Source organism: Metapseudomonas otitidis, from assembly GCF_900111835.1.
Lineage (GTDB): Bacteria > Pseudomonadota > Gammaproteobacteria > Pseudomonadales > Pseudomonadaceae > Metapseudomonas > Metapseudomonas otitidis.
Genome location: NZ_FOJP01000002.1, coordinates 168500 through 225964 on the forward strand (window position 1 = coordinate 168500; position 57465 = coordinate 225964).

Here is a 57465-nt window from a genome sequence, read left to right on the forward strand (position 1 = left end):
GGGCTGTGGAACCCGGTGTCGCGGCGCTACCCCCGTGGCAGCTGGGTGCGCCTCGCCCCCGGTGCCGAACACACCCTGCTGGCGCCGCTCGCCCCCGGCCTGCTGCAGGCCTGCGGCATCGTCGCCAGCGGCAGCCTGGAACCCGGCATCCCCCGGCTGCCGCGCCTGGCCGCCGGCACCCTGGCCCTGGACGGCGAACGCGAGATCGAGTTCGCCGCCGCCGACCGCCCCAGCATCACCCTCGAACTCGACGGCCCGCTGAGCATTGACGTCGAGGCCGCCCTGGCCTTCGCCGCCTGCCATCGCCTGCTGGCCGTCCCTGGCAAGCCCGTGAACCACCCTGGAGAACAAGAAGATGTCCACGCTTTCGACTGAGCAATTGCTCCATGCCTACCGCGTGATGCGCACCATCCGCGCCTTCGAGGAACGCCTGCACGTGGAGTTCGCCACCGGCGAGATCCCCGGCTTCGTCCACCTGTACGCCGGCGAGGAAGCCTCCGCCGCCGGAGTGATGGCGCACCTCGACGACGAGGACTGCATCGCCTCCACCCACCGTGGCCACGGCCACTGCATCGCCAAGGGCGTGGACGTGTACGGGATGATGGCCGAGATCTACGGCAAGAAGACCGGCGTCTGCCACGGCAAGGGCGGCTCCATGCACATCGCCGACCTGTCCAAGGGCATGCTCGGCGCCAACGGCATCGTCGGTGCCGGCGCGCCGCTGGCTGCCGGTGCCGCCCTGGCCGCCAAGCTCAAGGGCAACCGCGCGGTGGCCGTGGCCTTCTTCGGCGACGGGGGCTCCAACGAGGGCGCCGTGTTCGAGGCCATGAACCTCGCCTCGGTGTGGAACCTGCCGTGCATCTTCGTCGCCGAGAACAACGGCTACGCCGAGGCCACCGCCTCCAACTGGTCCGTCGCCTGCGACCACATCGCCGACCGCGCCGCCGGCTTTGGCATGCCCGGCGTCACCGTCGACGGCTTCGATTTCTTCGCCGTGCACGAAGCCGCCGGCGCCGCCATCGAGCGGGCCCGGGCCGGGGAGGGGCCCTCGCTGATCGAAGTGAAGCTGACCCGCTACTACGGCCACTTCGAAGGCGACGCCCAGACCTACCGCGCCCCCGACGAGGTCAGGCACTACCGCGAAACCCGCGACTGCCTCATGCAGTTCCGCGAGCGCACCACCCGTGCCGGGCTGCTCCAGGCCAGCGCGCTGGACGCCGTCGACGCCGAGGTCGAGGCCTGCATCGAAGAGGCCGTGGTGCGCGCCAAGGCCGACCCCAAGCCATCCCCCGCCGACCTGCTCAGCGACGTCTACGTCGCCTACCCGTAACTAGCCGGCGAGCCGCCAGAAGAACAATCAAAGGAGAGCCATCATGGCCAGAAAGATCAGCTACCAGCAGGCCATCAACGAGGCGCTGGCCCAGGAAATGCGCCGCGATCCCAGCGTCTTCATCATGGGCGAGGACAATGCCGGCGGCGCCGGCGCACCCGGCGAGGACGACGCCTGGGGCGGCGTGCTCGGGGTCACCAAGGGCCTCTACCACCAGTTCCCCGGCCGCGTGCTGGACACCCCGCTGTCGGAGATCGGCTACGTCGGCGCCGCCGTGGGCGCGGCCACCCGGGGCCTGCGCCCGGTGTGCGAACTGATGTTCGTCGACTTCGCCGGCTGCTGCCTGGACCAGATCCTCAACCAGGCCGCCAAGTTCCGCTACATGTTCGGCGGCAAGGCCGTCACCCCGCTGGTGATCCGCACCATGGTCGGCGCCGGCCTGCGCGCCGCCGCCCAGCACTCGCAGATGCTCACCGCGCTGTGGACCCACATCCCCGGGCTCAAGGTGGTCTGCCCCTCGTCCCCGTACGACGCCAAGGGCCTGCTGATCCAGGCCATCCGCGACAACGACCCGGTGATCTTCTGCGAGCACAAGCTGCTCTACTCCATGCAGGGCGAGGTGCCGGAAGAGCTCTACACCGTGCCCTTCGGCGAGGCCAACTTCCTCCGCGACGGCGACGACGTCACCCTGGTGACCTACGGCCGCATGGTCCATCTGGCTATGGACGCCGCCGCCAGCCTCGCCCGCCAGGGCATCTCCTGCGAGGTGCTGGACCTGCGCACCACCAGCCCGATGGACGCCGACAGCATCCTCGAGAGCGTGGAGAAGACCGGCCACCTGGTGGTCATCGACGAAGCCAACCCGCGCTGCTCCCTGGCCACCGACATCGCCGCGCTGGTGGCCGAGCTGGCCTTCCACGCCCTCAAGGGGCCGATCCGCCAGGTCACCGCCCCGCACACCCCGGTGCCGTTCTCCGACGCCCTTGAAGACCTCTACATCCCCAGCGCCGCGAAAATCGAAGCCGCCGTGCTGGCGCTGCTGCAAGGGAGAAACGCCGCATGAGCCGCATCCATACCCTGACCATGCCCAAGTGGGGCCTCTCCATGACCGAAGGCCGCGTGGCCGACTGGCTCAAGCAGGACGGCGACACCATCGAGAAGGGCGACGAAGTGCTCGACGTGGAGACCGACAAGATCAGCAGCAGCGTCGAGGCGCCGTTCTCCGGCGTGCTGCGGCGCCAGGTGGCGCGCCCCGACGAGGTGCTGCCGGTGGGCGCGCTGCTCGGCATCGTGGTGGAGGGGGAGGCCAGCGAAGCGGAGATCGACGCTGTGGTCGAGCGCTTCCTCGCCGAGTTCGTGCCCGGTGGCGACGGCGAGGCCGACAACGGCCCCAGCCCACAGAAGGTCGAGCTGGACGGCCGCACCCTGCGCTACTTCGAGCGCGGCGAAGGCGGCGTGCCGCTGGTGCTGATCCACGGCTTCGGCGGCGACCTCAACAACTGGCTGTTCAACCACGAGGCCCTGGCCGCCGAGCGCCGCGTCATCGCCCTCGACCTGCCCGGCCACGGCGAATCCGCCAAGCAGCTGGCCCGGGGCGACCTGGACGAGTTGAGCGAGGCCGTACTCGCACTACTCGACCACCTCGACATCGAGCACGCCCACCTGGCCGGCCACTCCATGGGTGGCGCCGTCGCCCTCAACACCGCTCGGCTGGCTCCGCAGCGGGTGCGCAGCCTCAGCCTGCTGGCCAGCGCCGGGCTCGGCGCCGAGATCAACGGCGCCTACCTGCAGGGCTTCGTCGAGGCCGGCAACCGCAACGCCCTCAAGCCGCAGCTGGTGCAGCTGTTCTCCGACCCCGCGCTGGTCACCCGGCAGATGCTCGAAGACATGCTCCGCTTCAAGCGCCTGGAAGGGGTGGACGCCGCCCTGCGCCAGCTCGCCGACACCCTCAACGACGCGGGCCGCCAGCGGCTCGACCTGCGCAGCGTGGTGGAGAGCGGCCAGCACCCGGTGTTGGTGGTCTGGGGCGAGGCCGACGCCATCATCCCCGCCCACCACGCCGAGGGCCTGCCGGCCGAGGTGCACATCCTCCCCGGGCAGGCCCACATGCTGCAGATGGAGGCCGCCGACGCGGTCAACGCCCTGCTGCAGGCCTTCCTCCAATGCCACTGACGATCACCGGGCCCGGCACCCGCCGGGCCCCAGGAGAACCCCATGAGCATCCTCCCCAACAGCATGCGTGCCGCGGTGTGGCACGGTCGCAACGACATCCGCGTGGAAGACGTGCCCCTGCCCGGCGACCCGGCCCCCGGCTGGGTGCAGATCCGCGTGCACTGGTGCGGCATCTGCGGCTCCGACCTGCACGAGTACGTCGCCGGCCCCGTGTTCATCCCCGTGGAAGCGCCGCACCCGCTCACCGGCATCAAGGGCCAGTGCATCCTCGGCCACGAGTTCTGCGGCGAGATCGTCAAGCTCGGCGACGGCGTGCAGGGCTTCGCCCCGGGCGAAGTGGTCGCCGCCGACGCCTGCCAGCACTGCGGCACCTGCTACTACTGCCGCCACGGCCTCTACAACATCTGCGAGAACCTCGCCTTCACCGGGCTGATGAACAACGGCGCCTTCGCCGAATGGGTCAACGTCCCCGCCAACCTGCTGTACAAGCTCCCGGCCGGCTTCCCCGCCGAGGCCGGCGCCCTGATCGAACCGCTGGCCGTGGGCATGCACGCGGTGAAGAAGGCCGGCAGCCTGCTCGGGCGCAACGTGGTGGTCGTGGGGGCGGGCACCATCGGCCTGTGCACCATCATGTGCGCCAGGGCCGCCGGCGCCGCCCAGGTCATCGCCCTGGAGATGTCCAGCGCGCGCAAGGCCAAGGCCCGCGAAGTGGGCGCCAGCCACGTGCTGGACCCGAACGAATGCGACGTGCTCGCCGAGATCCGCACGCTCACCCAGGGCCTGGGCGCCGACGTCAGCTTCGAATGCATCGGCAACAAGCACACCGCCAAGCTCGCCATCGACGCCATCCGCAAGGCCGGCACCTGCGTGCTGGTGGGCATCTTCGAAGAGCCCAGCTCGTTCAACTTCTTCGAACTGGTGGCCACCGAGAAACAGGTCCTCGGCGCCCTGGCCTACAACGGCGAATTCGCCGACGTCATCGCCTTCATCGCCGACGGCCGCCTCGACATCACGCCCCTGGTCACCGGCCGAATCGAGCTGGAGCAGATCGTCGAAAAGGGCTTCGAAGAACTTGTGCACAACAAGGAACACAACGTGAAGATCATCGTCTCCCCGCGTGCGGCATAAGCCCCGACTGAGGCCGCGAACTGCGGCCTGACCCCGGCGCCAGGCCGGGGTTTTTTTGTGGGGGAGGGGGGAAGGGCTGTTATCGGCGCGAAGCTGCCACAGGAATGTGGCAGCTTGCCACGCGGTTCTGAATCCAGGCGTGGATGCAGTTCAAATTGGAGCGACTCAGCAGGATGACCTGCCATCCTTCCGAAGCAGTTCGTTGGCCATTTCAATGGCCTCTTCATGTGAGGCGGCAAACAGCAGCGGGTAGCCCCAGACTTTGGCGAACAGCCCTGCGAATGCCTTGAAGCCGAGGCGTTTTGCCACGCTGGGTTCGACCATGATCAGGGCCAGAACCAGGCTGCGTAATTGCGCCTTGTGCTTCTTCATCCAGAGCGCGGTGCGTTTCTTTTCTTCCGGTGAGTGGTCGTGGTCGTCGCCGGGTGGTGTATCGCTCAGCAGCACGAAGGGCTCGCCGCGCTGCAGGTTGGCCGCAAACTTGTCGAAGTCCTCCTGGGGGTCGTGCCCGTGCTCTTGGGCGAAACTCATCCAGACCAAGGGGAAGTCAGTGCTATTCATCGACATGGTGGGTTCCTTTGCTGTTGAGTTGACGCCAACTGGCGGTGATCGCGAATACGCCGGGCAGCGTGATGAAGAAAACCGCCGAGAAGGCGACGTGCCAGCCGTCGCGCAATCCATCGCTGATTCCCCCGAGGGTATTGAGTACGACGAGCAGGCTGCCGACGACCAGGACAGCCCACTTGGCTTTGCGGGTTTCGATCTGGGCGAGGAGGACCGTGACGATCCAGGAGCCGTAGAAAACGGGAAACACCCACAGCACGCCGGGCTCGAAGGTGATCGTCGGGGCCGAGCCATGTGCCCTCACGAAGTCGTTTACGTAGAAGAACAACTGGAAGGTCACGAACAGCACTGCGCCAACGGCGGTCGTCAACCAGAACAGGGTGACCTTGTTCTGGTTGTGTAACTCCAGTGCTTGAAACGGGTTTTGGGTGTGCATGAGCGCGTTCTCGATGTGCAAGGCCAGGTGCGAGTCACTGCAGGCGACTCGCGTCTCGTGGGCGATCAGTACCGGTAGTCCAGCGTGGCCATCAGGTTGCGCGGGGCGCCATAGGTCACGGTGTCGAAGTCACCCTTCTGCAGGGCGTACTTCTTGTCGAACAGGTTGTTGACGTTGAGGCCCAGGTCGATGTCCTTGCTGAGGGCGTAACGTCCCATCACCGAGGTCAGGGCATAGGCACCCTGCTCGCCGCCCAGTGTGCTGGTACCGACTCCCGGCGCCTGGTAGAAGCGGCTCTGCCATTTCACGCCCGTTCCCAGGGTCAGCTTGTTCCACGCGCCGGGCAGCCGGTAGGTGGTAAAAAGCTGGGCTGTGGTGCGCGGCAGCTGAGCGTTCAGACGCACACCGTCGCCATCCTCGGCGGTGAAGTGGGCGATACCGGCGTAGATGTTCCACCCATTGGCCAACTCGCCCTGCAGGTCGAACTCGATACCGCGAGACCGGGTGCCGTCGGTGCCGGTATAGGCATTGGCTCCACCCGGGGTGAAGGCTCCGGGGATCAGCTGCGCCGCGTTGTCCAGCTCGGTCTCGAACACCGCGATGGCGGCATTCAGACGTCCCTCCAGATAAGCCGCCTTGAGGCCGACTTCCTTGGTTTTGCCCTTGGACGGGGTGAGCACGTTGCCGGTCGTGTCGCGGAAGTCGGTTTGCGGGTTGAAGATGCCGGTATAGCTGACGTAGGCCGAGTAAGTGTCGTCGATGTCGTAGACCAGGCCGGCGTACGGGGTGAATTCGTTGTTCTTCTTGTAGTGCAGCGTCGTGCCGTTGGCATCGTCGTCGATCTGGTAATAATTCAGGCGTCCGCCAACGATGAGTTTCAGCGGTTCGGCCAGAGAGAGGCGGGCCGCGCTGTAGACGCCGCTCTGCTTGACCTGGGTGCGGGTCGGGATACGCGGTATCGAATCGAAGTCGGGCCGGGCAAGGCCTGGGCTCAGGGAATAGACGTTGACCGGCGTAAAGCCTGCGAAGAAAGGCGCCACATCGTCCTGGCCGGCCTTGCGGCGTGAATTCGTCGCGCCTACCACCAGGTCGTGCTGGCGGCCCAGCAGTTCGAAGGGACCGCTGGCCATCACGTCGAACGTGTTCTGGCGGCTGCGCCCCTCGGACGCCAACGCCACCGGAAAGGCTCCGCTGGGGAAGGTACCCAGCCCCGTTGCACGATCAGGGCGACCGCTCAAAGAGACCAGTTGGGCTTCGCTTTCGGTGCGGTACTGGTTGGCCACGGCCTTGAGCTTCCAGCCGTTGTCGAAGCGGTGCTCGACTTCGGCAAACGCCGTCTTGAGGGTATTGTCGAAATGACTCCAGTTCTGTCCGTAGCTCTTGGAACGGGAGTACTCGATCTGCGTACCGTCGCTGAACCATAGCGGCAAGCCGCCCCAGGTGGCGCCCTTCGGTGTGATGTCCTGGTAGTCGTAGCCCAGGCTCACCGTGGTATCGGAGGTCAGGTCGGCTTCGATGATGCCGTAGAACGCCTTGCGCTCGGGCTTGTAACCGTCCAGGTATGAGTTCCCGTCCTGATAGGTGCCCACCAGGCGTGCGCGGATGCGGCCGTCCTCAGTAAGCGGTGTCGATACGTCCGCCATGCCTCGGTGAGTATCCCAGCTCCCCGCGCCGAGAGAGGCGGACGCGGCGAACTCAGGTGTCGGCCGTTTACGCACCAGATTGATGGCGGCCGAAGGATTGCCGGTTCCGGTCAGCAAGGCCGAGCCGCCGCGCACCACCTCGACACGGTCGTAAAACGCAGTGTCCAGGGCGTTGATGCCGCTCCCGTTGACGGCGTTGCCGACCACGGTAGGGATGCCGTCGTACTGCAGGTTGTTGATCAGCAGGCCACGCGAATAAAAACTGGTGCGCTCGGTATCGGCCTGGCGCGCGGTGACGCCCGTGGTGTTCTCCAGCACGCTCTGCACCGTATTGAGCTGCTGGTCGTCCATGCGCTGGCGCGTAATCACGGTCACCGCCTGGGGCGTTTCCTTCAACGACAGCGGCAGGCGTATCGCCGCTGCCGTCTCTCCCGTGGTGTAGGAGCCGGTACCCTCGGTGGTCGCCATGCTCATGCGGTCCGTCACGCTGATCGCCGGTAAGACCACTTCCTCGTGGGCGGTACCCGCTTCCCTGTCCTTTGGCTGAGTTGCCTCGGCGGCGGCTGCGCCCTGAGCACCGATGAGGATCGCCGCCGCAGCTGTCGGGCCCAACAGGCTGAGTGGCGCGCCCCACAAGCCATATCTATATGGGGCCACGCGGCGAGAGCTGGCGGCTAGCCGTACGTGCATGGCGAGAGCCCAGCGGGACTTCTCTACAGTCGTGAAAGTGCGCATTAACAATACTCATTTGTATTTAGAGGGCGCATTTAACGACAGAGGGGAGAGGGGAGGATGGCGAAATCAGGCCAGACTATTATTCGCTCAGGCCAAATATTCCCGATTTCATCGCATTGACCGTTTTGAGAAAGAAACTCGCGCAATGCGCAGTTCCGCCAGTGATATGGGCGGCCTGAGCGGCACATGGTGTGCGGCGGCCATACAGGTCAGCAGGACCAGTTCAGAGGCAGATGGGGACGGGGTGCGTGACGCCGGGGAGCGGAGCAGCCCCTGCTCCGCTGGTGCGATCCGACAGGTAGCGAGCTGGAGGCTTGCCCACCGTCTTGCGGAACATGGTGACGAATCCGCTGGCGTTTTCGTACCCCAGTTCCAATGCCACCGATTGCACGCTTTCTCCCTTGGTCATCCGTTGCAGCGCGAGGGTCACATGCAGCTGTCGACGCCAGCGGCTGAAGCTCATGCCAATCTCATGCAATAGGAGACGGCTCATGCTTCGCTCACTCATACCGATACGCCTGGCCCAGGCGGCTTTCGAGGTCTTGTCGGCAGGGGCGGCCAGGAGCATTTCTGCGAGGCGACGCAATCGGGGGTCGTACGGCATGGGCAGATGCAAATCTTCTACTGGAGCCGCCACCAGTTCGTCGAGCAATACGGCGAGCAGCCGCTCCTCCCGCCCGCCCGGCTCATACAGCTCGGGAACAGTTGTTGCCTTCAGCATCAACTCCCGTAGAAATGGCGACACCGATATCGTGCAACAGCTGCTTGGAAGATCTGGCGCAGCATCGGGCTCGATGAACAGGCAGTGACACTCGACTTCCCCCGAGCCCCAAGCCGAGTGGGGCAGGTCTCCCGGGATCCACAAGGCGCACTGCGGCGGCACGATCCAGACACCGTCCTCGATTTCGCAGTTGAGGATGCCTCGTACCGAGTAGATCAGTTGCGCCTTGCGGTGCTGATGCGTGGCATTTTCCCAGTCCTTGCCGGCCAGCGTTGCACTCAGTGCCATGACGGGGCGCGAGACGCTGTCGACGTCCCTGGGGGCGCTTTGATCGGTGATGGCAATGCTCGACATGATGAACCGGGTCTTGGATGGAGGATGAGGTGATGGCCTGGCCGGAAAATACTATGGGCAACTTGCTCAATTACTTCTAGCCATTCCTCTTGTTTTGCGCTGCGGCTCCGACCTGCACGAGTACGTCGCCGGCCCCGTGTTCATCCCCGTGGAAGTGCCGCACCCGCTCACCGGCATCAAGGGCCAGTGCATCCTCGGCCACGAGTTCTGCGGCGAGATCGTCAAGCTCGCCGAATCCGCGCGCTCACCCAGGACCTGGGCGCCGACGTCAGCTTCGAATGCATCGGCAACAAGCACACCGCCAAGCTCGCAATCGACGCCATCCGCAAGGCCGGCACCTGCGTGCTGGTGGGCATCTTCGAAGAGCCCAGCTCGTTCAACTTCTTCGAACTGGTGGCCACCGAAAAACAGGTCCTCGGCGCCCTGGCCTACAACGGCGAATTCGCCGACGTCATCGCCTTCATCGCCGACGGCCGCCTCGACATCACGCCCCTGGTCACCGGCCGCATCGAGCTGGAGCAGATCGTCGAAAAGGGCTTCGAAGAGCTGGTGCACAACAAGGAGCACAACGTGAAGATCATTGTTTCCCCGCGTGCGGCATAAGCCCCGACTGAGGCCGCGAACTGCGGCCTGACCCCGGCGCCAGGCCGGGTTTTTTTGTGAGGGAGGGGGAGTAGGTGGACCTTTGATGGGTAGGTATCGGCCGGATGCAGTCATTGTGGTTCTATGAGCGTCGAGTCGATTTGACCTCCCTAAGCTGGTTTCAAAAGTGGCAATTGGCCACGCACTGATTAGTATTTCTCCTGAAGGACATGTCCTGGTCAAGGAGAGACGCTAATGCCAAATCCAGAGAAGACTAGAACTCTTTCAGTGCGGCTCTTACGAGACGCGCAGAGGCCAGATGCTGCGTTGAAGCTTGCCTATGTACCTGGCAGTGAAAAAGGAGCATTGCGGAAGTTCGCTTGGACGGGAATCGACGATGCGGTTCTCTTCGTTGGTCAGCTCTACACGAACCCACCATCTTGGCTTCCCTTTGTCGAGGAGCACTTGGATGGCGAAGTGGGGCGAGTCATCTCTAGTGGCGCGGGTGCAATTCTAATACTCCCCATACGTAATCGTCTTATGGCGATCTGTTTCGGCCATATCCACTTGGCATTGAATGACGATGCATTCGAGCGCCACTTCGGTCTGAAAGTAACGCTGAACTCCGTACCTCGCGATGGGATCCGGTCTCTGGACTTAGCTACTCCCGACGCAGTTACCTTTCAGAAACGAGTACAGGCCAGCCGTGACAGTGACGTCCAAGACTTCGGCGTGGACATGCTCCGAGATCTAGCACGCGTCGCTGGGGGCACACCTACCGATCAAAATTTTGCCAAGTTCTTGGCGGGGAGTGACAGCCTGTCTATTACCTGTCGGGTAGGCTCAGACGATCTTCAGGAGAAGTGCGAGGAGATCTTGGCCGCGTACAACGCCGAAACGTACAAGGCGGATTTTGCATGGGTCGACAACATGCAAACTGTCAGAGACAGCGACACGATCCTGGCATTGGACGAGCGTCTGTTTGAAGCGTTGCAGATCCTCCGGCAAGGTGGTGAGAGCGATCTTCATATGGCTCCGCCTGAGGTGCTGGACTACGAAGAAGGCTGTCTATTGCACTACAACGGGTTTGGAGGTGGCGGCACTCAATTTCATAGTCTCTCCATTGAGGACTATGTCGAAGAGCTTAATCGCTGCGGTTTCAAAGGCGATATCAATCAGGTGCGCGAAAAACACTACATCCGGGCGAAGACCGGCTCCTCTGAGGTCTTCAATACTCAATGGAAGGTCTATCAATGCTTCACGTTCGAAACCACTTTGGGCAAAGGAGGCGAGGAAATAAGCTACGTCCTCTTTTCTGGAAATTGGTACTGCATCGAACGCAACTTCAAACAGAAGGTTGAGCGGCGATTCCAGCAGATCCGCAAGATCACAATCATCGGACCTACTCACTGCAAGAACGAAAGGGATCTGATTGCTCATCTAGTGGAGACCAGGCCCGATTTGTTGTGCCTCGATCAAGTGAAGATCAATCCTCAAGGCGTGAGGTACGCGAACATAGAGCCTTGCGATTTTTTGTCAGATACCAAGCAGTTCATCCATCTGAAAGATGGCCATTCCTCTGGCCCCATCAGCCACCTTTGGTCGCAGGGAGTCGTCAGCGCTGAAGCGCTAATTGGGGATGAAGCATATAGAAAGAAACTTCGCCAAGAGGTCAGGCAGCGTCGAGCAGGGGCTCTAGCCCTGCTGCCAGCGATCAAAGGAAAAGTGTCTCGATCAGAGTACACCGTTGTGTATGGCGTAATGCGAAAGCCTTACAAGGATGGAAGCGTGGATCTCCCATTCTTTAGCAAAGTGAGTCTGCAGGCGGCGGCAGATCGTTTGGAGCAACTCGATATACCAATGGCACTGGAGATCATTGCTAAGCCGGCTGGTGAACTTGGTGCTGAAGAAGGTGATGGAGAGTAAAGGACGGTACATGCTTAGGGCGGGGATTAGTCGGCCACGAGAGGCAGTTACCGGCCAATAGCTGCCGGTTAGGACGAGCAGTTACCGGCCAATGGAGCGTCGGGCTAGCCTATTCGAAGCTCCCAGTACGCTCGCGCTCCTCTTCGTCCTCTCGAAGCTCCTCCGCTGCGATTCTTCGTTCGAGGCTCGCTCTAGCTGTCGCCAATACTGGTTTCAGCTGTTCTTCGTTACCGAGACTCAGAGCATCGAGAAGCGGAATCCGTTTCTTCAGGATTTCGGCCAAAGACCCGGACCAGCCTGAAGGCGTAAATCGCTTCAAATAGGCTTCGATTACAGCCTTCTTATCAGGAGCATTAGCTAGCACAGCCAGCGCGGCATCCGAAATAACCAACTCAGAATCGTCCACAGAGTCGATATTGGTATGCCCTTCACTTGCTCGCCTTCGCGTGTCGAATAGCTTACAGCTCCGCGCCGCGAACACGTAACGATCAGGCGGCGAGTCATTACACCAATCGATCAATGCCTCCGGTGGGACTATGCTCAGGGCTGTCTCCCTCCGATCATTGTAAGGGTGCCCAATCACCGGCAACATCTGACGGTAGTAACCTTCATCTCCGGGAACATAGATCGCGTCAAGAGTTAGTCGCGGCATGTGCCTCAGGAATGGAGAAATTGCGTCTTTGACGGCATCTCTATCGGAATAACCACCCTCCATCGTGCGCGCAAAGGTAACCAGACCGTTCAAGACCTCCAGCGCTGCTTCGGAAGAAGCTAATCGCTTCAGTGAAAACTCCAATACGCCCTCAATGTGGTAACCGCTATTGGCGCGATCCCCAAGAACCTGTCCCCAGTCGGCTGAGCGCAAAAGATTCAGGCAGGTTGTCGCCAGAGACTCCTTGTACGCATCATCGTGATCTGACGCACAGTGGACGACCATTGAAAGAACGTCGAGAAACACTCCCCCACCATCAGGCAGCAGTGCTATTGCAGCAAGCAACTCACCAATCTCTGCAACAGAGAATGCGTCGGTTTGTCTCCCCATCCCGAGATAGGAGTATTGCCAGGCAGGGGTAGCCCCAGCCTTAATTGATTGGAGGATACGAGCGTAAGCCGCTTGGTTCAGCGGTATGCAATGAAGGTCCATGATCCACTTGACCCAAATTGCATCAGTCACCGCGCTGTCGAGGAACTCCTCGGCACAAGCGGGAGATGCATGATGCCAGCCGTTGATCAATCCGCGTAGGAACAAGACACCTACTGTTCCGGGAGTGGCAGTGGCGATATGTACCTTAGCCGCATCCAAAATCCATCTCGGGTCCGCAATCTTCTTTCCAACACCAACCCCCAAAGGAAATGCGTTGGCCCCTGACTTGGTTGAGATCAATTGCGGGAGTAACTCCAAGATTAGGCCGTCAATGGTGGCAGCGGCCTCCCCAAGCTCTTCCAAGGCCTGGTTTGAGTTGCGGATTCGCTCACCAGTTGTTTTATCAAGCTGATCTGCATCATCGCCATCAAGATCTAGGTCGAAATTGTTCGAGTCTAGAAGTCGAGCTCGAATCATGTCTGGTATAGCCTTCGGTTTGAGAAACTTCTCCAACTCGCGCAGCTCGTTCTGAACTGCCTCATCGCATTTGCTCGAGTCATAGCGAAGGATGCTTTTGACTCCAAACCAACCTTGAGGCCAGCTCACGACAGAAGCCAGTTCTTTTACGGCTGCACACACTTCTGGCCTCAGACTCGTGCCAAGCCAAAGCCCTCTTAAGCGGCGACCCAAAATAGATCTGCAACTTTCAGCAAGGTCGGACTTCTGCTTACCAATGTCGCGTGCCATGCGGAGGAACGGCATAAACCACGACTCAACATCTGATCGGGATTCCGGAGCCCATCCCTCGCTCCGCTTTCGAGCTCCGAAATCGAAACTGCTCACAGAGGTAAAGTGCATTGCCTCAAGCGCGGCATCGAGCAGCAACAGCCCCAACTGCTCTCGCTTAGGATCGGCGGATTCAAGCAATTTTCTGACGAACTCTGACCTGAGATTGGGAGGGGCATTCGTCCCGGATAGTACGCAGAAAAACAGAGACTTCAGAAGTTCCACAGATTCGTGCCGCCCCTTTTCCTGGGGGGCTGCCAAGGCGAATTTCACAAGAATATCGGCGGCCATCTCGAAGTCTTCTTCTTCGAACGCGATGGCTTTCAACGTGTGCGCATACTGAGCACGTTGTCTGTTTTCGTCCGAAAGAAAGCTAGGGATATTGGCAGCCCGCCCAATTGCCGCTAGGGCGACCTTTGGAGATACAGGCGCAATGTTGTGAAAAATCTCATGGCCAATGTCATTGAGAGCCGTTAGATCTCCCAAACGGCCGGATGGCGAGAGCCAGTCCCGTACAAGCTCGGCGGCTTTTGCGCTTTCATGTAGGTAACCAAGTCGCCGCGAGAACGACCGGGCAACACGGTCGGTCGCGGTATCGACAAAGATACTCACGATCTGCGATTTGGGTATCGCTTCTAGTGCCTGGGCTGCAAGTCGATTAGCAATCGCGTGTGGCAAAACAGCACGCCATTTTCCCCGCGCCTGTACAAGACCTCTTCGCTGTAGATCAACCACTTTTCGCTGTAGGGTGATCAATGAAACGTCAGCAACAGCGGCAATTTTGTTGAGCTCTGAACTAGGGCCATCGTCCTCGCCGTCGAACGAGTACAAGATACTGGCCGCTTCCGCGCAGCTGAGGAGATCTTCATTCTCGGCGTTTTTCTGATGAAATAGGCGCTTGAACAAGTCAGAGTCTCGCAACCGCGCCAGCTCACCAGTCGTCGTAACCGTCGCTGCCAACGCAAACGCGACGCGAGCATTACCGTCTGAGAATGCGGTGATCGTATCGACATCACTGAGCGATAGGACTGGATAACGACGCTGAAGAAGCTTCTTGATTACGTCATCGGAGGAGCCTTCGAGACGGTAGCACTTCGTGGCGTCTGGTAAGTCGTCTCGAACGTCGTACTCAACAGTAACCAAGCCTATCTTGCTGCCAGATTTTTTCAGTAGCTCGGTGAGCCTCTGATGAGTGTCGGCTCCGCAGTTGTCCACGACGAGAACACAGTGATTTCCGTCTTCAATTAGCGCTTCGAGCATCGCTGAAGGTTGAGGCGAAGGCCCATCTGATAGGTCCGTGTACAGCACGTCATCAGCACTCAGCGCAGCTTGGTTCGTCTGTATACGCGGATCGAAAAGAGCCTGTACCAATCTAGTTTTGCCGACGCCAGATAAGCCGACAATGCGTACACTTGCCCCCTTCGACAGGTCGAGACGCAGGCGATCAATGGTGGCCGAGACATTAATGCCTTTCTCTGCGTCAGGCGTGAACACTTTGACTCGATCATCAAGCAGATATTCTGAGTCGACGGTCGTCTCCTGGTAGGCCCAGCCCGAGTATGGGCGCCAACCCACAAGTGGCTTGCCTAGCTGGTGTTTCACCCATGCTGCGATCGCAGGGTGTTGCTCGACCCAGTCTGCGATCTTTCTTGCGTCATAGAAGTCAAAATGCGGCGAGGAGCCGAGGCCGTTGGCCGACAAGCAAGCTCTCATTGCATTGAGTCGAAGATCGAGAGCGGATTCGGAGGTATCGTCTCGCGTCGCGGCGATGACGTAACTTCCTTTGGTCGTAGCAAGGTCGCGTATTGCTTGTCTTAGCACTCCATTGGGCACCATTTCCCCAGGTATCTTGCTGGGGGGGAACACCTCGGCCTTTACCTGAAAAGCTGTGTTGTCATTGGGTAGATAGCCAGATATCCCCAGTGGCGGATTTATCTCTACCCTGACGTCCACCCCTCCATCTTTTGCTCTTTGATCGCCACCCCAGGTGACGGCCGACTCGGAGCCACCGTACTTTCGAATCTCAGCCCGGCACAATCTTGCGATCAGTTCGCGCGCTTGCTCGTCGTTCAGGGCTTTTATGTCCGCAGTATCTACGTGAAATAGTGTGTGCATTTTAGGGGGAGCGTCAGGCTGACTGAGGCCTTAGCTTATAGCCTGAAGGCCTTTTGACACAGCAAGGACTGGCAAGACGAAATAGTTTAGGGTTGGTTCCATCCGGCCAGCATGGCCGCAAACCAAACTGGGAAATCCACAGTCCTCCGGGTATTCATCTCTGGCCGTTAGAACCCTCCACGTGGTTGTCTTCGGTGCCACTGCTTGGAAACCTGGATGACTGCTTCTGGCCGATAACTGCCATTCCCACCAAAAAACGCCGCACTCCCATGCGGCGTTTCCATTTCCACCTCCCTAGAAAAACCGCCTCCAACTCGGCCCATCCCCCAACAACGGGTCGTCATGCACCGCCATGAAACGCGGCAGGTCTTGCCGGGCGATCCAGGTTTCGCTTTGCCAGTGCAGCGCGGCGATGCGTTGGTTGGCCCAGGTCATGAGAATGCGTCGCGGGCTGGCCTGCGGGTCGCGGTGGTAGTCGTGGAGGGTGGGAATCACTTCGTCGCTGAGCCATTGGCTGAGGGCGCAGTGTTCGGGGTGGCCGAAGCGGTAGAGGGCGCGGTAGAGGCCGGCGTCACTGACCAGTTCCACTTCTTCGCAGCGCCCTGTGCTGTAGCGGAGAAAGGCGAAGCGGAATTGGTGGGGGTAGAGGCGTTTGGTCAGGCGGTAGGGCCGGGTGGCGGCGATCATCAGGGCGAAGTCGAGGGCGACGAACCAGGGGCGGTTGTCGATCATGACGGCGCGCAGTTGATGGCAGTGGCGTTGGAAGGTGATGGGGGTGAATGCGTCATGCATGGTGTTGCTCCAATGTCGGTTAAGGAGCTGCCACCTACGTCGCTAAACGAAAGGGTGGCAGACCGCGCAGGGTTAGCGAACCGGAGACATTGGAATCCGGCAGACCCGAGGGTCTCCCCACGCGATCTGCCATAGAGCGGTGCAGTAAAAACTGCATGCGTGCCAATGCCTGCAAGAAACATCCGCCGTTTCTCGCATGCACCAGCTGGCGCAATCGCGCCAATGTCTTTCGGGTCGCTAAACCCGGCCACGGGATTGACCGTGGCCGGCGCAGGATAGGGACGGCCGAGCCCGAGGGCAAGGGGAGGAGGGGGCCGGCACGGCGACAGGCTGCCGTCTTGTCTGGGAGAAAGTAGCGGGTCTTGGGGCGGAAAGCGTTACGTCAGGCCGAGCCCACGATCTGCCGCTGACCGAGTGAGGCGGTTGCTTGAATAACCGCCTTGGGTGCTCTCAGTGGTGTGGTTGCAGGTTGGGCTGATCGGCACGTTCACCCTTCGATTCGGGATGAACGTGCCGGGGGGCACGGCCCTTCACGGTTGGCGTGGACGTGGCCGCTTTCGATCCGCCGCGCGCCACCTTTGCCACGCCCTTGTTCAAGGCCTCGTCAACCTGGGCGGCGTGCTTCGAAGCTGATGATGGGATCGCTCTGGCAAGGGGAGCGGCCATGCTGGTAGCCGCCTGACGCCACCACCTCTACAAAGCCCGCTTCGCGCAGTGCGAATGCCAGTTCGTCGACGCCCCACCAGCGCAAGTGGAACAGATCCAGTTCGGCGGACTGCAAGGTGCCGTCTTGCCAATGCTGGTAGTGCAGATGGGACAGCGTGGTTTGCTTGCGGTAGTCCACTTCGGCCCGGTGGCTGGTCAGCGTGAGGAGGTTGTTGCCATCCACTTTCCAACTCCGTGCCGCCTGTGCCTCCCCGATGATGCTCTCGATGGGGTCGATATCGATGATCAACCGCCCGCCGGGCTGCAAGTGATTCCAGAACCGCTTGAGCACGGCCATTGCGGAGGCAGTTTCGGTAATCAGCTGGAATGACCCGGCGGGCATGATGATGGCCGCGAATCGCTGGTCATAGCGGAACTGCTCGAACGTCTGCTGTGTGAGGGGCGCGGGCAGCCCTCGCGCCCGGCATTCCTGCCGGCAGTATTCGAGCATCTCGTGGGAGGCATCGAAGCCCTCGATGGCCAGGCCCCTCTCCAGCAGCGGTATGAAGATCCGCCCATTGCCCACTGCGGGCTCCAGTACCGGGCCATCAACGTCCGCCAGGCGCTGCTGGTAGTACTCCAGGTCTCCAAATGAATGGCCGATGGGTTTATCCAGGTGATAAATCCACGAGGCGAGTCGTCCGTATCGGTTTTGCATATCACTCTCCATGGCAAGCGCGGGATGCTACCGCAACTCGGGGGCCGTGCCTGCCTGTGAAGTCATCGCTGTTACAGCGTGCAGCCCCTGCCCATTCGGCCGTGCGTGGGGCGCGTGCGAATGGCTTGGGTTGATTGCAGCGTTCCGGTGTGGGGTGGAGGGCTCTGGAGCGATGTCAGTGCTGGCGCCGATACCGACGTTGCCGCCGCTTTGGCCTGCTGAACAATCCCGCGCCCAGCAACTCGCCCATGAAAAGCCCGAAGAGTTGCGCCTGGCTGTCCACTTCCAGCTTCTCGTACAGGTTGCGCCGGTGGACCTTCACGGTGCTCCAGGCGATGCGCAGTTGCTTGGCGATCTCCAGGCTGGAGTAGCCCTGCAGCATCAGCTGGGCAATCGTGTGCTCCCGCCGCGTCAGCAGTTCCTCCCCAAAGCTGCTGAATACCGCGCGCACATGCTCGGTCGGCCGCAGGGCACCCGCCGGTGGCTGGCTCCTTGCCGCCCAGGCCAGGCGCACCACGTCCTCCACGACCGGCATGGCGACATGCAGCAGCCGCAGCGTTGCGTCGTCGTACGCACCCTTGCCTGTGGCCCTCATCAGCGAAAGCACTGCTCGGCAGCCTGGCTCCGGGGTGGTGAAGAAGCCCACCTGATCACTCAGCCGCAGGCGGTGGTAGTAGGTGAGGAAGTAGTGGCCGCTTTCGAAGCCTTCCCGCGCCAGGTCCCGCAGGCTGTAGAGCCCATCGACCTTGTCGAAGAGGCTGCTGAGGTAGAAGGGGTCGAGCAGGTAGGGGCCGCTTCTGTAGTCATCGATGAGGCGCCGTCGCCGTTCGGGCGGCAGGGCGTAGTAGAGAGGCTGCGGCGGGTAATGGCCTTCGTTGACGAACAGTACGACGTGGTCGGTCGGGGCAAGGCTCTGGAGCCAGTGGGTGACGGCCTGCAGCTGAGGCTCGCCGGGTGGCTGGGCGAGGACGCGCGTGATGTCGCGGGTCCATGTGTTCGGGAGCAGGTGCATTGGCCGGAAACTTCCCTTTCAGAGCCCCGGAGCTAGAGGGCGTAAGAGGTGCTCTCATTCGGCAAATAATACTCTATAGAGTATGGAGTAATGGCCAGACGAAAGGCTTCATCGTTCCTTTTTGCGAGTAGGTGGAATGGAACTGAAGCAAGCCCTCGGGAAGGCCATCAAGGAGTTGAGGCTCAGCAGCGATCTTTCCCAGGAATCGGTGGGGGCAAGCCAGAGCTACATCAGCGATGTGGAGCGCGGCATCAAAAGCCCTTCGGTCATCAAGCTGGCAGAGCTGGCGGAGAACATGGGCGTGCATCCGTTGACGATCCTGGCCAAGAGCTACCTGCTGGCAAACCCCGAACTGACGGTGCAGGCACTGCTGGAGCAATTGCGCCAGGAGTTGGAACAGCACTGATCGACTGGGGCAACCCAACTGCCAAGCCCTCTGCACGGGGGCTTTCATCATCCGCGCACGGACAAGGATCGCCATGCGGCTGCTTACGCACCTCGCCACTCACTCCCGCTGCCAGCCACGCCTGGCCCGCCTGCTCGCAGCCCTGCTGCTGCTCCAGGCCATTCCCGCCCTTTGCCTCGCCGAACCCACCTTCACTGGAAGCTGGTACCTGGACCTGCGCACGCCCGAGCAACAGGCCGCCCAGGCCGAGTGCGGAGGCGCCGGCTTCGATCTGACCCAGCAGGGCAACACGGTGCTCGGGACGCACTACCTCGCCACGGTCAACTGCGGCAAGCTCAACGATGGCGGCGAAGTCCGGGGAACCGTGACGGGCTCCGAAGCGGTTCTGTTTGTCACCAGCGGTCGAACGGGCGAGGTCGTGAAGGGCAAGGCCACGCTGCAGGGCGACACGCTCAGGTGGCAGGTGCTGGAAACGGTCAAGGCCGGGGAGCCGGAGTGGGAGCCAGGGCTTGTTCTGCGGAGCGGGGTGTTGGGGAGGCGTGAGGGGGCTTTGGCCAGGTAGGAGGCAGGGCGCCCTTCGCCCCATGCTCGGCTTGTAACGCCATCTCCCGTGCTGTTGCCCGGCCAACAGTAGCCGTACAGCGATGTTGCCTCGGCAGCATACTGCACGCGATGAAACAGCGCGCGGCGCAGGAATACCGGGGGTTTGGCCGGTTGGCATGAAGTCTGCCCTGTCACCTGGAATCTCATGAATCCCAGGGGCCGATGTGAGCGCCGACGAATACCCATTGATTGCCAGTGACCGGGTGGATGCCTCCACGGTGGTCCGCTTGGAGGGGCATGGTCTTGCCCTGGGTTCTGCACCCACTGCCGATATTGCGCTGGAGTTCCGCGCGGTGACCAAGCGCTACGAAGGCGGACGTTCGGAGCCGAAGAACGCAGTCGAGCAGGTCAGCCTTGCGGTACGGCGCGGCGAGGTGCTTTGCCTGATGGGCACCTCCGGAAGCGGCAAGTCGACCTTGCTGCGCCACGTGAACCGGTTGATAGAGCCCAGCAGCGGGGAGGTGCTGATCGACGGCGAAGTGCTGGGCGACTTGACGCTTCCGGCACTGCGCCAGCTGCGCTCGCGGCGTATCGGCATGGTGTTTCAACACTTCGGACTGCTGCCTCATCGCACCGTGCGGGAGAACGTCGCCCTGCCTCTGGAGCTGCGTGGCGAGCCGGAGAATGAGCGGCATGCGGCCGCGCAGCGGGAGCTCCAGGCGGTGGGGCTCGAGGAGTGGGGCGAGCACTTTCCCCACGAGCTGTCCGGTGGCATGCAGCAACGTGTCGGACTTGCCCGGGCGTTGGTCACCAAGCCGGACATCCTGCTGATGGACGAACCCTTCAGCGCCTTGGACCCGACCATTCGCCGCGACCTGCAAGGCCGCTTCCTGCAACTGGTGCGCGAGCGCGGCATCACGACCCTGTTGGTCACCCATGACCCGGGGGAGGCGCTGCGTCTGGCCGACCGTATCGCCGTGCTGCGCGGTGGTCGCCTGATTCAGGTCGGAACCCCGGCAGAGCTGCTCGAACGCCCGGCCGACGAAGGCGTGGCGGATTTCTTCGATGAGCGGCCCCATGTCGACCCGGTTCCCTCGTCGTCCGGCCACGCGGTGCCTGGCACCTCGCCTGTGGCAGGACTGGAGAGGCCGGCGACTGGCCGCTGGATCCGTCAGGGGCTCCTGGGGCCGGTGGCCCTGGCGGAAGCCGGGCGCAACGGCCTGTTCTGGCTGGCGCTGCTGGTCGAATTGATGGCCCTTGCCGGGCTCGTCGGCGCGTGGCGCGAGGGGGGCAGCTGGTCGCTGATCGGCGCCCTGGCGGCGCTACTGGCCAACCGCACCGCCAGTATCTGGTTCAGCCTTCACGGCAGCGGCCGTGATTCCCAGGGTGTGGCGTTGCCCCTGGTGCTGTTGTCGGTGAGCCAGGCGTTGACGCTTTGGCGCGCCCTGACACCGGATGCCTCCGGCGCCTTGCTGCAGTTCCCGGCCGACCGCGACAGCATGCTGGCGGTCGCCGGCGCCATCGACCGCCTGATCGGCTGGTCGCAGCTGACCTTCGAGAGCGCGTTCGTCGGGGTGATCGTGGCGGTGCGCACGGTCATCGAGGGCATCGAGGGTGCGCTGGGCTGGATACCCTGGCCTGTGCCGGCACTGGCCCTGGTCTACCTGGCCTGGCGCTCTGCGGGTGCCACCCTGGCCCTGACCACGGCGCTGGCCCTGGGCTACATCGGTCTGTTCGGCTTCTGGGAGCGAACGGTGTCCACCGTCGCGCTGGTCGGCTCATCGGTGCTGCTGTCGCTGCTGATCGGCATTCCCACGGGCATCCTGCTGGCCAAGCGACCGCTGGCGCGGCGGGTGATCACACCGCTGCTGGACGTCATGCAGACGTTGCCGACGTTCGTGTACCTGATTCCGGCGGTGGCCTTCTTCTCCGTCGGCAAGACACCGGCGGTCATCGCCACGGTGATCTTTGCCCTGGCACCGATGATTCGCCTCACCGCCCTGGGCATCCGCGAGGTACCCAGGGCCGCCGTGGAGGCCGCCGTTGCCCATGGCGCGACGCCCTGGCAAACGCTCATCCGGGTCGAGCTGCCACTGGCCTCCGGCTCCCTGCTGCTGGGGGTCAACCAGACCATCGTGATGAGCCTGTCGATGGTGGTCGTGGCGGCGCTGATCGGCGCCGGCGGCCTGGGCTACGACGTCATGACCGCCCTGCGCAACATCAAGGGCGGGGAGGGCGTGCTCGCCGGCATCGCCATTGTCTTCTGTGCCCTGGTGCCCGACCGGATCATCCAGGCTTCCCTTCGCAAGCGTCATCACCCCACTCAGGAGTAGTACCCATCATGAGCAGATTCCTTTCCCGCACACTCGCCGGTGTTGCCTTGCTGGGTGCGCTCGTGCCGGCCACGGCAAGCTTCGCCAAGGAGAAGATCGTCATTGGCGAGCAGAACTGGACCGGCGCCATCGCCATCCAGCACATCCTCGGCGACATCATCTCCAGCCGTCTCGACGGCGACGTGTCCTACCTGGCCGGCGACCTGCCGGTGCTCTTCGCGGCCGCCGCCAAGGGCAACGGTTCGGTGGATGTGCTCACCGACATCTGGCTGCCGAACCAGTCCGCCGCCTGGGCCAAGTACGTGACCGGCGGCACCCACTCGCTGGTGCCCAACCGGCAGCCCTATGTCGGCGTGCAGGGCTTCTACATTCCGGGCTACATCCAGGACAAGTACGGCGTGAAGTCGGTGTATGACCTGAAGAAGCCGGAGATCGCCAAGCTGTTTGCCCCGCTGGGCGGTGGCAAGTCCCAACTGCTGGTCGGCCCGGCGGGGTGGGAGTCGACCTACATCGGCCAGATCAAGGCCAAGGACTTCGGGTTCGACGGCAACTTCGAGTCGATTTCCACCGAAGCCTCGGTGACATACGCAAAGCTCGACGCAGCCTACAAGGCCGAGCGCGGTGTGATCTTCTACGCCTACACACCGGACTGGATCTTCTCGGCCTACGACCTGCGCCGGCTCGACGAGCCGCCGTTCGATGGCTATGCCCAGGACAACAAGAAGGGCGATCCGCTTTACAAGGCTGACGGCTGCTGGAAATTCATCAGCCCGACCGTCGACCCCGATTGGCTGAACAAGAGCAGCATCACCTGCGCCTATCCCGATGCGAAGGTCTACGTCCTGGCGTCCTCCAGCTTGCAGAAGCGCGCGCCGCGAATCGCCGCCTTCCTGGAAAACGTGAGCATCGATCCGGCTTCGCTGAACGACCTGATCCTGAAAATCGAGCGTGAGAAGCAGCCGGCGGATGTGGCAGCCAAGGCGTGGGTGGCGGCCAACCAGGCGACCGTCGACCGTTGGCTGGGGACGGCCGAGGCTAATAAGGTGGCTGCGCAATGAGCCAGAGCGATCTGACCCTGCTCGATGGTGGGATGGGGCGCGAACTCAAGCGCATCGGGGCGCCGTTCCGGCAACCGGAGTGGTCGGCCTTGGCACTGCTCGAGGCTCCGGACTATGTGACCCGGGTGCACCGTGCGTTCATTGCCGCCGGGGCCCGGGTGATTACCACCAACAGCTATGCCGTGGTGCCATTCCACATCGGTGAGGAGCGTTTCGAGCACTCCGGGAGGGCGCTGGCGGATCTCTCCGGGCGTCTGGCCCGGGCGGCCGCCGATGAGGCCGGCGGGGCGGTGCAGGTGGCCGGGTCGCTGCCGCCTGCGCTGGGATCCTACCGCCCGGACCTGTTCGATCCGGTCCGCTCACAGGCCATCCACCGTGAGCTGATCGCAGGCCTGGCGCCGCATGTCGATTTCTGGCTGGCGGAAACCCAGAGCTCACTGGCGGAGGCTCGTTCGGTGCGTGCGGCGCTGGGCGACGAGGGCAAGCCACTCTGGCTGTCCTTCACCTTGCAGGATCCGGATTCGCCGGTTGCGGAGCCCTTGCTGCGCTCGGGGGAAAGCGTGGAGCAGGCCGTACGCCTGGCGTTGGAGCTTGGCGCCAGCGCGTTGCTGTTCAATTGCAGCCAGCCGGAAAGCATGGGAACCGCGCTGCGCCGAGCCCGGGAGGTCCTGACGGCGCAGGCACGCGAGTTGCCCCTCGGCGTCTACGCCAATGCCTTTCCCCCGGTGCGCGAGGATGCCCAGGCCAACGACACCTTGCTCGAGATCCGCGCCGACCTTGGGCCTGCGTCCTACCTGCAATGGGCACGGAAATGGGTCGGGGAGGGCGCCGCCATCGTCGGCGGTTGCTGTGGCATCGGCCCGGAACATATCGCCCAACTCAACGAGCATCTGCTGGCGAGCGAGGAAGCAAGGCCATGACCGAAACACAGCAGGCCACCTTCGGTGCCGGCTGCTTCTGGGGCGCTGAAGCAGCGTTCCGCAAGCTCGAAGGGGTAGTCGACAGCCGTGTCGGCTACGCAGTGGAGGCCGGGCGGGAGGCCCCGCTGATCGAGGTGGTGCAGGTCGATTTCGTGCCCGACCTGATCAGCTATGAGGCACTGCTCGACGCGTTCTGGGCGCTCCACGACCCGACGTCGCATGACCGCCAGGGCGAGCACGTTGGCGTGAAATACCGCTCCGCGATCTTCGCCCACTCCACCGACCAGGCTGCCACTGCAGAAGCCGCGCGCCTGCGGCTCGACCGCTCGGGGCGCTACAGCCGCCCGATCGCGACCGTGACGGTCCCGCTGGGGCGCTTCTACATGGCGGAGGAGGAGCATCAACGGTATCTGGAGAAGCATGGCCTGACGGTGTGTTCCATCGGGGCGGCCTGAGTATCAGGCAGGCCGCTCAAAGGCGCGCGGGGTATTGCATATCCACACGACACAGGCCAGGGGTGTCTTGGACACCCCTGGCATCGTTCAGTCGAAGTGACCTCGCAGGGTGAGGGTGAAGTTGCGTGGCTCGCCGTAGTAGTTGCCGTATTCGGAGGTACCGACGCTGGCGTAGTAGCGGCGATCGAACAGGTTGTTGCCGTTGACCTCCACCGTCCAGTGGTCATCCACCTGGTATTCGATCAGGGCGTCGTAGACCGCATAGCCGGACTGGCTGAACTTGTAGGCGCGGCTGTCGATGACGTTGCCGCCGGCGTCGAAGCGGTAGGCCATGCCGCTGACGTAGGTCGGGCTTTGTACGGTCACGCCGCCGCCCACGCGCCAGGCTGCAAGGGCGCCGGGCAGGTCGTAGGTGGTCCAGAGCTTGAACAGGTGCTTGGGAGTGATGGTGCTGTAGAGCGTTTCCTCGGTGTCGTTGTGCACCTGGTTGTAGGTGTAGCCGGCAAGGATTTCCCAGCCCGGCATGAGGGTTCCGCTGGCTTCCAGGTCGAGGCCTTTGCTGGTGACGCTGTCCTGCGCGATGAAGCAGCATGAGCCGCTGTAGCTGAAGGGAGGGTTGGGGTAGTTCGGGTCGGTGGCGGCCTGGTGCTTGCGCTGGGTGTAGAAGAGCGCGGCACTGACGTTCAACTGGCCGTCCAGCAGTTCGCCTTTCACGCCGGTTTCGTAGGTCTTGCCGGTCATGGGCTCGATGGAGGACAGGTTGTCCAACGGGCCCTTGAGCTTCTGCGCCTGGGGTTTGAAGACCTCGGCGTAGCTGACGTAGGTGGACCATTGGTCATCGAGCGCATAGATCAGGCCGCCGAACGGGACCAGCGTGGTGGGTTCCCGGTCCGATACGCGGTCCTGCTCCCTCCAGTTGCCGGTGCCGTCGCTGTTGCGCAGGCTGTAGGCCTGTTCGAACTTGTAGCGCTGGGCACGGGCGCCTGCCACGAGCTTCAGTGGGTCGGTCAGTTGCAGGCGCAGCGTCGAGTAGAGGCCGTACTGCTCGCGGGTGTTGGGCGAGTAGTCCCGCCAGAAGCGGTGGTTTGACGCTTCGGTCGGCAGCGGTGTGGCCGAGGGATTCCACAGGTCGATCAGGCCACCTTTGCCGGTCTTGCCTTCTGCGCTGCGCCAGCGGCTGGTGACCTTCTGGTAGTCCGCGCCGACCAGCAGTTCATGCTGGCGCCCCAAGGCGTCGAAGCTGCCCGAGAGGTTGACGTCGAATACCGATTGCTTGCTCCAGCTCGCTACGTAGCTGCCCCACCAATAGGGGCCGTTCCGGGTGGTTTCGTCCACCGAGCCGTAGGGGATCACGCCTTCGGTGGTCGAGGCGTTGTAGGAGTAGGTGTAGGAGGTGTTGAGCTTCCAGTCGGGGCTGAAGTAGTGGTCGAGCTTGGCGAACCACTCGCGGGTGTAGCTGTCGCCCCAGGCGCTGTTGGTGGTGTACCAGGTGCTCCGTGGCAGGTGCAGGTCGCCGCCGGTGCTGTAGCGAGGCAGGCCATCGCCGGTGCCGTTCTCCTTCGCCTTGTCGTAGCTGCCACCGAAGGTCAGCAGGGTGTCCTCGGAGATGTCCGCTTCGAGCACGCCGTAGAGCAGCGGCCTTTCGGTGCTGCGGTTGTCCATGAAGTACTGGCGGTCCGTGTAGGCGGCGACGACCCTGCCGCGCAGGGTGCCATCGGGGGTCAGCGGGCCGGTGAGGTCCACCTGGCTGCGATAGGTGTCCCAGGATCCGGCCGAGGTCTGCAGGTCGAGCTGGTAGTTGGCCAGCGGGCGCTTGCGCACCAGGTTGACGATGCCGCCGGGGTCGCCAGTGCCGCCCAGCAGGCCACTGGCGCCACGCAGGACCTCGACGTGGTCGTACATCGCCATGTCGTACTTGCGGTCGCTGTAGAAGGTGCCGATGCCGCTGCCGATGTCCATGGGGGCGGCGCCGTCGATCTGCAGGTTGTCGATGGAGAACCCGCGGGAATAGAACTGCTGGGTGTTGTAGCTGCCGTTGCGCACGGTGATGCCGGGGGTGCGTTTCATGGTGTCGGGCAGGGAGGTCAGCTTGCGGTCTTCGATTATCCGCCGGGTCATGACCGACACGCTCTGCGGCGTCTCCTTCAGGCTGACCGGCGTCTTGGAGCCGATGCTGACCAGGCCGGTGGTGTAGGAGCCGGAGTTCTCCGTCATTTCGCCCATGCCCTGGCCCGAGACGAGGGTTTCACTCACCTGCAGAACGGTTCCGGTGTCGTCCTGCACCGGCAGCAGCGTGTAGCTGCCGGTGCCGAGTTCGATGGCTTGCAGGCCGCTTCCTTCCAGCAGGTGTGCCAGCGCGGTGGCGGTGGCGAAGCGCCCGCGAACACCTGGCGATTGCCGCTTACCGGCCACGCCGGGCTCGTAGGAGAGGGTGACGCCCGCAACCTCGGAGAACCGGGCGATGGCGTCCTCCAGCGGGCTGGCGGGAATATCGAAGGTGTATTCGACCTGGGCCTCCTGGGCCCAGGCAGATGCCGAGACCAGGGCACCCAGCGGTGCGCTGACCAGCACGCCGCCGAGAACCAGCGGAACCAGGGGGCGTTGGAACTGACGGAACAGGGGGTGGTGACCTGACATGACGGCGTTCTTCTCCAATGGCAGATGGCGGCGTCTCTGCGCCTCTACTGTCTTTGTCGAACGAGAATCAGAATCACCAACACCTGGCCGAATTTTTTCCTGCGGTGCCTTTTCGCGTGTCCTCCGACGGCGGTCGGGCTGAGTGCTGTGACAGGGGCATCAGCTTCGTTCTACCCGCGCCCACCAGCGGGTCAGGCGACGGACACGGACAGGCAGGGTGCCGCTGAGGTTGTCGAGCACGGTGTCGAGCGCCTGCAACTGGAAGGCGCCAGAGATGCGCAATGCTCCTGCCTCCGGCGCGCAGCCGAGGTAGCCGGGGTGATAGCGCGCCAGCTCGGCAACGAAGTCATCCAGGCGCCAGTCGTTGACCAGCAGTTGCCCGTGGGTCCAGGCGTCCGCCCCTTTGGGCAATGGGGCTGGCGTGCCCACCGACGTGCGGGTGAACGTCAATTGCTGGCCGGCTTCCAGGCGCACGACCTGCATGGGGGCCTGCTGTGGACGGACTTCCACGGCGTGCTGCATGACGCCGGCACGTACGCCGGAGGCTTCACTGCGAACGAGAAAGCGCGTCCCCAGTGCATGAACGCTGCCGCAAGGCGTATGCACGACAAAGGGGCGTGCGAGGTCGTCCGCCGCCGTTTGCACCCGGATCTCGCCTTCGAGCAGGTCGACCTGGCGAAGCACAGGGCCGTAGTTGACGTTGACCGACGTGCGGGTGTTGAGAGTCAGTTGGGTGCCTTCGGGCAGGTCGAGTTCAAGGGTTTCGCCGGCGGTCGTGCGGTAGTCGGCCCAGGCCGATCTCAGCGGGCGGTACTGCACGCCGAGCGCCGCCGTACCGCCTGCCGCGACCAGGATGGAGAACACCTTGAGCACGGCCCTGCGCTTGATGCGGGCACTTTTCAGGGTGGGGCGGGCGATATCGGCGGTGACCCGCCCGAGCTTCGCCTGTAGGCGCTCGACACGGGCCCACGCCAGGGCATGGTGAGGGTCGCTGGCCAGCCATCGCACATGGGCCTCGCGTGCGGCTTCGCCTTCCTCGGCGAGTGTCACGTACCACTGCGCGGCGGCTTCGAGGGTCTTCAGGTCGAGGGCTGACATCGTCTCAGTCCTCCAGTAGCAGAAGGCAGTGGGTCATGGCGCGCACGAAGTGCTTGCGTACCGTATTGACGGAAAGGCCCAGCCGCTTGCCGATCTCCGTGAAGGTCAACCCATCGAGCTGGGCCATGAGGAAGATTTCGCGGGCCCGGCCGCTCATGCCGCCGAGCAGGGTGTCGATCTCCATCAGCGTCTCGATGATGATGCTGCGCGTTTCCGGCGAGATGTCCACGGGTTCCGGCAGGGCGGCGAGCGTCTCCAGGTACGCGTGCTCAAGCGTTCGGCGGCGGTACTGGTCGATCACCAGGCTGCGCGCGACCGTTGTGAGGTAGGCGCGGGGTTGGCGCAGGTCGGTCAGTTTGCGCTGGCTGATGACTCGCACGAAGGTGTCCTGCGCAAGATCGGCGGCCTGCTCACGGCAACCGAGCCGACTGCGGAGCCATTGCTTCAGCCAGCCGTGATGTTCGACATAGAGTTCGTGCAGGGCGCGGCGCTGGTGGTCGGCGAGCTGGTCCATGGTAGGCAGATCATGCAATTGATAATTATTGCTAATTGTATGCATGCGCAGAGCCGTGGGTAAATCGCTCGCTGCCGGACAGTTTCACCCGCCGTGCGCTCTCGTGTGGCGCCAGCGCGCTTCAGGCGGCACGTTGCTTGTGCAAGAAGGCTGACGGTGGGCCCTTCCCAGAGGAAGTCGTCAAGGCTGGAAGATGACCCGCCACCCCTCATCGCTGAACGAAACCTTGCCCTTGACCGACTGGGTTGCGCAGCACAGCGCGTCTTTCGTCCAGTCGGGTTTGAAACCCGAGAACAGGATCTCGCCGTTCTCCACATAGAGCCGTTCCAGGCGCTTGGGAAAGTCCGTGGGCGTCAGGGATGGCCTGGAGCGTTCCGGGTCGACGGAGATCCTGTGGTAGTCGCCGTACTTCATTGTCACCAGCACGTTTCTGCTCATTGAGGTGCCCCCCGAGCACCCTACGTCCAGGCTGATGGCTGCAACGAAGACGGGTTGCTTCTGGATGCGGTACTTGACGACGTTGCCGGGGTTGAAAGCGAACGCGCAGCTGATGGCGTTGCCGTAGCGCTCGAGCAGCGCAGGGATGGTTTGCTCGGCTGCCAGGTGGGCCGCTTCCCATGCCTGGATGTCCTCGAGTTCTCGTTGCGACGGCTCCGCCCAGCATGGCCAGCTGAGCATGAGCATCAGTAGTGCCAACACACCACCTGACCAGTTCTTCATGGGCGCTCCTGATGTTTGTGCATTGCCGAGCAAAGCCTCCAGAGAATCAATGGTGTCGCCAGAATCTGGACGCCGAGCGTCGCCTCGAGTAGCGCTTGAGTGGCCATGAATGTGTCGAGTACGGGCGTGTTCAGTGCCGTCAGAACAGCCTGGTAAAAACTGCCCAGGAAGCCGATGAGTCGATCGATCCCCCCCCGGCGTCAGAACGGCGACTACAAAAAACAGCATTCGGTTTTGCACGTATCGCCAGGCAATCAGTGTGGAGGCAATGGCCAGTACGACCGGGATGGATCCCATGATCAAGGAGGGCGGTAGATTCATCGGGTGCATTGTCCTTATGCGCCTGCACGTCCGGCAGGTTGATGGGGGTTGAGGCTCCAGCCTGACGCCGTGACGTCACTCAGCCGGCTGCTGTCATCTGTGCTTTTCCTGCGGTGCACCGGCCATCAATGCACCGTGGGGAAACGCTCCTTCACCAGTGCCTGGGCGTGGAAGGCCAACTGGTCCAGCAGCCGGTCGCGCTTGGCTTCCGCTTCGCGCATGGCCTTGCTGCCGTGCTGCTTCACCAGATAGGCGTGGATCTGCCGCACTTCCTTGGACTGGTAGATGGGGGCGAGGTCCTGCACGGCGACCAGGCCGTCGGAACGGTGGTCACGGGTGTTCAGCAGGACATGGGGCCCCTGGGCGGCCAGTACGCGCAGCCCCATGGCTTCGAAGAGCGGTGCCTTGCTGGCGACGCAGGCCAGCTCGAGGTGGGGCCGCTGGGCGATCACCTGCTGCAGCAGGGCACGGCCGATGCCGCGCCGGCGGTGGCTGGCCTTCACGGCGATGTAGGGGAGGGTGCAGGCTTCGGCGTCGTCCGCGCTCGGCAGGAAGAGGGCGAAGCCGAGCACCTGGGAAGGGTCTTCGTCATCCAGCGCCAGGACGAGTCGCGCGGCACCGTCGAGCCCGCTGTCCATGGCCTGCAGGTAGAGGTGCACCTCGTAGCCGATCACGTACTGGTACAGCGGGTAGAGCGGGTTGCTGGGCGTCAGCGGCACGGGGCTGATGTCGCTGAAATCGTCCACCACCATCTGCAGGACCTGGCTCTTCAGGGACTCGGGCGGCGGCGTGTCGAGGGTAACGAGGGTGAACATCGGGAAGCAGGCTCCAGGCGTGCCCGATCAGGGGATCGGCGCGGGCGGCATTGTAGCGCTCGCGTGGGGCGGATGATTGGAGCAGTGTCGTTGCCGACTGCAGCGAGGAGGACTGGCGGCGTCTCTACCCATCGAAATGGACGACCACGACGAAGTACCGGACGGCACCCTTGCCGGCAGATGCCGGTGGAGTCAGGCACGCACCGTGACGCGTTCACATCCTGAATGGAAACGGGCTGCCGTAGCGCCTGGATACCGCCAAGAGGCAGTTTCCCCTGGTTCAATTTGGGCTGCTTTTGGCTAACAATCCCGCATCCGTCCACAACGCCGTAGTTCTTGCCCATGGACCACATACTGTCGCTTCTCTCGGAAACCGTTCCCAAGGCCCGGACCCTGGAGGAGCTGACCCGGCCACTGCTGGCCCTGCTGGGGCAGGTCACGGGGATGGAGTCGACCTACCTCACCACCATCAACACCGACGAAGGCATCCAGCGCGTCGAGTTCGCCCGCAACGTTGGCAGCATGGTGATCCCGGAAGGGTTGGTGGTGCCCTGGGCGGACACGCTGTGCAAGCGAGCGCTCGAAGAGAAGCGGCTGTACTCCGACAACGTCGCCGAATGCTGGGGCGATTCCGAGGCCGCCGCTGCCCTGGGCATCAAGACCTACCTCAGCGCACCCATCTGCTCCCACGATGGCCGGGTACTGGGCACGGTGTGCGCTGCCAGTTCAGCGCAGGTGGCCCGCTCCGCCGACGTGGAGCCGCTGCTGATGCTCATGTCCGGCTTGCTCAGCTATTCGCTGGAGCGGGAGCTGCTGGTGGAACGGCTCCAGGCCGCCAACGCCGAACTGGCGAAGCTGGCCCTGACGGACAGCCTCACGGGGCTGTCCAACCGCCGGGCGATCCTCAGTGAATTCAACCGGCTGTTCGCCCAGGCCCAGCGGGAGCAGAAGTACGTGCTGGTGGCGGTGATCGACCTGGACGGCTTCAAGGGCATCAACGACACCTACGGCCACCAGGCGGGCGACCAGTTGTTGCGGGGCGTGGCCGCTCAGTTGCAGGCGTGCCTGCGCGCCAGCGACATCCTCGGGCGCACGGGCGGCGACGAGTTCGTGGTCATCGCCCTCGGCGCAGCTGCCGAGCCCGCAAATCCGAATGGCATGCAACAGGCCGCCAGGCTGCTTCAGGAGCGCCTGGCCCAGGCGACAATCGGGATGTTCGAGCTGGGCGAGGGGCTGGGCGACATCCATTACCCCGGCGCCAGCGTCGGTGTGGCGGCTGTCACTCCGGAGGGCATTTCTGCTGAAGACGCGCTGAAGCTGGCCGACCGGGAGATGTACAAGGCCAAGGCCAAGCGCAGAAAGCGGGGTGGCTGAGTAACGTCATCCCGTTTCAGCGGAGTAGGGCAATCTCTTCAGCAGTGCTCTATCCCGAAGAGTTGGCCAACTGAATGAGACGCTGACGTTCTCGCTCACCCGCATGTGCATCAATGAACACCACGTCTTCACTGATGCCGGAATCTGCAGCGATACCCAGGACGAACTCGCGTCCCGTGATACTTGCCAGCCTCCGTAAAACCGGAAACAGCTGCTCAGCTTGTACGGCGCCGAACCTTTCAAGAGGAAGGTTGAGCCCAAGAAACCAGTCTTGGCAGTCATTCGAGTCCGCTCCGGCATCTGGTTCGTGCTTGAAGTTCACGAACATTGCGCCAAGTGCTTGCCATTCATGAGCGAGGCCAGCGAATGCGGCTGTGAGCTCCACTTCCTGGGCTTCGTTGTCATTGCCGTCGACATACACATAGAGCGTTTGCATCGCCTTACCCCGGCAACCTTGTTGTCCCGAATCGTTTGCGCCTGATGGCGGTAGGCGTCCCCGAGACTTGATGGCGTTTCATTCCAACGCTTCCTCTCGACTTCTCTGTCAAATCAGTTCGTTAACCGTGTTTTTCTCGCCCAAAGGTCCAGGTCGCTGCCGCAGGCGGCAACGATGTAATGGTCGCACCATGAGAACCCGTACACGCGAACGCACTCGGTGTAGATGACGGAGCAGTCGGCCTGATGGCCTGGCACCAGGGCATTCTTGTATGGCTTGGCTAGAACAAGACGACTCTCTGGCCAGTCTGGCGAAACCAGTTCCAGGCTTTCGCCAGAGCGGTTCATGAGGGGCAATCCGCCCCCACAAATGCCGCCAAGCTGTATGACTTCGTCTTCGATTTCGCCGATGCCATGGCAATTCACATTCAGCTTGTCGAGACCGGCGTAAGCGTCGTAATCACGTTCGATCTTCTCGCCTGTACGGCAGTCGATCAGGCCCCTGCCACTGCTGGAAACCACCAGTAAATAGGGATGTTGCCGAGAAAAGCCGACTGAATGCAGCCCACCGACAGCGATGGTTGCGACGTGGCGCCAGCCCTCGGGTTCCTTGTTGAACGGAATCTTCTCAAGCAATCGGATCAGTCGTTCTCGGTTGGCTTCTTTGCTGCTTGTCATGTTGAGCAATCCTGACAGTTGTCTTCGATCCGGTACTTCCACTCACTCTTTGTCCATCTTCCAAGGCCCCACCCGCTCCAAGGTCCCGCCGATGGCACCCTGCAGGCCGCAGAAGGACTGGCAGTGCTGCGCATCCAGCGGCTTCACCACCACCTTGTCCTCTGCGAAGACGAGGCTCACCTGGCAGCGGGGTGATGCATCGGGTGCGCCGTAGCCTTCCCAGTTCGCGTACAGGTGATGGTCTGGGTCGTCGGTGAACAGGTAGGTGTCGGCGCTGCCCGGCTCGGGCGATGCGATACCCGGTACTTCGCAGCGGGCGGAGCCCGATTCCGACACGTAGAAGAACGACAGGCCGTGTGCCGTGGCCAGCACAGTGAGGGTCTGGTAATGGCCCGTGGCAGGTGTGGCGGCCCGGTAGTAGCCGTGCAGGGGCGCTTCGGCCCGAGCGGTCAGGCTGCTGGCGGTGATGAGCATGAAAGCGGCAGCGCGGAGAGTGGGTGTCATGTCGGCATCCTCTGCATGGCGGGGTACGTCCGTGTGAGCGGCGCCGAGCATACATCGGGTGCGCCGCAGCCCGGCATGCCTTGCGGGCCGTTTTGCCAGAACCGTCTCAGGCGCCAGACAGTACCTCTGCTACGCTGCGCCCGCCTGAAAGGCGCTGCCAGTGGGGCTTAGCCAGGAACCGGAAGGGAATCACCCGCATGCATAACGCACATCTCTCGGATCGCTACGCAGGTTGCCTGCTTGGCCTGGCCTGTGGCGACGCGGTCGGCACGACCCTCGAGTTCACCCCGCGCAGCGCCCTCGTCCCCATCACCGACATGGTCGGCGGCGGGCCCTTCCACCTGGCGCCGGGGCAGTGGACGGACGACACCTCCATGGCGCTGTGCCTGGCGGAAAGCCTGCTGGAGCGCAATGGGTTCGACGCCCGGGACCAGATGACCCGCTACCTGAACTGGTGGCAATGGGGGTACTGGAGTTCGACGGGGGCGTGCTTCGACATCGGCATGACGGTCCGTGATGCACTGACGCGCTTCCAGGAGACGGGAGAGCCGTTCGCGGGCTCGAGCGACCCTCGAACCGCCGGCAACGGTTCGCTCATGCGCCTGGCTCCGGCTGTGCTGTTCTACTACCCGGACCGCGAGGCGATGAGGTGGGCGGCGCGCCAGAGCTCCCTCACCACCCATGGCGCGGCCGAGGCCATCGAATCGTGCCTGCTGCTTGCGGAGATCATTGCCAACGCGCTGGCGGGTCAGGGCAAGGACGAGGTGCTGGCGCTGTCCCCGGAGGCCTATGCCGAGCCCGCCATCCGGCGCCTGGCCGAGGGCAGCTTCAGGTACAGGTCGCGTGACCAGATCCAGGGCACCGGCTACAGCGTCGCCTCCCTCGAAGCCTCCCTGTGGTGCTTCTGGTCCACCGACTCCTTCGAGGCAGCGGTACTCGCCGCCGCCAACCTGGGGGATGACGCCGACACCACCGCCGCCATCACCGGCCAGATCGCCGGCGCCTTCTACGGCCGGCAGGGCATTCCGGCCCGCTGGATCGAGCGGCTGCACCTCGCCTCCGAGATCGAAGGCATCGCCACCGCCCTGTACCGGTCCGCCCTGGCACGCTCCGGCTGACCTGGCGCCGGCTTGCAGGCGCCTACAACCCCAGCTCGCTCAACCCGGGATGCTCGTCGGGCCGCCGACCCTGGGGCCAGTGGAACAGCCGCTGGTCCTCGCGGATCGGCAGGTCGTTGATGCTGGCGTGGCGGACCTGCATCAGGCCGTGTTCGTCGAACTCCCAGTTCTCGTTGCCGTAGGAGCGGCACCACTGCCCCTCGGCGTCGTGCCATTCGTAGGCGAAGCGCACGGCGATGCGGTGGCCTTCGAAGGCCCAGAGTTCCTTGATCAGGCGGTACTGCTGCTCGCGCTGCCACTTGCGAGTGAGGAACTCGCGGATCTGCTCGCGGCCACGGGGGAACTCGCTGCGGTTGCGCCAGCGGCTGTCGACGGTATAGGCCAGGGCGACCCGCTCCGGGTCGCGGCTGTTCCAGCCGTCTTCGGCCATGCGCACCTTCTGCACGGCGGTTTCATGGGTGAAGGGGGGAAGCGGGGGGCGGGTTTCGGCAGTCATGGTCGTGCCTCTTCAGGTGTGGGCGTGGTGTCAAAGGTAGCCGCTAAAGGTCGAGCACCAGCGGCTGTGGCGCACCGGCGGCGGGCACTGCGCAGCAGATCAGCGCCTCGTCCGCGTCTGGCAGGCTGGCCGGCGGCTGCGAGTAGGTCACCTGGCCGCTGAGGATGCGCGTGCGGCAGGTGCCACAGGAGCCGCTGCGGCAGCTGAAGTCCGGATGCAGCCCGCGGCTCTCCGCCAGCTCCAGCAGGCTGCCGCCCTCGGGCTGCCAGCGGGCCTCCTTGGCGGATTGCTGGAACAGCACCGGCACCGCTTCGGTGGCCGCCGGGGGCAGCGCGTCGGCTGGGCTGGCTGTGTCCGGCCGGCGTTGCAGGCTGGAGGGGCCGAAGGTCTCGGCGTGCAGGCGGCTGTCGCTGATGTTCAGCGCCCGCAGGTCGTCGTACAGCGCCTGGGTGAAGCCGGAGGGGCCGCAGAGGATGAAGTCGTAGTCGTCGAAGGGCAGCACGGCCTTGAGCAGGGCGGTGTCGATGCGCCCCGCCTGGTCGAAATCCACTCCCTCCTGCAGTTCGCCTTCCGGCTGGCTGAGTACCCGCAGCCACTGCAGCGTGTCGCCGGCTTCCTGCTGCAGGACGGCCAGTTCGCGGCCGAAGGCCAGCTCGCTCCCGTGGCGCGCGGACTGGAACAGCCAGACCACACGGCGACGGCGCAGGCGACGGTTCTGGTAGTGCACCTCGCGCAGCATGCTCAGCAGCGGCGTGATGCCGACGCCGGCCGCCAGCAGCACCAGCGGGCGGCGCTCCTCCGGATCGAGCACGAAGCGGCCGCGCGGGGCCTTGGCCTCCAGCAGGCTGCCGACGCCCAGGTGCGCGTGCAGGTGTTGGGAGACAAGGCCGTCGCGCTTCACGCTGATCCGCAGGAAGCCGTCCGACGGTGCACTGGACAGGCTGTAGGTGCGGATCAGGGGGTGCGCCTGGCCCGGCAGGGTGAGCCGCAGCGGCAGGTGCTGCCCGGCGGAGAAGGCCGGCCAGCCGCCCTGGTCGGCGGGCTCCAGGTAGAAGGAGCGGATGCTGGCGCTCTCGTCCTGCACCCGCGTCACCCGCAGCGGGCGCCAGTGGTCGCGCTGCGCGGCGGCCTGCAGGCGGGCTTCGGCCTCGTCCCAGCTGCCGGTCATCAGGCTGTTGGCGGAATAGCCCTGGAAGGCCCAGCGCAACGCCAGGGCGGCGGGGCGGCGGATGACCTGCTCCACCTCCAGGTGCCAGAGCCGTTCCGCTCCCTGGAAGGCGCGGATTTCCTCACCCTCCAGCGTCAGCTCGGTGCGCCCGCTGAGTTGCAGGATGTCGCCGCTGGCGAAGTCGATGAACAGCAGGCCCGCCTGCGGGTTGAGCAGCAGGTTGCCGAGGGTGTTGAAGTGCAGGTTGCCGGCGAAGTCCGGGATGCTCAGGCGGTTGCCCCGCACCCGGACGAAGCCGGCTTGGCCGCCCCGGTGGGAGACGTCCACGGTCCGGTGGCCATCGGCGAGGGTGACGTAGCTGGCGACGAAGAAAGTGTCGGCGCTGGCGATCACCTGGCGTGCCGCATCGTCCAGCTGGGCGAGGTGTTCGACCGGGGCTGCTGGCGGGGTCGTGGTTGTGACGGTCTCGTACTGGCGCAGCTGGATGTACTGCGGGCAGTTGCCAAAGGTCTGTTCCACGGCGATGCCCAGCCCATGCCCGTCACGGATCACCACCTGACCGTTGAGGCGGTTGCGCCGCCGGCTGTGCAGCTCGATGCCCAGCAGGCCGACCGCCGCGCCGTCGGTGAGGGCGGCTGCGGCCGGGTCGCCGGCCTGGGGCAGGGCGTCCAGCCGCAGCATGCGTGGGGCCGGCGAGTGGGCGAAACCGACCGGGCCTTCGAGGATGCTGGCCCAGGGGCGCCCCTCGGCGTCCACCGTGCCCAGCAGCACGAAGGGCAACTGGCGGTAGAAGGCGCGGTGCTGCTCGGGCATGTGGTCGCGGATCACCCGCCGGCCCATGTCCGCCATGCGCTGGGCCACCCCGGCGCGTGCCTGCAGTTGCTGTTCCCCGGCGTGCCAGGGGGAGGGCTCGGTCGGCTGGTTCATGGTGGGGCTCCCGCTGGAGAGGCGTAAGGCCCGGCGCAGCCGTGGCTGCGCCGGGGGCGCGTCAGGCGCTTTGCAGGCCGGCTGCCGTGCGCGGCATCGGCACGAAGCCGGGCAGCGCTTCGACGCGGGCCAGCCAGGCGCGGACCTGGGGGTAGGGCTCCAGGGATACGTTGCCCTCCGGCGCGTGGGCGATGTAGCTGTAGCCCGCCACATCGGCCAGGGTCGCCTGGTCGCCGGCGAGGAAGGGGCGCTGGGCCAGCTCCTGCTCGATGACCGCGAGCAGCGCGTGGGAGCGGGCGATGGTGGGCTCGGCCTCGTAGGGCGCGCCGAACACGGTGATCAACCGCGCAGTAGCCGGGCCCGAGGCGATCGGCCCGGCCGCCACCGAGAGCCAGCGCTGCACCCGGGCGGCGCCCAGCGGGTCGTTGGGCAGCCAGCGGCCGGCCGGGTCATGCTTCTTCGCCAGGTACACGAGGATGGCGTTGGAGTCGCTGAGCACCACGCCGTTGTCGTCGATCACCGGGATCTGCCCGAAGGGGTTCATGGCGAGGAATTCCGGGCTCTTGTGGGCGCCCTTGGCCAGGTCGACGAAGACCAGCTCCGCCGGGACGCCCAGTAGCGAGAGGAACAGCTCGATGCGGTGGGCGTGGCCCGACAGGGGATGGTGAAAGAGCTTGATCGGCTTGGACATGATGATCTCCGTGGCACAGGTGGGGGGAACAGGGGCCGGTCGGCCGTGCTGTGGAGTCATCTTCGGTGCGCAAGGGTTTGGGCGGAATCGCCAGGAATGGCAATCCTTTGTTTTGGAATCTGGAATAAACGCCGAGCGGCTAGTCGTCGCCCGTCCCATTCAGGGCGCCGTGATTGCGCAAGCCGGCCACCGCCAGGTCGACGAAGCTGCGCACCCGCGCGGCGGCGCGGCGCCCCTCGCGGTACACCACGTGCAGCGGCACAGGGGGCGGGGCGAAGGGGGCGAGAACGGTGCGCAGCTGCCCGTTGGCCAGTTGCTCATGGGCCTGGTAGCCCAGGCAGCGTGTCAGGCCGCCGCCCAGGCAGGCCGCCTGGATCGCACCCTGGGTCGTGGCGCAGGCCAGGCGCGGGCGCAGTGGGTACGCGCGCAGCTCACCGTCGACGCGAAAGCGCCACTCGGGGAGCCGCGAGTCCGCCAAGGCGTGGATGATCCGGTGCCGGGCGAGGTCCGCCGGGGCCTGGGGTTCGCCGTGCCGGGCCAGGTAGCCGGGGTTGGAGCAGACCACCCGGCGCACCTGGCCGACCGGCAGCGCCACCAGGGAGGAGTCCGGCAGGCTGCCGGCGACGATGGCCACGTCGAGGCCTTCCTCGTGCAGGTTGGGCAGGCGCTCCAGGTAGCGGACGACCACATCCACCTCGGGGAAGCGCTGCAGGTAGTCCAGCAGCATCGGGGTCAGCACCTGCTGCCCGAGCAGCAGCGGCATGCTCACCGTGAGCCGACCGCGCGGTTCGAGGTGCAGCCCGGCGGCCGAGGCTTCGGCTTCCCGCACCTGCTGCAGCAGCCGCTCGCAGTCGCCGGCGAAGCGCTGCCCGGCTTCGGTCAGCGTCACGCCCTGGGTGCTGCGCTGCAGCAGGGCCAGGCCCAGGCGCTGCTCCAGTGCCTCCACGGCGCGGGCCACGGTGGGCGCCGACAATCCCAGCTGGCGCGCGGCGGCGGCCAGGCTCAGGGTCTGGCTGACGGCGAGGAAGGCCTGCATCTGCCCGTGGCGGTCCATGTTCAGGGCTGCCGGTTGCGGTTCAGCGCCGGGTCCCGGGCCAGGCGTTCTGTGCAGAAGTCGACGAAGGTGCGCACCTTGGCGGCGATTCGCCGTCCGCTCTGGTACACCACGTGGATCGGCAGCGGCGGTTGCTCGAAGGCCTCCAGGACGATCTCCAGCTCACCCCGGCGCACCTTGTCGGCCACCTGGTAGCTCAGCACCCGGGTCAGCCCCCAGCCCAGGCAGGCGGCGTGGATCGCGGCCTGGTTGGCGGTGACCACCAGGCGCGGCTGGGGGCGGATGTTCAGCGGCCGGTCTTCTTCGATGAACTGCCACTCGCCCAGCGCCTGGCTGCTGGCCGAGGCCACCACCTGGGCCTCCTGCAGCTGCGTGGGGTGGGTGGGGCGGCCGTGGGTGGCGAGGAAGCCCGGCGAGGCGCAGACCACCCGGCGCACTTCGCCGACGCGAACGGCGTTGAGGCCGCTGTCCGGCAGGTGGCCGATGCGCACGGCGACGTCGATGCCTTCGTCCACCATGGCGACCACCCGGTCCACCAGCAGCGCCTTGATCTGCACCGCCGGGTGCTGGTCCAGGTACTCCACCATCAGCGGGGTGACGAACAGCTCGCCGAACAGCACCGGTGCGGTGACGCTCAACTGACCGCGCGCGGTGGCATGGCTGCCGGCGGCGGATTCCTCCGCCTCCTCCAGCTCGGCGAGGATGCGCCGGCAGTCTTCCACGTAGCGCTGGCCGGCCTCGGTGATGTGCACGCTGCGGGTGGTGCGGGCCAGCAGCAGGGTGCCGATGCGCTCCTCCAGCGCCGCCACGGCACGGGTCACACTGGGTGGCGACATGTTCAGGCGGCGCGCGGCGGCGGCGAAGCCCTGTTCCTCGGCCACGGCGAGAAACACCTGCATCTCCTGGAAACGGTCCATCACGGGCTCCTGTGGGGCGATGCGCAAGAGTGGGGCCTGTGTTGCGTCGCTGGCAACAGATCGTCCGTGACGGCCGCTGTTCTTGCCGGGTGTGTCGGTACGGGCACGGTGCCGGCGGTTTTGCTCGCCCAGGTCTCAGGGGCCGGGCGCCGGGTCTGCTACCCTGCGCGCCCCAATTCCGCCGACATGGAGGTTGCATGCGCGTTGTCCTTTCTTACCGTGGCGTTGTTTCCGGGCTGATCCTCGCGCTGGCGGCGCTGCCCCTGCCTGGCCGGGCGGACGAGGTGTCGGCCCCGGCGGTGGAGATCCCGGTGTGGAACCGCAGCTGGGTCGGCACCCTGGGCACCAAGACGGTGGAGGTGTCCCTGCAGCGTGTGGCCGATGGCCTGCGCGGCCGTTATTGCTACCAGCCTTGCAGCAACCAGACGCGCGACGTGCTCAGGCTCAGCGGGCGTATCGCCGGCGAGGGGGCCGAGCTGGGCGAGTCCGACAGCAGCCGTGCCAACGTGGCGACAGGGACCTGGCGCATCACCTCGCTGGAGAAGGGCCTGACCGGCACCTGGATTTCGCCCAACGGCAAGCGCTCGCTGCCCCTGGCCCTGCGCCCGGCCACTGCCGAGGACGCGCTGGAGGCGCGCTTCCCCTTCGAGCTGCGCCTGGTGGCGGACGCACCGCCCGAGGAGGAGGGCGACGGTTGCCCCACGCCGCCGATGGTCTCGGCCATCCGCCTGTACAAGGACGGCCAGCTGGTGCAGACCCTGGCCACCGAGTCCCAGGGCACCTGCGGGATGTTCACGCCCTCGCTGATCGACGCCAACTTCGACGGCTGGCCGGACCTGACCATCGCCCAGTTCCTCCCGGCCGGCCCCAACATCCCCCACCAGACCTGGCTCTACGACCCGGCCACCGGCCGCTATGTCGACGCCCCGCCCATGCTGCAGGACATCAGCTCGGCGGAGTTCGATCCGGTCCACCGCATCGTCTACACCTACTGGCGCGCCAGTTGCTGCGAGCACGGCGTTTCCACCTACCGCTGGCAGGACGGCGACGTGCAGGAAGTGGACTCCCGCAGCAGCTACCTGCTGCCGCTGATCGACGGCGACAAGCGGCGCCTGTGCTACGTCATACCCAGCTACGGCGACGGCTTCATCGAATACAGCAGCCGGGTGGAGCAGGGCGACGACGGCCGCCTGCACCTGCGCGGGCTCGACCCCGCGTCTTGCGACATGGATGAAGGCAATTTCCTCGAACGCACCTACATCGAGGTCTGGAAACCCGCGCCGCCCGGCCAGCCGCCGACCCTGCTGCGCACCGAGGAAACCACCTGGAAACCGGTGCAGACCGCCGCCGGCCAGCGCTACTGCCCTGAAGTGCCGTACTACGACAACGGCCTCATCCGCCGCGTGCTGAACGACAACCCGGACCTGTGCAGCGAACAGAACCCGCTACAGCCCTGACCTCGTGCCCCGGCAGCAGCCCGGCGCATCCCTGGGCTGAAGCCCAGGCTACGGGGGGTTCCAGGCGGGTGGGTGAGCGGCGCTTCACCCCTCCACCGCGAACTCCCAGGCGTGGCTCTGCGTAGCCGGACTTCAGTCCGGGATGGTGCCGAGCCTGTGCCTGGGTACAGCGCGGTGTCTCCCCGGGCTGAAGCCCGGGCTACGGGTGTTTCCGGGCCACCAAGGAGACGGGTAGGGTGGATTGCGCTTTTTCCCTCCACCTTGGAAGGTCATGACACAAGCCCACGGGATCTGAACCACAGGAGACGATATGCATTGGATTCAGGTAATCATCGGCCCGCTTGAAACGTTGACGGCAGCACGCCGGGAGTTGCCTGCGGCGGTGGTTTGTCCGCTGCGGCAGGGGTTCGCGCTGATACCGATCACGGACGAGGTCGAGGCTGCGCTGCGGGTGCGTGGGGACCAGGCCCAGGCGGTTCGTCCCCATTCCGGCGAGATGGCTGTCGGCGTGGCCCGGCTTGCCGCCGAGCTCTCGGAGGCCGGGCCCATCGTCTACGCCGCCACCTACATCCACGGCGGCACCGGAGGGCAGGATGCCATTGCCTGGCTCGGCGGCCAGGTGGTGATCAACCTGGGGGACGACGAGGACGCCATGTCTCCCTGGCCGGACTCCCCCATCAGCCGGGTGTTGCGCCATGTCGGTGTTGTCGCGGCCGAGGGCGAGGACGAGTTCGACGCCCTTGGGTTGGGGAGTCACCGAAGCAACGAGGCCTGGGCAAAGGAGGCTGCCTTGGACGGTGCGCAGGGCGGGTAACACTTCACTGTGAAACACCCAGGCGTGGCTCTGCGTAGCGCGGACTTCAGTCCGGGAAGGGTGCCGAGCTGTGCCTGGGTACAGTCCGGCGCATCCCTGGGCTGAAGCCCAGGCTACGGGCGTTTCCAGGCGGGTGGGGTGAGCGGCGCTTCACCCCTCCATCATGAGCCTCCAGGCGTGGCTTTGCGTAGCCCGGACTTCAGTCCGGGAAGGGTGCCGAGCCTGTGCCCGGATACAGCGCGGTGTATCCCCGGGCTGAAGCCCGGGCTACGGGTGTTTCCAGGTGGGTAGGGGGGGATGGCGCTTCATCCATCCACCGTGAAACACCTAGGTGTGGCCCGGGGAAGGCGGGGGCGGGCCCGGCCTTCCGAGGCTGGCGTGCCTGGCTTACTTGACGGGGTAGTCCCGGCCCCACAGGCGCACGGTCTTGGGTCCTTCCACCGGACCCTGGAAGACGAATTTCTGCCGAACACCGGTCTTGGGCGGGACGGTGACTTCCTCGGGGTTGTCCATCGGCGTCAGGTTGCTGGAGTAGTCGTCCTGGTCGATGGCCAGCAGGGCGCCGTTGTAGGTCAGGTTGATCAGTCGGATCGGCTTGTCGGTGAGGTTCTTGAAGCCGAACAGGACACTGAGGTTCTCATCCTGGGCTTCGGTCTTGAGCAGGTGGACCTCGATCTTGCCGTCCAGTTGGTCCAGCTGGGAGATCACCAGGGCGCCGTCCGCGCCCTGGGCGGACTGGCGGCCTTCGGTGATGCCTTCGGAGGCGCCGCCAAGGAGGTTCTTGCCGGCCGAGATGGCGGCGGAAACGGCGGCCTTGGCCGAGTCCTTGATGGGGCTGCCGGCGTCGGTCGGCTCTTCGGCGGTGGCGCTGCCTGCGCCTAGCAGCAGTGCCAGTGCCAGGCTGGCCCTGGAGGAAATGCCCATGGTGTTGCTCCTTTTTCAGCGTTGCCGGGCGACGGCTCGGCACCCGCGTTCGTGGGCGGTTTTTAGCACAGGCCCCGGGTCTGCGCAGCCCGGCCCCCGGCGCCATCCGCCGCTTTTACGAACTCCATCGCAGCCTGCCGGGGAAACCGCACCGGCCGGGGCGGGCGGCCCTGTCAGTCTTCCCGGATGCGGTACCAGGTGACGTACAGCGCCGGCAGGAAGAACAGCGTCAGCAGTGTCGCGGCGATGATCCCGCCGATCATGGCGAAGGCCATCGGTCCCCAGAACACTTCGCGGGCGATGGGGATCATGCCCAGGCTGGCGGCGGCGGCGGTCAGCAGGATCGGCCGGGTGCGGTGGTGGGTGGCTTCGATCACGGCCTTCCAGGGGGAGCGGCCTTCGGCCTCGAAGGCGTCGATCTGGGTCACCAGGATCACCGAGTTGCGGATGATGATGCCGATCAGCGCGAGGATCCCGAGGATCGCCACGAAGCCCATGGGCGTGCCGGTGGGCAGCAGGGCGGCGACCACGCCGATCAGCCCCAGCGGGGCGACGCTGGCCACCAGCAGGGTCTTCTGCACGCTCTGCAGCTGGATCATCAGGAAGGTGGCCATGAGAAACAGCATCAACGGCACCACCCGGCCGATGGGCCCTTGGGCCTTGCCGCTCTCCTCGATGGTGCCGCCGGCAGCCAGCCGGTAGTTGGCCGGCAGCTTGGCGGCGAAGCCGTCGATGTCCGGCCGGAGCACCTTCACCAGGTCGGTGGGCTGGACGTCGTCGGTGATGCTGGCCTTGAGGGTGATGGTGGGCTTGCGGTCGCGCCGCCACACCAGCGGCTGCTCCAGTTCGTAGCCGACGCGGGCGAAGGCCTTGAGCGGGATGGAGGTGCCGCTGGCGTTGACCATCTGCAGGTTCTCGATGGTTTCCGGCGAACTGCGTTCCTCGCGCCCGGAGCGGCCGACCACGTCGATCAGGAAGATGTCGTCGCGCACCTGGGTCACGGTGGTGCCGGTGACCACGCTGTTGAGCATCTGCGCCACGTCCTCGGAGCCGAGGCCCAGCTGGCGCAGCTTGTCCTGGGCGATCTCGATGCGCAGCACCTTACCCGGCTCGTTCCAGTCGTAGATGATCTCGCCGATGTGCGGGTTGCCGTCCAGCAGGGCGGCGAGCTGCATGGCGTAGTCGCGCACCTTGTCCACGTCCGGGCCGCTGATGCGGTACTGGATCGGCCGCCCCACCGGTGGCCCCATCTCCAGCGGCTGCACGTAGCTGCTGATGCCGACGAAGTCGCGGCGCAGGTGCTCGCGCAGGCGGCCCGCCAGGCGCTCGCGGGCTTCCAGGTCGCGGGCGACGATCACCAGCTGGCCGTAGAAGGGGTTCTGCAGCTGCTGGTCCAGGGGGAGGTAGAAGCGCACAGCGCCCTGGCCGACGTAGGCGCTCCAGCGCGAGACGTCTTCGTCGTCCTTGAGCTGCGCTTCGACCCGGTCCATCACCCGGCGCGTTTCGTCGATGCTGCTGTTCTGCGGCAGGTTCAGGTCCACCAGCAGCTCGGGCCGGTCGGAGGCGGGGAAGAACTGCTGCTGGACGAACTGCAGCAGGTACAGCGACACCCCCAGCAGCCCGAGGGTGACCACCAGGGTCAGCAGGTTGCGGCGCATGGCCCGCTGCAGCCAGCGGTCGAAGAAGCCGAACAGCCGGCTCTTCTTCTCCGCAGGCTGCTTGAGCGTCCTGGGCAGGATGTGCACGGCGATCACCGGGGCGAACAGCACGGCGACGATCCACGAGAGGATCAGCGCCACGGCGATCACCGCGAACAGGGTGAAGGTGTATTCCCCCGCCGAGCTGGCGTTGAGGCCGATGGGCACGAAGCCGGCGATGGTCACCAGGGTGCCGGTGAGCATGGGGAAGGCCGTGGAGCGGTAGGCGAAGGTGGCCGCTTCGTGCAGCGAGTCGCCCAGTTCCAGCCGGGTGACCATCATCTCCACGGTGATCATCGCGTCGTCCACCAGCAGGCCGAGGGCGATGATCAGCGCGCCGAGGGAGATCCGCTGCATGGTGATGTCGGTGTATTCCATGAATACGAAGACCATCGCCAGCACCAGCGGGATGGAGCAGGCCACCACCAGCCCGGCGCGCACCCCGAGGCTGACGAAGCTCACCGCGAGGACGATGACGATGGCCTCGAACAGGGCGCTGGTGAAGCCGCCCACGGCCTTCTCCACCACCTCGGCCTGGTTCGACACCGTGTGCACGCCGACGCCCACCGGCAGCTCGGCGGTGATCTGCTCCATGCGCTGGCGCAGCGCTTCGCCGAACTCCTGGATGTTGCCGCCCTTGCGCATGGCCACGGCCAGGCCGATGGCGGGCTGGCCGTTGTAGCGGAACAGCGTGCTGGGCGGGTCGGTGTAGGTGCGCTGGATGTCCGCCAGGTCGGAGAGGCGGTAGAAACGGTCGTTCACCCGCAGGTTCACCGCGGCCAGGTCGGCCTCGGAGCGGAACTCGCTGTTGGTGCGCACCGAGATGCGCTCGGGCCCGGCCTCGATCACGCCGGAGGGCGTCACCGCGTTCTGCTGGCGCAGGCTGTCCAGCACCTGGCGCTGGTCGATGCCCAGGGCGGCGAGCTTGCGGGTGGAGAAGTTGAGGTAGATGACCTCGCTCTGAGCGCCGATCAGTTCCACCTTGCCCAGGTTGTCCACGCTGCGGATGTCCAGCCGGGCCTTCTCCACGTAGTCACGCAGCTGGCGGAAGCTCAGGCCGTCGGCGGTGAAGGCGTAGACGCTGCCGAACACGTCGCCGAATTCGTCGTTGAACGCGGGGCCCTGCAGGCCCTGGGGGAAGTCGCCGCGGATGTCGTTGATCTTCTTGCGCACCTGGTACCAGATGTCCGGGATCGCCTTGCCGCTGGTGGTGTCCTTCAGGTAGACGAACACCGTCGCTTCGCCCGGCCGCGTGTAGCTCTTCACGTAGTCCAGGCTGTCCAGCTCCTCCAGCTTCTTCTCGATACGGTCGGTGACCTGCAGCAGCGTGTCGTCCACCGTGGCGCCCGGCCAGCGGGCCTGGATCACCATGGTCTTGATGGTGAAGGAGGGGTCTTCCTCGCGGCCCAGGTTGAAGTAGGAGAACACCCCCATCACCAGCGACACGACCATCAGGTACCAGACGAACGAGGGGTGTCGCAGCGCCCATTCGGAGAGGTTGAAGCCGGCCTTGCCGGTGTCGCCGCGCGGGCGGTCCCTGTGCTGCTCGCTCACGGTTGCGCTCCTTCGTCCATCTTCACCTCCTGGCCCTCTTTCAAGCTGTTCACGCCGGCGCTGACGACCCGTTCGCCGTCGGCCAGCCCGCTGCCGACCGTGACCTTGCCGTCCTGGTTGCGCAGCACCTCCACGGTGCGGCGGTGTACCTGGCGTGCCTGCGGGTCCAGCACCCAGACCTGGGCCGGCCCGGTTGCGCGGGTATCGCCGATCAGTGCCGTGGCCGGCAGATGGGTGCGTGGGGCGACCGGGCTGCTGAGCAGCACGCTGACGGTGCTGCCCAGGTGGAAGCTGGGCGGGGCCTCGTCCAGGGACAGGCGCAGGCGCCGGGTGCGGGTGGTGGCGTCGGCCTGGGGCGCCAGCTCCCGCACCGTGCCGGTGGTGCGCGCCTGCGGGTCGAGCTGGGCGCTTACCTCGAAGCGCGCGTCGGCGGGCAGGCGCTGGACCAGTTCATCCGGCAGGTCGACCACCGCTTCCTTCACGTCCGGGCGGACCAGGGTCACCACCTCCTGGCCGGCCTGCACCACCTGGCCGGCCTCGGCGTGCCATTGGGTGATGACGCCGGCGATGTCGCTGCGCAGCTCGGTGTAGCCCAGTTGGTCCTGGGCCCGGCGCACCGCCGAGTTGGCCTGGTCGAGGGTGGCGCGGCTGGTCTTCAGGCGGGTGCGGGCGCGGTCCAGGTTGGCCTGGGCGCCTACGCCACGGGCGAGCAGTTCGGCCTGGCGGCGCTCGTCGGCCTGGGCGTCGATCCACTCGGCCTCGGCGCGGGAGGCGTCGCCCTGGGCACTGAGCAGGGCGTTCTGCTGGTCGGTGGGGTCGAGGGTGGCGAGCAGGGTGCCGGTTTCCACGCTGTCGCCGACGTTCAGGGTGCGTGCGGCGATGCGGCCGTTGGTGCGAAAGCCCAGGGTCGTCTCGTAGCGGGCCTGGATGCTGCCGGCGAAGCGACCGACCTGATGGACGTCGTCGCTGCGCACGGTAACGTAGAGCACCGGGCGCGGCGCCGGGGCCTCGCCCGCCTCCTGGGAGCAGCCGGCCAGTGCGGCCAGTGCAAGGGCTGGCAGCCAGGGCTTCATGGGCGGGCCTCCGTCCGGGTGCGGGGCTCGGCGCTGGCGCTGTGCTCTACCGGCTCGGCGGCCTGTTCGTCACGGGCCACTTCCACCTTCTGCCCGGGGTGCAGCATCTGGCCGCCCGCCACCACGACCCGCTGCCCGGCGGACAGGCCTTCGCCGACGATCACCCGTTCGCGGGCGTAGCTGACCCGGCCCACCGGTTGCAGGTGGGCGCGGTCCTCGTCGTCCAGCACCCACACCGCCGGGCTCCGGCCCTGCTTGAACAGCGCCGACCAGGGCAGCACAACGCGGGGCTGCGCGGCCTGCGGCAGCTCGGCCCCCACCACGCTGCCCAGGCCCATGGCGGCAGGGACCCGGTCGAGGCCGACCTTCACCTTCAGCGTGCCGCTGCGGTCGTCGACGGTGGGAGTGACTTCGCGGATGCGACCTTCGACCCGCACGGTCGGGTCGGAGAGCAGGTGGACGCTGACCGGCTGATCGCCCTGGTCGCCCTGGAACAGCGATTCGTAGACGTTGAACACGGCGTCCCGCTCGCCTTCGCCGGCCAGGGTGAAGATCGGCAGGGTGGCCTGCACCACCTGACCGACCTCGCCGCTGCGCTGGGTGATGACCCCGTCGGTGGAGGCCTTGAGTTCGGTGTAGGAGAGCTGGTCTTCGGCGGAGGCCTGCTGGGCAAGGGCGGCGTCCAGGGCGCTTTGTGCGGCACGGCGCTCGGCCTGGGCGCGGTCGTATTCGCTGCGGCTGGTGTAGCCCTTGGGCAGCAGTTGGCCCTGGCGCCTGAAGTCGACTTCGGCCAGGCGCAGCCGCGCCTGCTCGGCCGCGACGGCGGCGCGGGCGTTGTCCACCTGGGTGCGCAGCTCCTGCGGGTCGAGGCGGGCCAGGACCTGGCCGGCCTGCACCCGGTCGCCCACGTCGACATGGCGCTCGATGATCTTGCCGCCGACGCGGAAGGCCTGCTGCGCCTCGACCCGCGCCTGGATGTCGCCCACCACGCTGGGGCGCGGGGCGTAGTCGGTGCGGGTGGCCTCGCGCACCAGTACGCGGGGCAGGTGTTCCTGCGGTGTGTCCTGGCCGCAGCCGGCCAGTGCCAGCGTCGCCAGGCAGAACGCGAGTGTGGGCGTTCGGGTTGCCATCCGTTTCCCCATCCTTGTCAGACTGCCGCGCCCACGCGAGCGCAGCGGGATACGAACTGTGAGTGGGGCGAAGCGGGAACGTTCAAGTGGAATCTTCAGGCCGGCGGCCCGACCCGGTGCGTATCTGCGGCGAAAAGACCTGTACGGCACCGGTCGAACGGGTCAGGGAGGCGCGGCGGCGAGCGGGCGGCGCAACGAAAAAGAGCGCCCTGGGGCGCTCTATTTCGACCGGGTGGGGTTCAGCGGTTGAAGCGGTCCACCAGGGAGTACTGGCCGTGGGCGGTGTGGGCCAGCTCTTCGCTCAGCAGGGCGGTGCGCTGGGCTTCGCCGGAGGTCTGGTCGGCGAGCTGGGCGATGCTGCCGATGCGCACGTTGATCTCTTCGGCCACGGCGCTCTGTTCCTCGGTGGCGGCGGCGATCTGGTCGGTCATGGCGGTGATGTTGGCCACGGCTTCGCTGATGCCCACCAGGGCCTGGTCGGCCTGCAGCACCTGCTCGACGCCTTCGTCGGCCTGGCGACGACCGTTCTCCATGGTGCGCACGGTTTCCTCGGCGGTCTTCTGCAACTGGGCGATGAGCTGGTGGATCTGCCCGGTGGACTCGGCGGTGCGTTGCGCCAGGGAGCGCACCTCGTCGGCCACCACGGCGAAGCCCCGGCCCATTTCGCCGGCACGGGCAGCCTCTATGGCGGCGTTGAGGGCGAGCAGGTTGGTCTGGTCGGCGATGCCCTTGATCACGTCCACCACGCCACCGATCTCGTTACTGTCCTGGGCCAGGCGGGCGACGGTCTCGCTGGTCTCGATCACCGACTGCGACAGGCGCTCGATGGCGGCGCGGGTCTCGGCGGCGACATGCCGGCCCTGGGTGGTAAGGCGGTTGGCCTCCTGGGTGGCGTCGGCGGTGCGCTGGACGTTGGAGGCGACTTCCTGGGTGGTGGCGGCCATCTGGTTGACGGCGGTGGCCGCCTGGTCGGTCTCCTGGCGCTGGCGCTCCAGCCCGTCGGAACTGTTGTGGGCCAGGGCATCGGCCTGGCGGGCCTGGTCGGTGAGGTGCTCGGCGGTGTCCTGCAGGCGGGTGAGGCAGGTCTTGAGCCGTGCCTCCTGGCTGAGCAGGGCCATCTCCAGGCGGGCCTGGTCGCCCCGGCTGTCGGTGTACATCCGCGCGATCAGCGGGTCGGAGGTGGTCTGCTCGGCCAGGTGCAGCAGGCGCTTGATGCCGCGCCCTTGCCAGGCGAGGCCGATCAGCCCGAGGGGCACGGAGAGCAGCGCAGCGAGCAGGAAGCCCCAGTGGGAGGTCAGCCAGGCACCGATGAAGAAGCCGATCTGGCTGATGAGGATGAACGGCAGCCAGTCCTGCAGCACCGGTAGCCAGCGGTCCTGGCTGGGGATGGCGGACTTGCCGGCGTTGATCCGTGCGTAGAGCGCTTCGGCCCGGCGCACCTGCTCGGCGGTGGGCTTGACCCGCACCGACTCGTAGCCGGTGACCTGGCTGCCCTCGAAGATGGGCGTGACGTAGGCGTTGACCCAGTAGTGGTCGCCGTTCTTGCAGCGGTTCTTGACGATGCCCATCCACGGCCGGCCCTTCTTCAGGGTGGCCCACATGTGGGCGAACACGGCGGGGGGCACGTCCGGGTGGCGGACGAGGTTGTGCGGAGCGTGGATCAGCTCCTCCCTGGAATAGCCGCTGATATCGACGAAGGCCTGGTTGCAGTAGGTGATGACACCCTTGCCGTCCGTGGTCGAAATGAGGCGCTGCTCGGCGGGGTAGGTCCTTTCGCGTTGGGTAACCGGTTGGTTGTTTCTCATGTTGTTCTTCCGCAAGGCTTGAGGCGGGTATCGGCTCTGGTGAACCAAAGTTGAGCCATTTTTTGCCGTGCAGTGTAAACAGTTTGTGTCGTGTCGCCGTCGGGAAAGTTTCCTGCCAGCCAGCGACCCAGAGCCCTTGCGGGGCTCCGGGCCGCTTACAGGTCAGGCTGCGAGCAGCTGGCGCAGCACGTAGTGGAGGATGCCGCCGGCCTTGAAGTACTCCACTTCATTGAGGGTGTCGATGCGGCAGAGCACCTCGACATTATCGTAGGAGCCGTCCTCGCGGGTGATCTCCAGGGTCAGGTCCATGCGCGGGCGCAGCTCCACGCCGCTGAGCCCGAGGACGGCGATCCGCTCGCGCCCGGTCAGGCCCAGGCGCTTGCGGTCGATGCCGCCGATGAACTGCAGCGGCAGCACGCCCATGCCCACCAGGTTGGAGCGGTGGATGCGCTCGAAGCTCTCGGCGATCACCGCCTTGACCCCCAGCAGGTTGGTGCCCTTGGCCGCCCAGTCGCGGGAGGAGCCGGTGCCGTATTCCTTGCCGGCGATGATCACCAGCGGCGTGCCTTCGGCCTGGTAGCGCATGGCGGCGTCGTAGATGGCCAGCTTCTCGCCGCTGGGCACGTGGAGGGTGTTGCCGCCTTCCTCGCCGCCGAGCATCTCGTTGCGGATGCGGATGTTGGCGAAGGTGCCGCGCATCATCACCTCGTGGTTGCCCCGGCGCGAGCCGTAGGAGTTGAAGTCGGCCGGCTCCACGCCGTGCTCGCGCAGGTAGCGCCCGGCCGGGCTGTCGGCCTTGATGTTGCCGGCGGGGGAGATGTGGTCGGTGGTCACCGAGTCCCCCAGCAAGGCGAGGATGCGGGCGCGCTGCACGTCCGTCACCCGGGGCGGTTCGCCGCCGATGTCGGCGAAGAACGGCGGGTGCTGGATGTAGGTGGAGTCGGCCTGCCAGGCATAGGTGTCGGCGTCCGGCACCTGGATCGCCTGCCAGGTCTCGTCGCCGGTGAAGACTTCGGCGTATTCCTTGCGGAACATCGCGGTGTCCACCTTGGCGATGGCTTCGGCCACCTCCTGCTGGCTGGGCCAGATGTCCTTGAGGTACACCGGCTGGCCGTTGCGGTCCTCGCCCAGGGGTTCGCGGCTGAGGTCCAGGCGCACGCTGCCGGCCAGGGCATAGGCGACCACCAGGGGCGGGGAGGCCAGCCAGTTGGTCTTCACCAGCGGGTGCACGCGGCCTTCGAAGTTGCGGTTGCCGGAGAGCACCGAGGCCACCGTCAGATCGCCCTGTTGGATGGCCTGCTCGATGGGTTCCAGCAACGGCCCGGAGTTGCCGATGCAGGTGGTGCAGCCGTAGCCCACCAGGTCGAAGCCCAGGGTGTCGAGGTACGGGGTCAGCCCGGCGGCGGCGAAGTACTCGGTCACCACCTTGGAACCGGGCGCCAGGGAACTCTTCACCCAGGGCTTGCGCACCATGCCCTTCTCCACGGCCTTCTTCGCCAGCAGCCCGGCCGCCATCATCACGCTGGGGTTGGAGGTGTTGGTGCAGGAGGTGATGGCAGCGATCACCACGGCGCCATCCTCCAGGTGGTAGCTCCGGCCCTCGTGCTGGTACTCGGCCGTGCCGCGCTGGGCCTGGCCTCCGGTGCCGGCAGGGGCGGGCTGCAGGGCGAGGAGGTCATCGAAGGTCCTGGCCACGCGGGTCAGCGGGACGCGGTCCTGAGGGCGCTTGGGGCCTGCCAGGCTGGCTTCCACCGTGCCCATGTCCAGGGCCAGGCTGTCGGTGAACAGCGGCTCGTCGCCGGCATTGCGCCACAGGCCTTGGGCCTTGCAGTAGGCCTCCACCAGCTTGACGGTGGCCTCGGGCCGGCCGGACAGGCGCAGGTAGCCGAGGGTCACCTCGTCCACCGGGAAGAAGCCGCAGGTGGCCCCGTACTCCGGCGCCATGTTGGCCAGGGTGGCGCGGTCGGCCAGGGGCAGTTCCGCCAGGCCGTCGCCGTAGAATTCGACGAATTTCCCCACCACTCCCTTCTTGCGCAGCATCTGGGTGACCGTCAGCACCAGGTCGGTGGCGGTGATGCCCTCGCGCAGCTTGCCGCTGAGCTTGAAGCCGACCACCTCGGGAATCAGCATCGACACCGGCTGGCCGAGCATGGCCGCCTCCGCCTCGATGCCGCCGACGCCCCAGCCGAGCACGCCGAGGCCGTTGATCATGGTGGTGTGGGAGTCGGTGCCCACCAGGGTGTCGGGGAAGGCGTAGGTCAGGCCGTCTTCCTCCCGCGTCCAGACGGTGCGGCCGAGGTATTCCAGGTTCACCTGGTGGCAGATGCCGGTGCCCGGCGGCACCACGCTGAAGTTGTCGAAGGCGCTCTGGCCCCAGCGCAGGAAGGCGTAGCGCTCGCCGTTGCGGGCCATCTCCAGCTCCACGTTGCGGGCGAAGGCCTCGGGGCTGGCGTAGCGGTCCACCATCACCGAGTGGTCGATCACCAGGTCCACCGGGGAGAGCGGATTGATCTTCTGCGGGTCGCCCCCGGCGCTGGCCACGGCATCGCGCATGGCGGCCAGGTCGACCACCGCCGGCACGCCGGTGAAGTCCTGCATCAGCACCCGCGCCGGGCGGTACTGGATCTCCCGGTCGGAGCGACGCTCCTTCTGCCAGGCGACCAGGGCATCGAGGTCGTCCCGGGTGACGGTCTTGCCGTCCTCCCAGCGCAGCAGGTTCTCCAGCAGCACTTTCAGGGACAGGGGCAGCTTGTCGATGCTGCCGAGGCTCTTGGCGGCCTCCGGCAGGCTGAAGTAGTGATAGGTCTTGCCGTCCACATCCAGGGTGCGGCGGCTGTTCAGGCTATCCAACGAGGGCATCTGCTTCTCCTTTGGCCCACACGGCGGGGGCCGGTACACGGACGGAGACCCTCAAAGCTAGTCGCGCTGCACGGGCCTCGCCATGTTCTGGACTGCGTTGGCCGGGCTGGGGTTCCGCCTGTCGAGTGCGGGAGAGCCGGAATGTGGCGCTGCGGATCGGCGTCGGCTGGGTGGCAGTGGCGGGGAAGGGGGCGTACCGAGGCGTGTGGCGCCTGCCGAATGCTCGGCGGCGGAGTGCCCCGCCCAGGACGGGCGGGGCGGGGGGATCAGAGGGCGGCGGCCGGGGCCGGGGCGCTCTCGGGCTGGACGGGGATGAACTCCAGCTGCAGGCGCTCGTGGCTCCAGGCGCGGGTGCTGTTGGTCAGCTCCAGGTCGTCGTTCAGCTTGCGGCCGTAGGACGGGATGATGGCCTTCAGGCGGGCCTGCCAGGCGTCGCTCTTGAGCTTCTCGGGGAAGGTCTTCTCCAGCACGCTGAGCATGATCGGCGCGGCGGTGGAGGCGCCGGGGGAGGCGCCCAGCAGGGCGGCGATGGAGCCGTCGGCGGCGCTGACCACCTCGGTGCCGAACTGCAGCACGCCACCCTTCACCGGGTCCTTCTTGATCACCTGCACGCGCTGGCCGGCCTGGATCAGTTCCCAGTCGGCGTCCTGCGCATCGGGGAAGTACTCGCGCAGGGCGGCCATGCGGTCGTCCTGGTCGAGCATCAGCTGGCCGACCAGGTACTGGCTGAGGTCCAGGTTGTCCATGCCGGCGGTGGTCATCGGGCCGATGTTGTCGGTGGTGATGGCACTGAACATGTCCATGTGCGAGCCGTTCTTCAGGAACTTGGTGGAGAAGGTCGCGAAGGGGCCGAACAGCAGCACTTCCTGGCCGTCCACCACGCGGGTGTCCAGGTGCGGGACGGACATGGGCGGGGAGCCGACCGAGGCCTTGCCGTAGAGCTTGGCGTGGTGACGGGCGACCACGTCCTGGTTGCGGGTCATCAGGAAGGAGCCGCCCACCGGGAAGCCGGCGTAGCCTTCGGCTTCCGCAATGCCGGATTTCTGCAGCAGCTTCAGGGCGCCGCCGCCTGCACCGATGAACACGAAGCGGGCGTTGACCGCGCGCTCGGCGCCGTCGTGGGCCAGGTCGGCCACCACCACCTTCCAGGTGCCGTCTTCGTTGCGCACGATATCGCGCACTTCATGGCTCAGGTTCAGCTTGAACTTGGGCGACTCGGACAGGGAGGCGAACAGCTGGCGGGTGATCTCGCCGAAGTTCACGTCGGTGCCAATCGGCATGCGGGTGGCGGCGATCTTCTGGGCCGGGTCGCGGTCCTGCATCACCAGCGGTACCCACTGGGCGATCTGCGCGTGGTCTTCGCTGTATTCCATGCCGCGGAACAGGTTGCTGTGCTGCAGGGCGGCGTGGCGCTTCTTCAGGTAGGCGACGTTGTCGTCACCCCAGACGAAGCTCATGTGCGGGACGTTGTTGATGAACGAGCGGGGGTTCTTCAGCACGCCACGGTCGATCTGGTAGGCCCAGAACTGCTTGGAGATCTCGAAGGATTCGTTGATCGCCACGGCCTTGCTGATGTCGATGCCGCCGTCGGCGGTCTCGGGGGTGTAGTTCAGCTCGCAGAAGGCCGAGTGGCCGGTGCCGGCGTTGTTCAGGGCGTTGGAGCTTTCCTCTGCGACCTGGTCGAGGCGTTCGAAGGTCTCGATCGTCCACTCGGGCTCCAGCTCGTGGAGGTAGGTGCCGAGGCTGGCACTCATGATGCCGCCGCCGATCAGCAGCACGTCGAGGGGTTGTTCGGGGGCGTCGGGCTGGGAGCAGCCGACCACGCTCAGGCACGTCAGTGCCAGCAGCAGTTTCTTCATCGATGAACCTTCCAGTCTTCCGGGCTGCGCCTGCCACCCTGTGCACGCGGTGTGGCCGGGCCCTTTGTGAGGGCGCGACCGGGCGGTGGCGCTGCGTTCTTCTGGCCGTCGCATGTGGCGGCGGCTGCGAACGGTGGTCCTGGGACCACCGTGGGCGGCCGAAATAGCAAGGGCTGTGCCAGATGGTCGCAGGCCAGGTGGCACGGGGCTTGCCGGGAGGCATGCCGGCCGCGGGCTGGCGGGTACCCGCCACCATGGCGGGGCCTGGGAGGCGGTGGGTGGCGGAAATCCGCCCACGCGGCTCAGCCGCGGGTGCGCGGGTCGATGTAGTAGGTGATGCGCTGGCGGGGGTTGAGGTAGTCCAGTGCTTCGGGCGGCACCTGGGCCGGCCGCAGGGCGGAGGCGATGGCCAGGCGCGGTTCACGCTCCAGGTCGACGATCAGGGCTTCCTCCTTGGGCACCTGGCTGTCGTAGAGGATCAGCGTCGGCTTGAGCGGCTGGCTCGGGTGCATGCCGAGCACCAGGCCGTAGCGATCGTCCTCCAGCTGCACCAGGCTGCCCGGCGGGTAGACGCCCATGCAGCGGATGAAGGCCTTGAGCATCACGTCGTCGAACCGCGAGCGGTGCAGGGCGAACATCTGCTTCAGCGCTTCGTGGGGGCTGAGGCCGGCGCGCGGGTCGCGCGGGTTGCACAGGCCGTCGAAGTGGTTGGTGATGCATACCACCCGGCTCAGCCGGCCGATGGCGGCCTCGGACAGCTGACGCGGGTAGCCGGTGCCGTCGCAGTGCTCGTGGTGCTCGTGGATGACCCGCAGCACCTCGTCGTCGAGCATCAGCTGCTGGCCCCGGCGCAGACCGTACTCGGTGTGCAGCTGGCGCAGCAGCTGTTCCGGGCGGTTCAGCGGCTCAGGCTTGAGCAGCACCTGGCTGGGGATGTCCATCTTGCCGATGTCGTGGAGCAGGGCGCCGAGCCCGAGGCTGTGGCAGGCCTCGCTGTCGTAGCCGAGCTGGCGGCCGAGCATCAGCGACAGCACGGTGACGTTGAGCGGGTGCACGTAGGCATCGTCGTGGGCCTTGCCGTTGATGCTGTGCAGCGCGGCGCCGTCTTCGCCCTGGATGGCTTCCACCAATTCGCCGACCACTTCCCCGGCCTGGCGCAGGGCATCTTCTGGCTGGTTGCGCAGGGCCTGGTTCATCGCCTTGACCCGCTGGCTGGCCTGGACGAAGCGGCGGTCCACCTCGGCCAGGCGCGTGCGCAGCTTGCTCAGCTGGACCACCCGCGCCTGGCGCGCGGCTTCTTCCGGTGCTGGCGGGGGTGGGGTGTCCTCCAGCGGCTCGGTCGGCGCGGTGACCGGTTGCAGCGGCAGGGGCTCGCAGTCGCTGCGCGACGGGTCGTAGCGCAGGCGCTTGAGGCCGAGCTTGCGCAGGGCGGCGACCTGGTTGTCGTCGCGGATCTTGAAGTTGCTGAAGGTGAAGTCGTGTTCCCACCAGCCCAGTTCGAGCTGGATGTAGAGGCCGACGCACAGCTGGTCGGGGGTGATGTAGACAGGGCTCGTGGGCATGCCGGGGACCGGGATGGCGAAATGCTGGCAAGTCTAGCGTTTTCGGGGGCCGAGAGCAGCCCGCCCAAGCGATGGGCCGTGCCGCTCGACGGAGGCCCTGCAATGAGGCGCTCACGCACCGTCGGCGGGCGTCCAGCCGGGTGCGCGGGGCCTTTGCAGATGCGACAGGCCGCGTGGTGACTGGGTTCCCGGCTTCTGGTCCGGCGCTTGCAGCGGGCGTCGCCAACTTGGATACAAGATGGAGCGCCCCGATGAAGACCCCGCTGTTGCCCACCACCGGCTGGACCCTGCACGACTGGCAGCAGGCCTACCGCGACGGCCGCCTGCAGCCCGACTGCCTGCATGAGCTGCTGGAGACCCTGCGCGGGGAAGACCCGGCCTGGATCGTGCTGGTCGAACCCGCCCAGCTGACCGAGCGTCTCGCCGCCCTGGCCCGCCAGCTGGAGGCCGCGGGTGGCGACCTGGCGGCCCTGCCTCTCTATGGCGTGCCGTTCGCCATCAAGGACAACATCGACGCCGCCGGCTGGCGCACCAGCGCCGCCTGCCCGGCGTTCGCCTACCTCGCCGAGGCCGATGCCACGGTGGTGGCGCGGCTGCAGGCGGCCGGTGCCGTGTTGCTGGGCAAGACCAACCTGGACCAGTTCGCCACCGGCCTGGTGGGGGTGCGTTCGCCCTTCGGCGCGGTGCCCAATGCCTTCGATCCGGCCTATGTCAGCGGGGGCTCCAGCTCCGGCTCGGCCTCGGTGGTGGCGCGTGGCCTGGTGCCCTTTGCCCTGGGGACCGACACCGCCGGCTCGGGACGGGTG

General features: G+C 65.6%; 47 protein-coding genes (2 of these 47 only partly in view). 18 read left to right on the forward strand and 29 right to left on the reverse strand.

Features of this window, described 5'->3' with window-relative positions; all coding sequences use genetic code 11:
• The 5 genes from BM198_RS03330 to BM198_RS03350 all read left to right on the forward strand — a co-directional run.
• On the forward strand, window positions 1-375 hold the 3' portion of the coding sequence (locus BM198_RS03330; RefSeq protein ID WP_074967761.1) for an ATP-NAD kinase family protein. Its footprint begins 690 nt before the window's first position; 375 of the gene's 1065 nt are visible here — the last part of the coding sequence; the start codon falls outside the window, past its left edge; it ends in the stop codon at window positions 373-375.
• A complete protein-coding gene (locus BM198_RS03335; protein ID WP_074967763.1) occupies window positions 356-1330 on the forward strand; it encodes a thiamine pyrophosphate-dependent dehydrogenase E1 component subunit alpha in 975 nt (324 codons plus the stop codon). Before BM198_RS03330 ends, BM198_RS03335 begins: the two co-directional genes overlap by 20 nt.
• A gap of 43 nt (window positions 1331-1373) precedes the next feature.
• Window positions 1374-2393 carry an alpha-ketoacid dehydrogenase subunit beta gene (locus BM198_RS03340; RefSeq protein WP_074967765.1) on the forward strand — a complete coding sequence of 340 codons (1020 nt, stop codon included), beginning with the start codon at window positions 1374-1376 and terminating at the stop codon, window positions 2391-2393.
• A complete protein-coding gene (locus BM198_RS03345) occupies window positions 2390-3502 on the forward strand; it encodes an acetoin dehydrogenase dihydrolipoyllysine-residue acetyltransferase subunit (protein ID WP_074967767.1) in 1113 nt (370 codons plus the stop codon). The genes BM198_RS03340 and BM198_RS03345 overlap by 4 nt, the downstream gene beginning before the upstream one ends.
• 63 nt (window positions 3503-3565) lie before the next feature.
• On the forward strand, window positions 3566-4630 hold the full coding sequence (locus tag BM198_RS03350) for a 2,3-butanediol dehydrogenase (RefSeq protein ID WP_244165669.1): 1065 nt from the start codon (window positions 3566-3568) through the stop codon (window positions 4628-4630).
• Between the two features lie 165 nt (window positions 4631-4795).
• Here the strand turns inward: BM198_RS03350 and BM198_RS03355 are convergent, their stop codons facing one another.
• The 4 genes from BM198_RS03355 to BM198_RS03370 form a co-directional block, all read right to left on the reverse strand.
• Complete coding sequence (locus BM198_RS03355; RefSeq protein WP_074967771.1) at window positions 4796-5197, reverse strand: hypothetical protein; 402 nt, start codon at window positions 5195-5197, stop codon at window positions 4796-4798.
• Window positions 5184-5630, reverse strand: coding sequence for a hypothetical protein (locus BM198_RS03360; RefSeq protein WP_074968048.1), 447 nt, complete (start codon window positions 5628-5630; stop codon window positions 5184-5186). The genes BM198_RS03355 and BM198_RS03360 overlap by 14 nt, the downstream gene beginning before the upstream one ends.
• 65 nt (window positions 5631-5695) lie before the next feature.
• A complete protein-coding gene (locus tag BM198_RS03365) occupies window positions 5696-8008 on the reverse strand; it encodes a TonB-dependent siderophore receptor (protein ID WP_074967773.1) in 2313 nt (770 codons plus the stop codon).
• A 223-nt stretch (window positions 8009-8231) separates the two neighbouring features.
• Window positions 8232-9083, reverse strand: a complete 852-nt coding sequence (locus tag BM198_RS03370; protein ID WP_074967775.1) for an AraC family transcriptional regulator — start codon at window positions 9081-9083, stop codon at window positions 8232-8234.
• A 186-nt stretch (window positions 9084-9269) separates the two neighbouring features.
• Here BM198_RS03370 and BM198_RS03375 point away from each other — a divergent pair, with 186 nt between their 5' ends.
• Entirely contained in the window at window positions 9270-9686 is a 417-nt protein-coding gene (locus tag BM198_RS03375; RefSeq protein WP_074967777.1) for a zinc-binding dehydrogenase, read from the forward strand.
• A gap of 234 nt (window positions 9687-9920) precedes the next feature.
• Window positions 9921-11591, forward strand: a complete 1671-nt coding sequence (locus BM198_RS03380; RefSeq protein WP_083422316.1) for a DUF6119 family protein — start codon at window positions 9921-9923, stop codon at window positions 11589-11591.
• A gap of 109 nt (window positions 11592-11700) precedes the next feature.
• Here the strand turns inward: BM198_RS03380 and BM198_RS29485 are convergent, their stop codons facing one another.
• The 4 genes from BM198_RS29485 to BM198_RS03400 form a co-directional block, all read right to left on the reverse strand.
• Window positions 11701-15576 carry a hypothetical protein gene (locus BM198_RS29485; protein ID WP_139233558.1) on the reverse strand — a complete coding sequence of 1292 codons (3876 nt, stop codon included), beginning with the start codon at window positions 15574-15576 and terminating at the stop codon, window positions 11701-11703.
• A 294-nt stretch (window positions 15577-15870) separates the two neighbouring features.
• Complete coding sequence (locus tag BM198_RS03390) at window positions 15871-16368, reverse strand: BRO-N domain-containing protein (RefSeq protein WP_044400494.1); 498 nt, start codon at window positions 16366-16368, stop codon at window positions 15871-15873.
• 604 nt (window positions 16369-16972) lie between these two features.
• Window positions 16973-17731: a class I SAM-dependent methyltransferase gene (locus tag BM198_RS03395; RefSeq protein WP_083422317.1), complete on the reverse strand. Its 759-nt coding sequence runs from the start codon at window positions 17729-17731 to the stop codon at window positions 16973-16975.
• A gap of 175 nt (window positions 17732-17906) precedes the next feature.
• Window positions 17907-18743: a helix-turn-helix domain-containing protein gene (locus BM198_RS03400; RefSeq protein WP_074967783.1), complete on the reverse strand. Its 837-nt coding sequence runs from the start codon at window positions 18741-18743 to the stop codon at window positions 17907-17909.
• A 136-nt stretch (window positions 18744-18879) separates the two neighbouring features.
• On the opposite strand from BM198_RS03400, the gene BM198_RS03405 reads away from it, so the two are divergent.
• The 6 genes from BM198_RS03405 to msrA all read left to right on the forward strand — a co-directional run bounded on the left by BM198_RS03405 (window position 18880) and on the right by msrA (window position 24458).
• Window positions 18880-19149: a helix-turn-helix domain-containing protein gene (locus tag BM198_RS03405; RefSeq protein WP_044400503.1), complete on the forward strand. Its 270-nt coding sequence runs from the start codon at window positions 18880-18882 to the stop codon at window positions 19147-19149.
• Window positions 19150-19222: 73 nt separating this feature from the next.
• Complete coding sequence (locus BM198_RS03410) at window positions 19223-19711, forward strand: hypothetical protein (RefSeq protein WP_074967785.1); 489 nt, start codon at window positions 19223-19225, stop codon at window positions 19709-19711.
• A 259-nt stretch (window positions 19712-19970) separates the two neighbouring features.
• On the forward strand, window positions 19971-22025 hold the full coding sequence (locus tag BM198_RS03415; RefSeq protein ID WP_074968052.1) for an ATP-binding cassette domain-containing protein: 2055 nt from the start codon (window positions 19971-19973) through the stop codon (window positions 22023-22025).
• Window positions 22026-22033: 8 nt separating this feature from the next.
• The gene (locus BM198_RS03420; protein ID WP_074967787.1) at window positions 22034-23083 is read left to right on the forward strand and encodes an ABC transporter substrate-binding protein; all 1050 of its coding nucleotides are present in this window, start codon (window positions 22034-22036) and stop codon (window positions 23081-23083) included.
• A complete protein-coding gene (locus tag BM198_RS03425; protein ID WP_074967789.1) occupies window positions 23080-24003 on the forward strand; it encodes a homocysteine S-methyltransferase family protein in 924 nt (307 codons plus the stop codon). Before BM198_RS03420 ends, BM198_RS03425 begins: the two co-directional genes overlap by 4 nt.
• Window positions 24000-24458 (forward strand): peptide-methionine (S)-S-oxide reductase MsrA, encoded by a 459-nt coding sequence (gene msrA, locus BM198_RS03430; RefSeq protein WP_074967791.1) that lies wholly within the window; start codon window positions 24000-24002, stop codon window positions 24456-24458. Before BM198_RS03425 ends, msrA begins: the two co-directional genes overlap by 4 nt.
• Before the next feature lie 87 nt (window positions 24459-24545).
• Here msrA and BM198_RS03435 read toward each other — a convergent pair whose 3' ends face one another.
• From BM198_RS03435 to BM198_RS03455, 5 genes are all read right to left on the reverse strand, one after another.
• On the reverse strand, window positions 24546-27095 hold the full coding sequence (locus BM198_RS03435) for a TonB-dependent siderophore receptor (protein WP_083422319.1): 2550 nt from the start codon (window positions 27093-27095) through the stop codon (window positions 24546-24548).
• 159 nt (window positions 27096-27254) lie between these two features.
• Window positions 27255-28193, reverse strand: coding sequence for a FecR domain-containing protein (locus tag BM198_RS03440; RefSeq protein WP_074967793.1), 939 nt, complete (start codon window positions 28191-28193; stop codon window positions 27255-27257).
• A 4-nt stretch (window positions 28194-28197) separates the two neighbouring features.
• Window positions 28198-28707 (reverse strand): sigma-70 family RNA polymerase sigma factor, encoded by a 510-nt coding sequence (locus BM198_RS03445; RefSeq protein ID WP_074967795.1) that lies wholly within the window; start codon window positions 28705-28707, stop codon window positions 28198-28200.
• Window positions 28708-28887: 180 nt separating this feature from the next.
• On the reverse strand, window positions 28888-29427 hold the full coding sequence (locus BM198_RS03450) for a hypothetical protein (RefSeq protein ID WP_074967797.1): 540 nt from the start codon (window positions 29425-29427) through the stop codon (window positions 28888-28890).
• Window positions 29428-29873: 446 nt separating this feature from the next.
• Window positions 29874-30563 carry a GNAT family N-acetyltransferase gene (locus BM198_RS03455; protein ID WP_074967800.1) on the reverse strand — a complete coding sequence of 230 codons (690 nt, stop codon included), beginning with the start codon at window positions 30561-30563 and terminating at the stop codon, window positions 29874-29876.
• Window positions 30564-30905: 342 nt separating this feature from the next.
• On the opposite strand from BM198_RS03455, the gene BM198_RS03460 reads away from it, so the two are divergent.
• Entirely contained in the window at window positions 30906-31937 is a 1032-nt protein-coding gene (locus BM198_RS03460; RefSeq protein WP_074967802.1) for a sensor domain-containing diguanylate cyclase, read from the forward strand.
• Between the two features lie 49 nt (window positions 31938-31986).
• On the opposite strand, the gene BM198_RS03465 is transcribed toward BM198_RS03460, so the two are convergent.
• From BM198_RS03465 to BM198_RS03475, 3 genes are all read right to left on the reverse strand, one after another.
• Window positions 31987-32373 (reverse strand): hypothetical protein, encoded by a 387-nt coding sequence (locus tag BM198_RS03465; RefSeq protein ID WP_074967804.1) that lies wholly within the window; start codon window positions 32371-32373, stop codon window positions 31987-31989.
• 113 nt (window positions 32374-32486) lie between these two features.
• On the reverse strand, window positions 32487-33050 hold the full coding sequence (locus BM198_RS03470; RefSeq protein ID WP_074967807.1) for a hypothetical protein: 564 nt from the start codon (window positions 33048-33050) through the stop codon (window positions 32487-32489).
• A gap of 42 nt (window positions 33051-33092) precedes the next feature.
• Entirely contained in the window at window positions 33093-33554 is a 462-nt protein-coding gene (locus BM198_RS03475; RefSeq protein WP_139233559.1) for a hypothetical protein, read from the reverse strand.
• A 197-nt stretch (window positions 33555-33751) separates the two neighbouring features.
• Here BM198_RS03475 and BM198_RS03480 point away from each other — a divergent pair, with 197 nt between their 5' ends.
• The gene (locus BM198_RS03480) at window positions 33752-34672 is read left to right on the forward strand and encodes an ADP-ribosylglycohydrolase family protein (protein ID WP_074967810.1); all 921 of its coding nucleotides are present in this window, start codon (window positions 33752-33754) and stop codon (window positions 34670-34672) included.
• Between the two features lie 22 nt (window positions 34673-34694).
• Here BM198_RS03480 and BM198_RS03485 read toward each other — a convergent pair whose 3' ends face one another.
• The 5 genes from BM198_RS03485 to BM198_RS03505 all read right to left on the reverse strand — a co-directional run bounded on the left by BM198_RS03485 (window position 34695) and on the right by BM198_RS03505 (window position 39925).
• Window positions 34695-35168: a nuclear transport factor 2 family protein gene (locus tag BM198_RS03485; protein WP_074967812.1), complete on the reverse strand. Its 474-nt coding sequence runs from the start codon at window positions 35166-35168 to the stop codon at window positions 34695-34697.
• 43 nt (window positions 35169-35211) lie between these two features.
• On the reverse strand, window positions 35212-37263 hold the full coding sequence (locus tag BM198_RS03490; protein ID WP_074967814.1) for a pyridoxamine 5'-phosphate oxidase family protein: 2052 nt from the start codon (window positions 37261-37263) through the stop codon (window positions 35212-35214).
• Between the two features lie 61 nt (window positions 37264-37324).
• Entirely contained in the window at window positions 37325-37954 is a 630-nt protein-coding gene (locus BM198_RS03495) for a glutathione S-transferase family protein (RefSeq protein WP_074967816.1), read from the reverse strand.
• Window positions 37955-38093: 139 nt separating this feature from the next.
• Complete coding sequence (locus BM198_RS03500; RefSeq protein WP_074967818.1) at window positions 38094-39008, reverse strand: LysR family transcriptional regulator; 915 nt, start codon at window positions 39006-39008, stop codon at window positions 38094-38096.
• Between the two features lie 2 nt (window positions 39009-39010).
• Window positions 39011-39925, reverse strand: coding sequence for a LysR family transcriptional regulator (locus BM198_RS03505; RefSeq protein WP_074967820.1), 915 nt, complete (start codon window positions 39923-39925; stop codon window positions 39011-39013).
• Window positions 39926-40122: 197 nt separating this feature from the next.
• Between BM198_RS03505 and BM198_RS03510 the strand changes: the two genes are divergently transcribed.
• Window positions 40123-41382, forward strand: a complete 1260-nt coding sequence (locus BM198_RS03510) for an XAC2610-related protein (RefSeq protein WP_074967822.1) — start codon at window positions 40123-40125, stop codon at window positions 41380-41382.
• Between the two features lie 310 nt (window positions 41383-41692).
• Window positions 41693-42196, forward strand: a complete 504-nt coding sequence (locus tag BM198_RS03515; protein ID WP_074967824.1) for a hypothetical protein — start codon at window positions 41693-41695, stop codon at window positions 42194-42196.
• Between the two features lie 387 nt (window positions 42197-42583).
• Here the strand turns inward: BM198_RS03515 and BM198_RS03520 are convergent, their stop codons facing one another.
• From BM198_RS03520 to BM198_RS03555, 8 genes are all read right to left on the reverse strand, one after another.
• Entirely contained in the window at window positions 42584-43120 is a 537-nt protein-coding gene (locus BM198_RS03520) for a hypothetical protein (protein WP_074967826.1), read from the reverse strand.
• A 173-nt stretch (window positions 43121-43293) separates the two neighbouring features.
• Window positions 43294-46371: an efflux RND transporter permease subunit gene (locus BM198_RS03525; protein ID WP_074967828.1), complete on the reverse strand. Its 3078-nt coding sequence runs from the start codon at window positions 46369-46371 to the stop codon at window positions 43294-43296.
• Entirely contained in the window at window positions 46368-47444 is a 1077-nt protein-coding gene (locus BM198_RS03530; protein ID WP_074967830.1) for an efflux RND transporter periplasmic adaptor subunit, read from the reverse strand. The genes BM198_RS03525 and BM198_RS03530 overlap by 4 nt, the downstream gene beginning before the upstream one ends.
• Complete coding sequence (locus tag BM198_RS03535) at window positions 47441-48574, reverse strand: efflux RND transporter periplasmic adaptor subunit (RefSeq protein ID WP_074967832.1); 1134 nt, start codon at window positions 48572-48574, stop codon at window positions 47441-47443. Before BM198_RS03535 ends, BM198_RS03530 begins: the two co-directional genes overlap by 4 nt.
• A 239-nt stretch (window positions 48575-48813) precedes the next feature.
• Window positions 48814-50379: a methyl-accepting chemotaxis protein gene (locus BM198_RS03540; RefSeq protein WP_074967834.1), complete on the reverse strand. Its 1566-nt coding sequence runs from the start codon at window positions 50377-50379 to the stop codon at window positions 48814-48816.
• Window positions 50380-50541: 162 nt separating this feature from the next.
• A complete protein-coding gene (acnA, locus tag BM198_RS03545; protein ID WP_074967837.1) occupies window positions 50542-53238 on the reverse strand; it encodes an aconitate hydratase AcnA in 2697 nt (898 codons plus the stop codon).
• Window positions 53239-53504: 266 nt separating this feature from the next.
• Window positions 53505-55097 carry a malate:quinone oxidoreductase gene (locus BM198_RS03550; protein WP_044400551.1) on the reverse strand — a complete coding sequence of 531 codons (1593 nt, stop codon included), beginning with the start codon at window positions 55095-55097 and terminating at the stop codon, window positions 53505-53507.
• Window positions 55098-55399: 302 nt separating this feature from the next.
• The gene (locus BM198_RS03555) at window positions 55400-56659 is read right to left on the reverse strand and encodes a cyclic di-GMP phosphodiesterase (RefSeq protein WP_074967839.1); all 1260 of its coding nucleotides are present in this window, start codon (window positions 56657-56659) and stop codon (window positions 55400-55402) included.
• A gap of 251 nt (window positions 56660-56910) precedes the next feature.
• Between BM198_RS03555 and atzF the strand changes: the two genes are divergently transcribed.
• On the forward strand, window positions 56911-57465 hold the start of the coding sequence (gene atzF, locus BM198_RS03560; protein WP_074967841.1) for an allophanate hydrolase. The gene runs 1260 nt beyond the window's last position; 555 of the gene's 1815 nt are visible here — the first part of the coding sequence; its start codon is at window positions 56911-56913; the stop codon falls past the right edge of the window.

Excerpts from the sequence above, each read along its gene's own strand:
- BM198_RS03395 (WP_083422317.1), bottom strand. The coding sequence starts at position 17,731 with ATGCAAAACCGATACGGACGACTCGCCTCGTGGATTTATCACCTGGAT.
- BM198_RS03400 (WP_074967783.1), bottom strand. The coding sequence starts at position 18,743 with ATGCACCTGCTCCCGAACACATGGACCCGCGACATCACGCGCGTCCTC.
- BM198_RS03535 (WP_074967832.1), bottom strand. The coding sequence starts at position 48,574 with ATGGCAACCCGAACGCCCACACTCGCGTTCTGCCTGGCGACGCTGGCA.
- acnA (WP_074967837.1), bottom strand. The coding sequence starts at position 53,238 with ATGCCCTCGTTGGATAGCCTGAACAGCCGCCGCACCCTGGATGTGGAC.
- BM198_RS03550 (WP_044400551.1), bottom strand. The coding sequence starts at position 55,097 with ATGAAGAAACTGCTGCTGGCACTGACGTGCCTGAGCGTGGTCGGCTGC.
- BM198_RS03450 (WP_074967797.1), bottom strand. The coding sequence starts at position 29,427 with ATGAAGAACTGGTCAGGTGGTGTGTTGGCACTACTGATGCTCATGCTC.
- BM198_RS03405 (WP_044400503.1), top strand. The coding sequence starts at position 18,880 with ATGGAACTGAAGCAAGCCCTCGGGAAGGCCATCAAGGAGTTGAGGCTC.
- BM198_RS03460 (WP_074967802.1), top strand. The coding sequence starts at position 30,906 with ATGGACCACATACTGTCGCTTCTCTCGGAAACCGTTCCCAAGGCCCGG.
- BM198_RS03540 (WP_074967834.1), bottom strand. The coding sequence starts at position 50,379 with ATGAGAAACAACCAACCGGTTACCCAACGCGAAAGGACCTACCCCGCC.
- BM198_RS03530 (WP_074967830.1), bottom strand. The coding sequence starts at position 47,444 with ATGAAGCCCTGGCTGCCAGCCCTTGCACTGGCCGCACTGGCCGGCTGC.
- BM198_RS03500 (WP_074967818.1), bottom strand. The coding sequence starts at position 39,008 with ATGGACCGCCACGGGCAGATGCAGGCCTTCCTCGCCGTCAGCCAGACC.
- BM198_RS03410 (WP_074967785.1), top strand. The coding sequence starts at position 19,223 with ATGCGGCTGCTTACGCACCTCGCCACTCACTCCCGCTGCCAGCCACGC.
- BM198_RS03515 (WP_074967824.1), top strand. The coding sequence starts at position 41,693 with ATGCATTGGATTCAGGTAATCATCGGCCCGCTTGAAACGTTGACGGCA.
- BM198_RS03505 (WP_074967820.1), bottom strand. The coding sequence starts at position 39,925 with ATGGACCGTTTCCAGGAGATGCAGGTGTTTCTCGCCGTGGCCGAGGAA.
- BM198_RS03420 (WP_074967787.1), top strand. The coding sequence starts at position 22,034 with ATGAGCAGATTCCTTTCCCGCACACTCGCCGGTGTTGCCTTGCTGGGT.
- BM198_RS03360 (WP_074968048.1), bottom strand. The coding sequence starts at position 5,630 with ATGCACACCCAAAACCCGTTTCAAGCACTGGAGTTACACAACCAGAAC.
- BM198_RS29485 (WP_139233558.1), bottom strand. The coding sequence starts at position 15,576 with ATGCACACACTATTTCACGTAGATACTGCGGACATAAAAGCCCTGAAC.
- BM198_RS03465 (WP_074967804.1), bottom strand. The coding sequence starts at position 32,373 with ATGCAAACGCTCTATGTGTATGTCGACGGCAATGACAACGAAGCCCAG.
- BM198_RS03340 (WP_074967765.1), top strand. The coding sequence starts at position 1,374 with ATGGCCAGAAAGATCAGCTACCAGCAGGCCATCAACGAGGCGCTGGCC.
- BM198_RS03510 (WP_074967822.1), top strand. The coding sequence starts at position 40,123 with ATGCGCGTTGTCCTTTCTTACCGTGGCGTTGTTTCCGGGCTGATCCTC.
- BM198_RS03435 (WP_083422319.1), bottom strand. The coding sequence starts at position 27,095 with ATGTCAGGTCACCACCCCCTGTTCCGTCAGTTCCAACGCCCCCTGGTT.
- BM198_RS03455 (WP_074967800.1), bottom strand. The coding sequence starts at position 30,563 with ATGTTCACCCTCGTTACCCTCGACACGCCGCCGCCCGAGTCCCTGAAG.
- BM198_RS03520 (WP_074967826.1), bottom strand. The coding sequence starts at position 43,120 with ATGGGCATTTCCTCCAGGGCCAGCCTGGCACTGGCACTGCTGCTAGGC.
- BM198_RS03495 (WP_074967816.1), bottom strand. The coding sequence starts at position 37,954 with ATGTCCAAGCCGATCAAGCTCTTTCACCATCCCCTGTCGGGCCACGCC.
- BM198_RS03475 (WP_139233559.1), bottom strand. The coding sequence starts at position 33,554 with ATGACACCCACTCTCCGCGCTGCCGCTTTCATGCTCATCACCGCCAGC.
- BM198_RS03390 (WP_044400494.1), bottom strand. The coding sequence starts at position 16,368 with ATGCATGACGCATTCACCCCCATCACCTTCCAACGCCACTGCCATCAA.
- BM198_RS03380 (WP_083422316.1), top strand. The coding sequence starts at position 9,921 with ATGCCAAATCCAGAGAAGACTAGAACTCTTTCAGTGCGGCTCTTACGA.
- BM198_RS03470 (WP_074967807.1), bottom strand. The coding sequence starts at position 33,050 with ATGACAAGCAGCAAAGAAGCCAACCGAGAACGACTGATCCGATTGCTT.
- BM198_RS03445 (WP_074967795.1), bottom strand. The coding sequence starts at position 28,707 with ATGGACCAGCTCGCCGACCACCAGCGCCGCGCCCTGCACGAACTCTAT.
- msrA (WP_074967791.1), top strand. The coding sequence starts at position 24,000 with ATGACCGAAACACAGCAGGCCACCTTCGGTGCCGGCTGCTTCTGGGGC.
- BM198_RS03485 (WP_074967812.1), bottom strand. The coding sequence starts at position 35,168 with ATGACTGCCGAAACCCGCCCCCCGCTTCCCCCCTTCACCCATGAAACC.
- BM198_RS03370 (WP_074967775.1), bottom strand. The coding sequence starts at position 9,083 with ATGTCGAGCATTGCCATCACCGATCAAAGCGCCCCCAGGGACGTCGAC.
- BM198_RS03350 (WP_244165669.1), top strand. The coding sequence starts at position 3,566 with ATGCGTGCCGCGGTGTGGCACGGTCGCAACGACATCCGCGTGGAAGAC.
- BM198_RS03555 (WP_074967839.1), bottom strand. The coding sequence starts at position 56,659 with ATGCCCACGAGCCCTGTCTACATCACCCCCGACCAGCTGTGCGTCGGC.
- BM198_RS03425 (WP_074967789.1), top strand. The coding sequence starts at position 23,080 with ATGAGCCAGAGCGATCTGACCCTGCTCGATGGTGGGATGGGGCGCGAA.
- BM198_RS03440 (WP_074967793.1), bottom strand. The coding sequence starts at position 28,193 with ATGTCAGCCCTCGACCTGAAGACCCTCGAAGCCGCCGCGCAGTGGTAC.
- BM198_RS03355 (WP_074967771.1), bottom strand. The coding sequence starts at position 5,197 with ATGTCGATGAATAGCACTGACTTCCCCTTGGTCTGGATGAGTTTCGCC.
- BM198_RS03480 (WP_074967810.1), top strand. The coding sequence starts at position 33,752 with ATGCATAACGCACATCTCTCGGATCGCTACGCAGGTTGCCTGCTTGGC.
- BM198_RS03490 (WP_074967814.1), bottom strand. The coding sequence starts at position 37,263 with ATGAACCAGCCGACCGAGCCCTCCCCCTGGCACGCCGGGGAACAGCAA.
- BM198_RS03335 (WP_074967763.1), top strand. The coding sequence starts at position 356 with ATGTCCACGCTTTCGACTGAGCAATTGCTCCATGCCTACCGCGTGATG.
- BM198_RS03345 (WP_074967767.1), top strand. The coding sequence starts at position 2,390 with ATGAGCCGCATCCATACCCTGACCATGCCCAAGTGGGGCCTCTCCATG.
- BM198_RS03365 (WP_074967773.1), bottom strand. The coding sequence starts at position 8,008 with ATGCGCACTTTCACGACTGTAGAGAAGTCCCGCTGGGCTCTCGCCATG.